We start from the raw sequence: 57,671 nt of genomic DNA, 5'->3' as shown, positions 1-57,671 counted from the left end.
GGCGGTGTCACCGCCAAACGCCGGTGTCGGGAAGTCGCCCTGCACATCCACCAGGGTGTCACCCTCGAAGACCACGGTCAGGGTCGACTCGGAAAGCACCTCCAGGCCGTTGCGGTTGTTGTAGACATAGTCCCAACGGTCGCGGTTGAAGGTGTCCTCTATCAATGGGGTGCCGAGTATGAAACGCACCTGGCGTTTGCTCATGCCCGGTTGCAGCTGTTCCACCATGTCCTGGGTCACGATGTTGCCCTGCTCCACGTCGATACGGTAGACACCGGGGAAACCCACGGCGCCGCAGGCGGTGAGACAGGTAATCGCCAGGGCGACCAAAAGCATACGCATGGGGGAAAACTTCCACTTCACTTGATGGGGTGGCATCATACCGCTACTGCATGCCACAGAGAACCCCCAGCCAATGGCCGAAGAAAACCAGGAACTGCGCCGCGCCGGTCTGAAAGTGACCCTGCCGCGCGTGAAAATCCTGCAAATCCTGGAATCTGCCGGCGATTCGCAGCGCCACCTCAGTGCTGAGGAAGTGTACGATGCGCTGCGTGATGCCGGGGAAAATGTCGGTCTCGCCACGGTTTACCGGGTGTTGACCCAGTTCGCTGCCGCGGGCCTGGTCACGCGCCACAACTTTGAGGCTGGCCGCGACGGTTCAGGCACGTCCCACTCGGTGTTCGAACTGGCGCGTGGCGAGCACCATGACCACATGGTCTGCATGGAGTCGGGAGAGGTTATCGAGTTTCACGATTCGGTGATCGAGGAGCGGCAACGCCAGATCGCCAAGGAGCGCGGCTTTGAGCTGGTTGATCACTCCCTGGTGCTGTACGTGCGCAAGAAATCCTGAGCCACGGCGCAACCTCAATCGCTGGTGAGCATTTCCCTGGCATGCGCCCGGGTCTGTTCGGTGATCTTGACGCCGCCCAGCATACGCGCAATTTCTTCCACCTTACCCGCATCATCCAGCGCCGTGAGCTGTGTCTCCACCGCGGATTTGCCGGCGCTCTTGCTGACCTGCAGGTGCTGGTGACCCTGTGCTGCCACCTGGGGCAGGTGGGTAACGCAAAGCACCTGGGCGCGCGCTGACAGATCCCGCAGCAGCTTGCCCACCACCTCGGCGACGGCACCACCGATGCCCACATCCACCTCATCGAAGACCATGCTCGGCACCGTGCCGGCGCTGGCGGTGACCACCTGGATCGCCAGGCTGATGCGCGACAGTTCGCCGCCGGAGGCGATTTTGCCAAGCGCCTGGGGCTGGGAACCCGGGTTGGTGCTGACCAGAAACGCGACCTCCTCGCTGCCGTGGGGGTGTGGATGCTTGTCTTCCCGCGGGGTGAATGCCACCTCCAGCTGGCATTGCGCCATGGCCAGGGTGCCGAGGATGTCATGCGCCGCGGCAGCCAGTTTCTTGCCCGCCCTGCGGCGCGCCTTGCCCAGCCGAGTGGCGGCGTCCTGGTACTGCGACTGCAGCGACAGCATTTCCGCCTGCAAGGCTTCCACACGCTCGCTGCTGCCGGCCAGGCTTTGCAGTTCTTCCTGCAGGCGCTGGTGTGTGGCGATCACCTGTTCGGGCATGACGCGGTGTTTGCGGGCCACCTCGTATATCGACTCCAGCCGCCGCTGTACCTCTGCCAGGCGCTCCGGATTGATCTCCACGCCGTCGATGTGGCGCTGGATTTCGCTGCGCGCCTCGTTCAGCTGTATTACGGCGCTGTCGAGCAGCTCGCGGGCGCCCTCGATGGCGGGGCCGTTGTGGGTCTCCGCCGTGAGCAGGTTGAGGGCCTGCCGCGCGCCGTCCTCGTGCTGCTCGCAGAGTTCCAGTGCGGCATGGGCCGAGCCCAGGATCTGCTCCGCGTTCTCCAGCTGGCGCTGCTCCTGCTCCAGTGCCTCCAGTTCGCCCTCCTGCAGGTCGAGCGCATCCAGTTCCTCGACCTGGTACGCCAACAGTTGGGACCTGGCGGTGTGTTCGTCCCGGTTACCCGAGAGCAGCTCCATTTCGCGGCGCGTGCGCAGCCAGGCTGAGGCCAGCTGCTCCACCGAGGCAGCGAGTTCCTGCTGGCCGGCAAAGGCGTCCAGTAGCTGCCGTTGCACCGCGCGTCGCAGCAGTGACTGGTGTGCATGCTGGCTGTGGATGTCGATCAGCAGGGCACCGAGCTCGGCGCATTCCTGCAGGGTGGAGGCGCGCCCGTTGATGTAGGCGCGACTGCGCCCCTCGGTAGTGATCACCCGCCGCAGTATGCATTCACCGTCCCCCTCCATGTCGCGACTCTGCAGCCAGCTGGCGGCCGCGGGGATGCCGGCCAGGTCAAAGGTGGCAATGATTTCCGCTTTCTCGGCGCCTGTGCGCACGGTTTTCGGGTCTGCGCGATCACCCAGGCAAAGGCCGAGGGCATCCAGCATGATCGACTTGCCGGCGCCGGTTTCACCGGTGATGACCGTCATCCCGGGCGCGAACTCCATCTCCAGGCCGGATACGATGGTGTAGTTGCTGATATTGATGTGGCTGAGCATGATGGCCCCTGGTGGTTTTCCCATTTATACCGCAGAAGCGGGTGCCCATAAACATCCGTTGTGATTCTGTGTGGCCTTGCCATTTTTCGGCGCTGTGATACAAACAGGGGACCGAACCAGGCAGCTCAAGATGACAAGCGACACGATTTCAGAACGTGCGACCATACTGTTAAAGACGTTGGTAGAGACGCATATCCGCGACGGGCAGCCCGTTGGTTCCCGTACCCTGATGGAGGAAGCGGGTTTGCCGGTCAGTGCAGCGACCATACGCAACGTGATGTCAGACCTCGAGGAGCGCGGCTACCTGAAGTCGCCGCACACCTCTTCCGGGCGAATCCCGACGGCCCTGGGCTACCGCCTGTTCGTCGACAGCCTGCTGCAGGTGCAGCCGCTCGAGCGTGAGGCGATTGCCGTGCTGCGCAACGAGCTCAACCCCGACAAGACCGCTTCCGAACTGGTGCAGAGCGCATCGTCGCTGCTGTCCAATATCACCGCCCAGGCGGGCCTCGTTACCGTGCCCCGGCAGGAAGCGGGCCAACTGCGCCAGGTGGAGTTCCTGCCCCTGTCCGGCGACCGCGTGCTGGTGATACTGGTGATCAATGAACGGGAAGTGCAGAACCGCATCATCCACACCCAGCGTCCCTTTACCGAAGAGCAGTTGCGCGCCGCCGCCAGTATGGTCAACCAGCGCTTTGCCGGCCACCCGCTGCAGGATGTGCAGGCGCAGATCCTGCGTGAGATGCAGGAGGCGCGCAGCCAGATCGACAGCTATATGCAGGCGGCGCTGGACCTGGCCAACAAGGCGCTGGATCAGGAGGAGGCCGAGGACGAGTATGTGGTGGCGGGAGAATCGCGCCTGCTGGAGCATGCCTCACCGGAAGACATGTTGAAGCTGCGCGAGCTGTTTGATGCGTTTGAGCAGAAAAAAGACCTGCTGCACCTGCTGGAGCGCTGCTCGCATGGTCGCGGCGTGCAGGTGTTCATTGGCGAAGAGGCCGGCTACGAGGTATTTGGCGATTATTCCGTGATTACCGCACCCTACAGCGATGGCGCCCGCACGCTTGGTGTCCTGGGTGTGATCGGCCCCACGCGCATGGCCTACGAGCGGGTCATCCCCATCGTCGATGTCACTGCGCGCATGCTCAGTTCGGCGCTGTCCAGCTAACGCCAGGCCGCACTCGCGGCGCAGAATCCGGGCGCCAGAAAATCTCGCCGAACGCCCTTGAATCCCCTCGATCTGCCCCCATATCCGGCGCATAGACCAAATTGATGCCATATGGAGTGCAAGCGTGGCCGAGCAAGATTCCAAACAGACTGAATCACCCGCCGAAGAACAGCCGGTAAATTCCCCCGAAACTGAGTCTGCCCCCGAGGCTGAAAACGCCGATGTTGGGCAGCCAGAGGCTGCTGAGGGCTCTCTCGAGGAGGAGGTGGCGCAGCTGCACGAAGACCTCGCCGCCGCACGCGATGCGGCCCTGCGCGCCCAGGCTGACGCCCAGAACGTCAAGCGTCGTGCGGAGCAGGATGTGGAGAAGGCGCGCAAATTCGCCCTCGAGCGCTTTGCGGGGGAACTGCTCCCGGTGGTGGATAACCTGGAGCGAGCCCTGGAGGCCGCAGCCGGGGACGAGGAGATCCTGAAGCCGATCTCGGAAGGTGTGCAGCTGACCCTGAAGAGTTTCCTCGATGTCCTGGGTAAGCACCACATTGAGATGGTCGACCCGCAGGGCGAGCCCTTTGACCCCAATCTCCACCAGGCCATGAGCATGGTCGAGAACAACGAAGTCGAGCCCAATACCGTCATCGCCGTTATGCAGAAAGGCTATACGCTCAATGGCCGGCTTATTCGCCCGGCCATGGTGATGGTGAGCAAGGGCAGCTAATACGCGTCTGCCTGCCTCCGCTGGCCGCCGCCAGATGCCAGCGACAAAGCCGGGCAGACAGGATCGAAAAGGGGTTGATTCCGGCCAGAACGGCCCCACATAGACAACATCGCAATTGACACGGTGCCGAGGGCACCAAAAAACTGGAGACAAACAATGGGCAAGATTATCGGAATCGACCTGGGTACCACCAACTCGTGTGTATCCGTCCTGGACGGCGACAAGCCGCGGGTTATTGAAAACTCGGAAGGCGATCGCACCACGCCTTCCATCGTGGGTTACACCGACGACGGTGAGATCCTGGTAGGCCAGAGCGCCAAGCGCCAGGCCGTGACCAACCCCCACAACACCGTGTTTGCGGTGAAGCGCCTGATCGGTCGCAAGTTCAAGGACGATGTGGTGCAGAAAGACATCAGCATGGTCCCCTACAAAATCGTCGAAGCTGACAACGGCGACGCCTGGGTAGAAGCCAAAGGTGAAAAAATGGCACCCCCGCAGGTGTCAGCCGAAGTTCTGCGCAAGATGAAAAAGACCGCCGAGGAGTTTCTTGGCGAGCCGGTGACCGAAGCGGTTATCACCGTACCTGCATACTTCAATGACTCACAGCGCCAGGCCACCAAGGACGCGGGCAAGATCGCCGGCCTGGATGTGAAGCGCATCATCAACGAGCCCACCGCGGCGGCGCTGGCCTATGGCATGGACAAGGCCAAGGGCGACCACACCGTGGCGGTATACGACCTCGGCGGCGGTACCTTCGACATCTCCATCATCGAGATTGCCGAAGTGGACGGTGAGCACCAGTTTGAAGTGCTGTCTACCAACGGTGACACCTTCCTCGGTGGTGAGGACTTCGACCTGCGCCTGATCGAGTACCTGGCGGAAGAGTTCAAGAAAGAAAGCGGCATCGACCTGCACAACGACCCGCTGGCCCTGCAGCGCCTGAAAGAAGCTGCGGAGAAGGCCAAGATCGAGCTGTCCAGCTCGCAGCAGACCGAGGTCAACCTGCCGTACATCACCGCTGACGCCTCCGGGCCCAAGCACCTGGTGGTGAAACTGAGCCGCTCCAAGCTGGAGTCACTGGTAGAGGAACTGGTCAAGCGTTCCATGGAGCCGGTAAAAGTGGCCCTGCAGGACGCGGGTCTGTCTCCCTCCGAGATCGACGATGTCATCCTGGTTGGCGGCCAGACCCGTATGCCGCTGGTACAGAAGTACGTCGCGGACTACTTTGGCAAGGAGCCGCGCAAGGACGTCAACCCCGATGAAGCCGTGGCCATGGGTGCATCCATCCAGGGTGCGGTACTGTCCGGCGACGTCAAAGACGTGCTGCTGCTGGACGTGACCCCGCTTACCCTGGGTATCGAAACCATGGGCGGTGTGGCCACTCCGCTGATCGAGAAGAACACCACGATTCCGACCAAGAAATCGCAGATATTCTCTACCGCAGACGACAACCAGACAGCCGTAACCATTCACGTGGTGCAGGGCGAGCGCAAGCAGGCGGCACAGAACAAGTCGCTGGGCCGCTTCGACCTGGCGGACATTCCGCCGGCGCCGCGCGGTATGCCGCAGATCGAGGTCACCTTCGACCTGGACGCAAACGGCATCCTGCACGTGTCTGCCAAGGACAAGGCTACAGGTAAGGAGCAGTCCATCCGCATCACCGCCTCAGGCGGCCTGAGCGATGAAGACATCGAGAAGATGGTGGCCGATGCCGAGGCCAATGCCGAGGCCGATGCCAAGTTCGAGGAACTGATCACCGCGCGCAATACCTGCGACGGCCTGATCCACGCCGCGAAGAAGACGCTGGAAGAGGCGGGTGAGCACGCTACCGAAGATGAGAAGAAAGCCATCGAGGAAGCGATCACCGGTGCCGAGGAAGCGATGAAAGCGGACGACAAGGACGCGATAGACGCGGCCGCCACCAAGCTCACCGAGGCGACCGGCCCCGTGGCGCAGAAGATGTACGCGGCACAGGCGGAGCAGGCGCAGGCTGGAGCCGCCGGCGCAGAGGGCGGCGACGCCCAGGCTGAAGCGGCAGATGACGTGGTCGACGCCGAGTTCGAAGAGGTCAAGGACGACGACAAGAAGTGATATTGGCGGGCGCAAGCCCGCCAACTCGACAGCAACGCCGTCATTCCCGCGAAGGCGGGAATCCAGTAAGGCATGAGGCAAGACCCCCGTGTTTACCTGGATTCCCGCCTTCGCGGGAATGACCGTTTAACGTAACCGTCACAACGATGACGGTTTAACGCAACCAGAAAAACGCCGAACTGTTTATGTCTAAACGCGATTATTACGAGGTTCTCGGTGTCAGCAAGAGTGCTGACGACAAGGAGATCAAGAAGGCGTACCGCCGGGTGGCGATGAAGTACCACCCGGACCGCAACCCCGATGACCCGGACGCCGACAACAAATTCAAGGAAGCCACCGAGGCCTACGACGTACTCATGGACGCGGAGAAGCGCCATGCCTACGACCAGTTCGGTCACGCGGGTGTGGATCCGAGCATGGGCGGCGGCGCCGGCGGTTTTGGCGGTGGCAGCTTCAGCGATATCTTTGGCGATGTGTTCGGCGATATCTTCGGCGGTGGGGGCGGTCGCGGTCGCGGCGGCCCGCAACGCGGCTCGGATCTCCGCTATACCCTGGATATTTCGCTGGAGGATGCCGTCAGGGGCACCACGGTAGAGATCAGGGTTCCCAGCCTGGCCACCTGCGAAACCTGTGATGGCTCCGGCGCCAAGAAGGGCTCCAGCCCGGTGACCTGTACCACCTGTGGCGGAGCTGGCCAGGTGCGCATGCAGCAGGGCCTGTTCCAGGTCCAGCAAACGTGTCCCGCCTGTCGTGGCCAGGGCCAGACGATTTCCGATCCCTGCAATACCTGTCACGGCCAGGGGCGCGTGGAAAAGACCCGCACACTCTCCGTCAAGGTGCCGCCTGGAGTCGATACCGGCGATCGCATCCGCCTGTCAGGCGAGGGTGAGGCCGGCACCCACGGCGGCCCGGCGGGCGATCTTTTCGTGCAGATGTCAGTCAAGCAACACCCGATTTTCGAGCGCGACGGTAAGCACCTGTACTGCGAAGTGCCCATTACCTTCGTGGACGCGGCGCTGGGCGGTGAGCTGGAAGTGCCGACACTGGACGGTCGCGTGAAACTGAAGATCCCGCCGGAGACGCAAACCGGTAAACTGTTCCGCCTGCGCGGCAAGGGCGTCAAGCCGGTGCGTGGCGGCAGCGTTGGCGACCTGCTGTGTCGCGCCGTGGTGGAGACACCGGTCAACCTGAACAAGCGGCAGAAAGAACTGCTGGAAGAGTTTGCGGAAACCCTCGGCGAGGATGGCAAGCGCCAGTCCCCGCGCCAGCACAGCTGGTTCGAGGGTGTGAAGAACTTCTTTGACGATATGACATCATGACGACACGCATTGGCATTACCGGCGCAGCCGGACGCATGGGGCGGACCCTGATCGAGGCGGTCTCTCTCGCCGGCGATGAACTGGTGCTGGCGGCGGCCATCGAGCGGCCCGAGAGCAGCCTGCTGGGCGCTGACGCCGGCGAACTGGCGGGGCTGGGCAAAAACGGTATTCGCATCGCCGGTTCGCTGGCCGAGGTGGTCGGCGAAATCGATGTGCTGATTGATTTCACTATCCCGGCGGCCACCACGGCGAACGTGCAGACCTGCGCCGAGCACGGTGTGGCAGTGGTCATCGGTACCACCGGTTTTACCCCCGAACAACAGGCGGTGATCGACGGCGCGGCGGCTGCGATATCCATCTGCCAGGCCTCCAATTTCAGCACCGGCGTCAATCTGTGCTTCAAACTGCTGGATATGGCGGCACGGGTCCTCGGTGATGAGGTGGACATCGAGGTGTATGAGGCCCACCACCGACACAAGATCGACGCCCCGTCCGGCACTGCCCTGAGTATGGGCAAGGTCGTTGCCGATGCGCTTGGGCGAGATCTCGGGGAAGTGGCTGTCTACGGCCGCGAGGGCCAGACCGGCGCCCGCGACCGTGAAACCATCGGTTTTGCCACAGTGCGCGCCGGGGACATCGTCGGCGATCACACCGTGACTTTCGCCGCCGAGGGCGAGCGTGTGGAGATCACACACAAGGCCTCCAGTCGCATGTCGTTTGCCCGGGGCGCGGTCAGGGCGGCGGCGTGGTTACCGGGCCAGGGCGCGGGCCGCTATGATATGCAGGATGTACTGGGCCTTAACTAGCCCATAGCTGAAACGGGAGCGAACAGTGAGCCAACACATCGTCAACATTGATGAAACCAACGCTGCCGCGTTGCTGATAGATGAGTCTCACAAGCGGCCGGTAGTGGTGGATTTCTGGGCGGACTGGTGTGAGCCCTGCAAGGTGCTGATGCCCATGCTGGAACGCATTGCCGATGAGTATAACGGCGCTTTCCTGCTGGCCAAGGTCAATGCCGATGAGCAGGGTATGATCGCCCAACAGTTTGGCGTGCGCAGCCTGCCCACGGTCATGGTGATACAGAATGGCCAGCCGGTAGACGGCTTTGCCGGTGCGCAACCGGAGAACGCAGTGCGTGAACTGCTGGGCAAGTACTTGCCCAAGCCCTGGGATGGCCTGCTGCAACTGGCCAACGAGGCCATCGAGGCGGGTGACTATGGCCGCGCGCTGACCCCGCTGCGCCAGGCCTGGGAAGAATCCGGCCAGCTCTACGAGATTACCGTGGCCTATGCCCACGCCTTGATCGAGTGCCTGCGGCTTGACGAGGCCGAGACACTGCTCGAGGGTGTGCGCCTGGCTGACCGCGACGCCGCCTATGAACAGCTGCAGGCGCAGCTGGAGATCAAGCGCGAGGCGTCACGTTCACCCGAGGTCGAGGCGCTGGAACAGGAACTGGCCGCCGATCCCGACAACCTGGACGTGCGCCAGCAGCTGGCAGTGCAATTGACCAATGCCGGCCAGTTCAAACAGGCGATGGAGCACCTGGTGGCCATCCTGCAGCGGGATCTCGAGCATGGTGACGGGGCGACCCGCAAAGCCCTGCTCGATACCATCGCCAGCCTCGGCAAGGGCGACCCCCTGGCCGCCGAGTACCAGCGCAAGCTTTACAGCCTGCTCTACTGATAGCCGGGAGATATTCGCTTGACGCGCAGCGAGCAGACACTCTCCCTGTGCATGATCGTCAAAAACGAGTCATTTTTCCTGCGCGACTGCCTGCGCCAGGCTGCCGACCATGTGGACGAGATCGTGGTGGTGGACACAGGCTCCAGTGATGACACCCGGGCCATAGCGAGCGAGTTCACCGGACAGGTGTTTGACTACGCCTGGCATGACGACTTCGCCGCCGCACGCAATCATGCGCTGAGCCAGGCTTCCGGCGACTGGATTATTGTCCTGGATGCGGACGAGGTGATCGCCCCGGATGACTGGCTAACCCTGCGTGAACTGATACGCGACCCCGATTACGACGCCTACTTCCTGGTGCAGTATAACTACAGTGTTGAGCCTCTGGACCGCAACTGGGTGCCCATTTCCGAGCCGACGCCCTACACCCGCCACTACCGTGGCTACCGTCCCAATCCGATCGCTCGCCTGTTTCGCAACTGCGAGGACATACGCTATCAGGGCCGCGTGCATGAAGTCGTGGACCGGACACTGCCGGCGGGCCGTTTCCGCAGCGTGGACATACCCATACATCACCACATGGACGAGGACCCGGCCAAGCGCAAGGTCGACCGCCAGCTCAACTACCTGCGCATTATCGAGCAACAGCTGGAAGGCGAGGACGACGGCCGCCTGTGGACTGCCGCCGGGACCATCTGCCTGTACTATGCCGATGACCTGCCCAAGGGTATTCGCTACCTGCAGCGCGCCGTGGAACTGGGTTACCGGGCGGATGAAAACCGCGAGTATATCGCCGAGGCACAGTATCGGCTGGGCGAGCTGGGACAGGCCTACAATGGCTATCTCGCCCTGTATCGCGCGGGTTACCGGAGCCTGAACCTGTGTAACAACCTGGCCAATCTGGCGGTCAAGCGCGACGAGTTCGGTTTTGCCGCCGACCTGCTGGAAGCGGCGCTGCAACAGGGCGTTGCCGATTACCAGGTGCGCCTGCGCCTCGAGCACAATATCCGCTATCTCCGGGAGCGCCAGAACGGGGCTGGGTGAAGTGCGCTGAGGTCAATTTTGGTGATCGCTGTCAACATTGTGCCCATGCGCTACCGGGGCTAGGGTAACTGACCCGATTTTGCGGCCTGGCCGTACTTGGTACTACCTCATCAGCTAAGGAGATTGTGCAGTGGATACCGCTTTTGCCCCGGAAGATATCGCGTTTCGAGAGGAGGTCTGCGCCTTCTTCGATTCAGCCTACGACGACGACATCGACGCGCGTCTGAACAACCCCGACCCCGCCGTGTTCCAGCCCGCAATTATCGAGTGGCAGAAGCGCCTCTTCGAGCGCGGCTGGATCGCCCCGGGTTGGCCCAAGGAATACGGCGGTACCGGCTGGGACGACACCAAGGCGTTCATTTTCGAGACCGAACGCGCCAGCCGCGGTATTCGCGATGTCATCCCGTTTGGCCTGAAGATGGTCGGCCCGGTCATCTACACCTTCGGTACCGATGAGCAGAAAGAACGTTTCCTGCCGCCAATCCTCAACAGTGACGAATGGTGGTGCCAGGGATATTCCGAGCCCGGAGCGGGCTCTGACCTGGCCGCGCTGAAGACGCGGGCGGTGCGCGACGGTGACGAGTACGTGGTGACCGGCGCCAAGATCTGGACCAGTTATGCACAGTTCGCTGACTGGATTTTCTGCCTCGTGCGCACCAGCACCGAGGGCAAGAAGCAGGCGGGTATCAGCTTCCTGCTGATCGATATGAAAAGTCCCGGTATCAAGATCAACCCTATCGTTTCCATCGATGCGCATCACAGTCTCAACGAGGTTGAGTTCAATGAGGTGCGGGTGCCGGTGGCGAACCGTATTGGCGAGGAAAACCAGGGCTGGACCTACGCCAAGGCCCTGCTTGCGCACGAGCGTACGGCCATCGCCGGCGTTGCCGATTCCAAGCGTACCCTGGAAATGATCAAGCACTATGCCAGCCAGGAAGTGAATGGCGGCAAGCGGCTGATCGATGATGCCTTGTTCCAGCAGCGCTTGTCTGACATCGAGATCGACCTGATGGCACTGGAGTTCACCGATCTGCGTGTGCTGGCTTCCGTGGCCGCCGGTGGGGCTCCCGGCGCGGAGTCTTCCCTGCTCAAGATCAAGGGCACGGAGATGCAGCAGGCGGTACAGGAATTGCTGATGGAAGTGGCGGGTTACTACCAGGGCGTATTGCCGGGTGGGCCCGAGGCGGACGTGTTGGGCCATGAATTCGGCACACGCGCATTCAAGAGCTACATGTATGGCCGCGCCGCAACAATCTACGGCGGGTCAAACGAAGTACAGAAGAACATTATCGCCAAGGCCGTACTGGGCCTGTGATTCGTGGAGGTATGCAATGAATTTTGAGTTTACAGAAGAGCAGGTCATGTTGCGGGACAGCGTTGCCCGCTACGTACAGGATGATTACGACTGGGATACGCGGGTGGCCATCGCCAACTCGGAAACCGGTATCGATCGCGCCAAGTGGCAGACCTTTGCCGAACTGGGCTGGCTGTCCATTCCCTTCGCCGAGGAATACGGTGGCTTCGGGGGCGATGCCGTCGATGTGATGGTGGTGATGGAGGAACTGGGCAAGGGTCTGGTGCTGGAGCCCTACCTGGCCACCGTGCTGCTGTATGGCGGTCTGCTGCAGAAGGGCGGCAACCCCGAACAGCAGGCAGCGCAGATTCCCCCGATTATCGATGGCAGCACGCTGGGTGCATTTGCCTATCTCGAGCGCCAGAGCCGCTACGAAATCGCCGATGTGAAGACCACCGCCACGGCAGACGGCGACAACTTTGTGCTCAAGGGCGAAAAGGTCGTGGTGTTCAATGGCGCCAACGCCGACCAGTTGATCGTGTCCGCCCGCACCAGCGGCGCGCAGAGCGATGAACAGGGCATCAGCCTGTTCCTGATACCGGCCGATGCCGCCGGTGTGGAGCGCGTAAGTTACCGCATGATGGACGGCCAGCGCGTGGCCAACGTGGTGCTGAATGACGTCACTGTCCCCGCCAGCAACCTCGTGGGCACACAGGATGCAGGCCATGAACTGATCGCAGCGGTAGTGCAGGAGGCCAACCTGGCGCTGGCGGCCGAGGCAATCGGTATCATGCAGCAGCTGAACGCCAAGACCCTGGAATACACCAAGACCCGGGAGCAGTTTGGCGTGGCCATCGGCAGTTTCCAGGCACTGCAACACCGCATGGTGGATACCTTCATGAGCTTTGAACAGGCCAAGTCGCTGCTTTACCGGGCCGTGTGCGCCCTGACTGACGACCAGGAAGATGAAGTGCAGGCGATCCATGCCCTGCGCGTGATGGTGGACAAGGCCGGCAAACACATCTTTGGTGAGGCCATCCAGTTGCATGGGGGCATGGGTATTACCGATGAGCTGGATATTGGCCACTACGCCAAACGCCTGATGATGATCAATACCACATTTGGTAATCGCGACTACCACCAGGCAAAATTCAACGCACTGCGCTATAACTGATTGACCTCACACGGCGGCACAACCCCTTCACCACGGTGAGGGGTGCCGCCCCCCCAAGGAGAGATATAATGAAACTGGGCTTCCTGCTGGGCTATTCCGGCAAGCAAATACAGATTCCCATGGACCTGATCCGTCACGCCGAATCACTGGGTTACGACTCGGTGTGGACCGCCGAGGCATACGGGAACGATGCGATTACCGCGGCCACATGGGTGCTGGCGCAGACCGAGAAGATCAAGGTGGGCACGGCAATCATGCAGATGCCGGCGCGCACACCGGCGATGGCAGCCATGACCGCGATGTCACTGGACCAGCTGTCTGGCGGCCGCTTTATCGCCGGGCTGGGCGCATCCGGCCCGCAGGTTGTAGAAGGCTGGCACGGCGTGCCATATGGCAAGCCGGTCACGCGGACCCGCGAATATATCAAGATCATGCGCGCGATCATGGAGCGCAAGGGCCCCGTCGAGTTCGACGGCAACATGTACCAGTTGCCCAACAAGGGCGAGGGTACCACTGGCCTGGGCAAGCCGCTCAAGTCCATTCTGGAAGCCAGCCCCGATATTCCCATCTATACCGCTTCCATTACCCCGGCGGGGCTGCGCTGTGCCGGTGAGGTGGCTGACGGCGTATTCCCGGTGTGGATGGACCCGACCAAGTACGAGGTGATTGGCGAGCACCTGGAAACCGGATTCGCCAAGGCGGGCAACGATAAAGGGCTGGATAATTTCAACATTGCGCCCTTTGTGTCGGTGGCCATGAACGACGACTTGGACATGGCTTTTGACTCACTGCGACCCTGGCTGGCGCTGTACATCGGCGGCATGGGCGCCAAGGGCAAGAATTTCTATCACGATTTCGCCACTCGCCTGGGCTACGGCGAGGCAGCGGACAAGATCCAGGACCTGTACCTGGATGGCAAGCAGGCCGAGGCCTGCGCCGAGGTGCCGCGCCAGCTGATCGACGAGGTCGCACTGGTGGGTTCCAAAGACCGCATTCGTGAGCGCCTTGGCGCCTGGAAAGAGGCGGGCGAGAAAGGCCAGGTAGGCACCATGTTGCTGGGCGTGCACGACGCGGAAGTACTGGAACTGATCGCCGGGGAAATGCTCTGATGGAAATCGCCGGCAAGGTGGTTGTCGTCACCGGCGGTGCCAATGGCATCGGGCGTGCACTGTGTGAGCGCTTTCATGCCGAGGGTGCACGCAAGGTGGTCGTGGCTGATCTCGAAGAGGGTAATGCCCGCGTCGTGGCCGAACTTGTCGATGGCGATGCCTATGGCGTCAATGTGCGCGACGAGAGCGCTATCCAGGCTATGGTGGCCGCGGTTGAAGCGGAGCACGGACAGATTGACCTCTTTTGCAGCAATGCCGGCATTATCGCCCTGGACGGGGAGCCCTGGTGGGCAACCTCGGCCCCCAATGACACCTGGCAGGCGATGTGGGAAATTCACGTGATGTCCCATGTCTACGCCGCGAGGGCCTGCCTGCCCGCCATGCTGGCTCGGGGCGAGGGCTACTTTCTCAATACCGCGTCGGCAGCCGGCCTGCTCAACCAGATAGGTGACGCCGCCTACTCCACTACCAAGCATGCCGCCGTTGGCTTCGCCGAGTCACTGGCCATCACCCACGGGGATGACGGCATCGGCGTGTCTGTGCTGTGTCCGCAGGCCGTGGCCACGCGCATGATCGGTGATACCGGCGACGGCGGCACGGCGGGTGTGGATGGTGTACTGACCCCGGCGGATGTGGCCAGCGAGGTCATTGCGGGCCTGGCCGAGGAACAGTTCCTGATCCTGCCGCACCGCGAAGTGCAGCGCTATCGTGAAAATAAAACTGCGGATTATGACCGCTGGCTCGGCGGAATGCGCAAACTTCGTCGTACAATGGGCGTTCCCGCCGCCTGATCAACGACAAGAGGTAAGCACAGCGTGGAACGCAAGGAGCGTTTTGCCAGGACCATTCTTAACGGGTTCGAAGCATTTTTTTGTGAGTTCCAGAATATTACCCTGGCCGCAAAAACCCGCTTTGAAAACGCAGACTGGCATGGCATGCAGGAGTCCGCCACCCGTCGCATCGACCTGCGCAAGGAAAAAACCGCCGAGATCATCCAGTACGTGGAGCTGATAGCCGGCGAATACCTCAAGGACTTTGAGTTCTGGAGTGAAGTGCGCGATGTCTATGCCGACATGATCGAAGGGCACAACAACTTCGAGATTGCCGAGACGTTCTTCAACTCCGTGTTCTGCGCCGTTTTCAAGCATCGCAAGATTCGCGACGACTACGCCTTTGTTTTCTCGCCCCACGGCGACATGCCACCGGCGGACGTCAGCTCGGTATACAAAACCTACCCGGTAGAGCACTCCCTCGAAGAGGTCTGGCAGCAAATCCTCGACGATTACGCCTTCGATATTCCCTATGAAGACCAGACGCGGGACGTGCGCAACATTATGGGGGTGGTGGATAAATACCTGCGTACCCGTTTTGATCTCGACGGCTATGACGTGCAGTTCCAGGTTCTGGAGCACCACTTCTTCCGCAACAAGGGCGCGTACATTGTCGGCCGGATTATCAACGGCAAGGATTCCATGCCCTTTGTGCTGCCCATCCTGCACAATGAAGAAGGTGCAGTGTATGTCGATACCGTGCTGTTCGGCTCCGACAAGGTCAGCGTGGTGTTCAGCTTCACGCGTTCCTATTTCTTCGTGGATGCCAGCATTCCCTCGGCCTACGTGCTGTTTCTGCAGCAGTTGATGCCGGCCAAGCCCATCTCCGAAATCTACAGTGCGATGGGTTATAACAAGCACGGCAAAACCTACTACTACCGCTGCGCCTACCGGCACATGACGACCACCGAGGACAAGTTCATTATTGCCCCGGGTATCAAGGGCATGGTGATGTGTGTATTCACCATGCCTTCCTATGATTTCGTGTTCAAGATCATCAAGGACCGGTTCACGCCGCCCAAGGAAATGACGCGTGAGCAGGTCAAGGAGAAATACTCCCTGGTCAAGCGCTGGGATCGCGCGGGCCGCATGGCAGACACCCAGGAATTTACCAACCTGGCCTTTGCGCGGGAGCGCTTCTCTGATGAATTGATGGAGGAGTTGTACGCGGTTGCGCCTTCGATGATTGAGGAACACGGCAAGGCGTTGATCATCAAGCACGTTTATGTGGAGCGCAGAATGACGCCGCTCAACCTTTACCTGCACGACGCCAATGACGAGCAGGTGAGGGCAGTGATGGACGAGTACGGCAATGCCATCAAGCAACTGGCTGCTGCCAATATTTTCCCGGGCGATATGTTGCTCAAGAACTTCGGGGTGACCCGTCACGGCCGCGTTGTCTTTTATGACTACGATGAAATACAACCGCTGACCGAGTGTAATTTCCGCAAGATTCCGCCACCGCGCAATGAAGAAGAGGAAATGTCCAACACGCCCTGGTATACGGTCGGGCCCAACGACATTTTCCCCGAGGAGTTCCGTTTGTTCTTTTCAGGCAACCAGCGGGCGCGCAAGGTCTTTGACGAGATACACAGTGATATTTATGAAGTGGCTTTCTGGCACAACCTGCAGGAGCAGATTCGCAGCGGCTATGTAGAGAGCTTCTTTCCGTACCGGCGCAAGTTACGCTTTGACAGGGGAGTGGACGCCTGATGGCAACAATCTATCTGATTCGTCACGGGCAGGCGTCTTTTGGTTCCGACAATTACGACCAGCTCTCGCCCCTGGGCCAATTGCAGGCTCGCAGGACGGGCGAGTACCTGGCGCGCGCTGGAATTTCTTTCGATGCGGTTTACAGCGGCGACCTCTCACGGCAGCGCGAGACTTGTGAATTGGCGTGCTCGCAGCTGGGAGGTGAGATCCCACATACTGTCGATGCGCGCTTTAACGAAATTCGCAATGATGAACAGGTGGAGAAGCTCGCCCCGATTGTCGCGGCTGAAAATCCTGCGATCGCACAGCTTTTACAACGCGGGTTAAGCAGCAGCAAGGACTACCAGAAGGTCATTGACGCTGTCTTCAATTACTGGGTTCGCAATGACTGCAGTGCATTCGGTATCCAGAGCTGGGAGGAGTATTCCGGCCTGGTCCAGGATGCCTTGCGGGACGTGATGCGCAGCCAGGGTGGTGGCAAAACCCTGGGTATTTTTACTTCCGGGGGGACGATCGCCACGGCGGTTGCCCAGGTGCTGGGCCTTGATGGCAGGCATACCTACGCGTTCTATGAACCGATCTTCAATTGCTCGGTAACACAGCTTTTCTACAGTGGCAGCCGGGTGTCGCTTTCCTATTTCAATGACCGCTCATTCCTGCAACTTCTCGGGCAAGAGTACGAGGAGAACCTGGTCAGCTATCGCTAGCCGGCGTCGGCAACACCCGTAACTGCAACCAGTTTCCGGATTGATAGCGCCACAATAGCAACGTTGCCTTGGTGCAGTAATCCAGCAGCATGACTGCGAAAATCCAGGTGACGGGCAAGCCCAGAACGAGAATCAGCAATGCGGGCAGCAGGCGGCCGAGCACGATGCCACACAGGGTGGCGATCAGCGGGAAACGCGTGTCGCCGGCGCCGCGCAGGGCGCCAGCCAGGGTTATTTCCACGGCCATGATGGGCTGCACGGCGGCAATCAGGTAGATGAAGATCACGGTAAGCCGTTGCGTTTCCTCGTTGGGGATCATGAAGGCGGCGAGGGTCTTGGCATTGAAGGCCAGCACGATCGACAACAGGCTCATGGCGACGATTGCCATACGCATGCCGCGCCAGCCCGCCGCTACGGCTTGTTCCGGCTTGCCGGCTCCCAACTGCTGCCCAACCAGTGTTGCCGCGGCAATGCTGAAGCCAAAACCCACCACGATGGAAAACGATACCAGGCTGATGCCGATGCCATAGGCCGCGTAGGCCGCCGTGCCGTACTGTGCGACGATGGCAAAGAAGCACAGGAAGGCCAGTTGCACGACGCCCTGCTCCAACATGGACGGCGCGCCCAGGGTCATTAGCTGGCGCAGGGTAGGGCGGTCCAGTTGCAGGCGCTTCAGGGCCTGTAAACTGAACTTTCCTCGCCACCAGAGCAAGACAAACAGACAGGAAACCAGCGCGCCGGCAAAACCACCGCCAAAACCCACACCAGCGACGCCCCAGGCAGGCAAGCCGCCTATGCCGTAAGCCAGCAAGTACGCGAACGTGACATTGAACGTGGAGCTGAGCAACAGAAACCAGAGCGGGGTTATGACATCCCCCGTGGCCCGCAAAGCCGTGGACAGGATCATGTTTATGGCTGCGAAAATGTTGAATACGCTGAGCCAGAAGATGAAGCTGGCAGCGAGACGAGTGGCTTCGGCATTCAGCCCAAAAACACCTGCAACCGCCGCGGGGAAAAACAGCATGGGCAGGGAGAGCAGCGCTGCCAGGCACATGCCCAGGGCCATGGAAGTCCAGGTGACCAGCTCAGCTTCGGCAATGCGCTCCGCGCCCCAGCTGCGGGCGACCATGGCGGTGGTCGCAACGGAAACGCCCATGAGCACCGCCTGGAGCAGGAAGAATATCCGGTGCCCGCTGGTGACCGCAGCGACGGCATCGTTGCCCAGGGCGGCGACGATCTTGATATGCATGAAGCCGACGGTAGCGAACAACAGGTTGGAGATGATCGTGGGCCAGGCCAGTTGCCAGACCCGGCGGCTTGTAGACCCTGATGCGCTCATGCTTGCGGGGGCAGCGCCCGGCACTCGGCATGTCGGAAGCAATCTGTAGTGTGGTCATTGACCATGCCGGTAGCCTGCATATGGGCGTACATGATGGTAGAACCGACAAAGGTAAAACCCCGTTTTTTCATATCCTTGCTGAGTGCATCGGAAACCGGGCTGGTGGCAGGCACTTCTGCGAGTGAGCGCCAGGCATTCTGTATCGGCGCGCCGTCGACAAAGTCCCAGATGTAGTTGGCGAAGCTGCCCATTTCTGCCTGGACTTCAAGAAACGCCCTGGCATTCTTGCGTGAGCCGAAAACCTTGAGGCGGTTGCGGATGATGCCGGGATTCTGCAGCAGCTTTTCGAGTTTTTTGTCGGTGTAGCGGGCGATTTTTTCTGCATTGAAGTTATCGAAAGCCTGACGGTAGGCTTCGCGCTTTCTCAACACCGTGATCCAGGACAGGCCCGCCTGGGCACCCTCCAGGATCAGGAATTCAAACAGCGTATTGTCGTCCCATACCGGCACACCCCACTCCTCGTCGTGGTATTCCACGTACAGTGGGTCACTTCCGCACCAGCCGCAGCGTTGGGACATGAATCCTATCCTTGTTCAGGGACCAAGAGTATGGGCCTGAGGCCAGGGGCTGTCCAGTTGGTTTGACGGGCTGGAACAGTGTTGGGCGCTATGCCAAACTCAGCACCCTGTAGATCCGCGGGATAGATAATGAGCAATACCATCGTCTTTGAGCAGACCGGACATGTTGGCCGCCTGACCCTTAACAACCCGGAACGGCACAATTCGCTGGGACAGGGAGAACTGGAGGCGATACAGGCTGTGCTCGATAGGGTAAGTGCCAGCGCAGACATTCGCGTTCTGGTGGTGACGGGTGCGGGAGATAAGACCTTCTGTGCCGGCGCATCACTGAGTGAGCTGGGTGCCGGCAAGATATCCGGAGACTGTTTTCAGGCCACCACTGACCAGTTGGCGGCACTGCCTATTCCCACCATCGCCTGCCTCAATGGCAATGTCTTCGGTGGCGGAGTGGAACTGGCCCTTTCCTGCGACTTCCGTATCGGGATAGAGGGCAGTCGCATGCGTGTGCCCGCAGCGGCTATTGGCTTGTGCTACCCGCTGAGTGGCATCAATCGCTTTGTCGAGCGCCTGGGAGTTAACCTGGCCAAGCGCATTCTGGTTGCCTCCGAGACTTTTGACGCCGAGGCCATGCTCGAGATCGGCTTCCTCGACCACCTGGTGTTGCCGGCCCAGCTCGAGAAGACCACGCATGATCTGGCGCAGCACATTGCCGATCTGGCGCCGCTGGCTGTGCGCGCGATGAAAGCGATCCTGCAGCAAGCCGCGGAAGGGGAGATAGATCGGGAGAAGGCCACGGCTCTTTCCGAGCAATGTCTCGCGTCTTCCGACCTGCAGGAAGGTTTCACGGCGCAAAAGGAAAAACGCAAGCCGCTGTTCCGCGGCGAATGACGCTACTCAGCGAGGTGCCAGGGGGCCGTGGCAGTTCAGCTTGCGGTCTATGGCCATCCACGGCAGGCCGAGCTTCTGCAGCCAGTTGATCGCGGCTTGTTCGGTCTTGAGGCGTGCGATGCTGGCCGCGCCGCAGGCGTCCAGCGCCGTGTCCGCCACCACCGATACACTGAGCATTCCCGGTATCGGGAAACCGTCGACGGGGCTGAGGCCGCGGCCGAAATTTTCCCCGTCGAAAAGGATGCGATTTTCAAAGTCTCCCCGCATGGCATAGCCGCGGTTGTTCAGCTTTATCCGATTCACTGCGGTGCGACTACCCAGCGGGTGGCGCAAGCCCAGTAACCAGTTGGCCCCGTCGGCCTGCTTGCCAATACTGACCGCGTCGTGATCCAGCTCAATCAAGGCGTGTTCGACCCCTTCCCGGACCAGGCGCCGGCGCACGGCGTCAAGTGCATAGGGCCTGATGCAGCTGTTCAGGTCCAGCAGCATGCCCCTCTCAGGAAGATAGGCCCCTTCATCTGTAAGCTGGAGTTTGTTCCAACCCACCAGGGTTAGCATGCCTTTGATCTGCTGCAGGGTGGCTTTCAGGGTGCCACCGTCATCGTAGCAATCCTGTAACAGCCGGGTAGTGGGGTCAAACAGGTGATTGCTCTCTGCCCACAGTGCAGACGCGAAGTCGAACAGACTGCGGGATTCCGCATCCAGGGGCGTGAAGAAACCGCTACCCGCTGCCTGGTTGATCTTGCTGATGATGCTTTCGGGATGGTAGGAGCTGAACTTTGTTTCGATGCGCGAAAGTTCGTTCAAGGCCAGCGCGAAACGCTTCTCGGCCTCTGTTGCCGATGCATGCAGGGTCAGTTGACATGAGCTGCCAAAGCAATGAAGGCGCTTCCGCTGCATGTTCATGGCCTGGTCACCATCCTTTGGCGATAACGATGCTGCCTATAGTATTCACCCCTGCTACGGCTGGCAATGGGGCGTGTGCGCCGCTGCGCTAGGCGTGACCGTGCGGGAGCGGTACAGAGAGGCGGATGTGCGTACCGTGGCCCTGGGATACCGATACGGTCGCCGAGAGCCGGCGGCAAAGGCTATTGACCACGCTAAAGCCTCTGCTCCGGGCTGTGCCGATATCGAAGCCGACTGGCAATCCAATCCCGTCGTCCTGAATCGAAACTTCTACCTTATCGGGCGCATCTGTGCTCGAAGGTGCTATTTCCAGTGATACCTGAACAAAGTTGGCAGCTGAATCCGGCTCAAACGCATGTTGAAACACATTGTCGATCAACTCGTAGAGTATCAGAGCCAGTGGCAATGCCACCGGAGCGCTGATCAGAGACTTGCTGACCAGATTGATCGACGAGATGGTGGCGGGGTCGACAGTTGCATCAGGGAGTAGCAGGTCGATAAGGCCATTCAAGTAGTCATGCATATTGGCAGCCAGTGCGCCGTTTTCGAAGTAGTAGGAAGTCTCCAGCAGACGCATTGCTGAAAGATGCGAATCAAGGGCCGACTCCCCGCGAGCCGAATCACCGAGAGTCGAGAGCTCACCTATTACTCCGATCATCTCCATGTTGTGCTTGCTGGCAGACTCCGCTATCTGATCTTGTAACTCCTGGGTTTCCTGTAGTTCATCCATGACACTGTCAGCGATGAGCATTGTCTCCTCTGCGCGCCTTTCAGCCTCCTCCTTCAAAACTTTCGTGCGATGAGCCCGCATACCCAACCAAAGCAAAAGCATCGCTGACGTTGCGTAGAATGCATACGCCCAATAAGTGAGATACCAGGGTGGCAGTACCCGAATGCGCAGTGATACCCCTTCTTCATTCCACACTCCGGCTGCGTTGGCGCCCTTCGCCAGAAAAGTGTATTCGCCGGGTGGGATATTGTTGTAGGTGATCTTGTTATTGGTGCCGTCGTCGATCCAATCCTGGTCCAGGCCTTGGAGTTTGTGGCTGAACAGATTCTCCCCTGGGTTTGAGTAGTCGAGCACGCTTATTTCAAAAGAAACCTCGCTAGCACTAGGAATATTTATAAGGTCTAAAGTCTCAAGTTGGTAGGAATTCAGATTAAGAGAATTCGTAATGGTCAAACCAGAAATTACAATGGCTGGTGCAGACATGTTGGCTTCAACAGATAATGGGTCGAAGCGTGTATAGCCCTTGGTGCCACCAAAGTAGAAAATATCGTCTACGGTTGAGTAATATGCCCCAAAATTGAAGTCGTCGCCCTGTAAGCCATGAGTTTTGTCATATCGCTGAACGATTGCCCCGTTCATTCCGAGTTTGTATAAGCCGTTGTTAGTCGAAGACCAGTAGTGCCTGTTTGAATCCTTCATGATGGAGTATACGGACGCCTTTGTTACGCCCTGTGAACCACCAAAGCTCGATGAATTGTACTTTTCTGAATGCTCGTCCTTTTCCAAGACCAGTATCCCATGGTCTTTGGTTCCAACGAGGATGCTATGGCTGTCGATTATCTTTGCTGTAAAAAAGGTCGGGGTGACTATTCTTTTAGGAAATTCGATTTCAAGTGGCTCGAATCTCGTTGTTTCTTCGTCCATCTTGTAAATGGTTCTCTCAGAAACAACGAGTACTGGTTGCCCAACTTCGCTGGTGATATCGGTGATGGGATATTTGACCAGTTCAGGGAAGTGCTTTATCGAACCAGATTGTATTCTCCATAGCCCGCGATCATAGCTTGCAACCCATATTGAATCTGCATGATCCTTGTATATCTTGGTTATTGAACCTTTTTGTAAGTCAGCAAATTGGACGGCCTCGAGTTCCAGAGTCCTAGTGTCAAGCAGAACTATTCCCTTGTCCCAAGTTCCGAGCCACAAGAATTGTTTATCCGTTTCCATGGTCATCACGCGACTATCTGGAAGTTCAATGCTACCTTGCACTTCAAATAGTTCGTATTTGCCTAGGTTATCGTTGAATCGATATAAGCCAGCATATGTTCCAACCCAAACGTTCCTCTGAGAATCTTCGGCAAAAGCCATAACATCGTCATACACGCCGCTGTTACGATTATTAAAGGTTTGAAAGTTTTCTGCGCCGATATGAGCCAGCCCCTGGTAGGTTCCAACCAATACGTTTGAACGAACTCGAGAGAAAACTGTTATATGATTGTGAGGTAATGCGGTTTTTTCGGAGACATATCTTCCCAACACTTCCAACTCTGAGTTCAAGACGTAAAGGCCTTTGTTGGTTCCAAATAGGAATAGGGAGTCGAATGCGAATATTCCGGTTATAGATGGCTTCTCTGTCGTGGATAGTTGTAGTCTCTTTTCCGCTCTCCCTGTCTTTTTATCAAGTAGATATATGTTTCCGCTGTCCGTCCCAATAACAAGTTCAGCTGTTTTTCGTACAAAAATAGATGTAATTTTCTCGGTCTCTAAACTTACTGCAATTTTCTGAATGACCCGTGAATCAGTATCCACAGATAGTACCGATCTCCCGTCTGTTAGAATTACATTGCTATTTCCGTCGCTCCTGAATTCAAGGTTGCCTTCTAGTGCGGCTATTTCTTCGCTTTCTGAAAGCCATTGAATAGGCTCTTTTGTCATTGCGTCGAACACAGTCAGACCGGAGTTGCCATAAAGCCAAATTTGACCCTTTGAGTCTGTGAAACCTTTGTCTAAAAACTGGGATCTGGACTTTGTGTAGAAGTCTGGCGTGTAGAAAAGCTCGTCTTCTTTGTTCCACTGCAATAGACCAGAGCCGTTTGTGACGATAAACAGTTCACCATTGGATGTCTCAAAGATGTCGCGTATGTCAGCGTTTGGGATACCAGCATTCTGGCTCGAAGAACTAGAGAAAAATTTAAAGCTCTTACCAATGAATCTGTACAAGCCAGTCTGTGTGCCGATCCAAAGTGCCTGGGACTGATCTTGGTATATTGAAGTGATGACTGGTGCTGATATCTTCGAGGAGATTGGCGAATACGAAATCCTGAGCGGTGTGTCAGCTAGAGTAGTGGGACCTCGCAATAGAGATGCGATTAGAATTATAGATGTTAGACATATTGCTATTCGGCCCATGCTTTGTGCATGTGTCCCGTAGTTTTTTTGTCCGGCTCAAAGGGCGCTGTTAGCATCCGATAGCTCCGCCTCCAGCATTTCCTGGGCGAACTCTGACCTAGCAAGCATCAACTCATGTAATTGTGGTTGAATATCGCTTGCTTTCCTCTCTCTACCCAATTTCTCGAATCTGGCTGCGATCTGGCGGACTTTTTCCGCGCCAATATTTGCACTCATCGACTTTATCGCATGTGCAGTCTTATATACCGACTGAGAATCACCTCGTTTCACTTGATCTACAAGTTCGTTAATCTTTTCTTCCATTTGCTCCTCGTATCCCTTGAAAAGCGTTTGCAAGAGTGGTGTTCCGGTTTGTTTTTCGACTTCTTTAATGTTCTTGATGGCAGACCTGTTTATTATGCTTAGGTTATCTTCATCTACGGCTTGCGTCGATTGTAGAGTATTGAAACTATCATGCCTTTTTTCATATGATTTGCTATGTGAGCAATGCTTCTCGAGGACGGCCCGCATCTCTCCGACCCCAAACGGCTTGGACAAATAGTCATCCATTCCTATAGAAATACACTTCTCTTGATCGTCCTGTGTTGTTCCTGCAGTTAACGCAATAATTGGGGTTCTGCTTTGGCCGGTCTCGCCTTCATATCTTCTGATTACCTTGGTTGCATCAAATCCATCCATTACTGGCATTTGGCAGTCCATGAGAACTAAATCAAATTGCTCTTTTTGAAAAGCCTTGGAAGCCTTGTCTCCATCAGGTGCTATATGCACTTCGCAGCCAAGCATTCGGAGCATTTCGTTGGCTATCTTCTGGTTTATCTCCACATCCTCAGCCACCAATACTTTGGCTTGGAATTGTGAGTAGTTGGCATTGTTGCTTCTTTGTTGAGCTATATCCTGTTTAGCGCCTAGGGCACGCACTATGGACTCTTTCAAGTCTGTCTTTGTGATTGGAGCATAGATTTTTAGACATTCTCTTAAGGCCTCTATGTTCCTTTGTTCTGGGTATGAGCAAACGAGAATGTCGATTGGCTTACTTCCGTCGACTAGCCAATCTGGGTTTCGCTGAATGAACTCTGCATCAGATATAGTGATTGAACGCACGTCGCCAATTTCTTCAAGTTGGCGATGTGTTCTAACTAGATTGTAAGAGACTCCGAGTCGCGCTAATTGAGATTCCAGCATTTGAAAGTTGAGGTCATCTCTGGTGAGAATATTGAAAACCGCATCGCAAACTGGAGGCTCTTGATTTGCTTTTTTCTTGAAGGGTAGGTTTAGTCTTACTGTAATTTTAGTGCCTCTATCCGGCTCTGATTGAACGGAGATATCTCCATTCATCATCTCGATGAACTTCTTTGTGATCGAAAGACCTAAACCGGTGCCTCCAAATTGCCTAGTGGTGCTCGCATCCGCTTGGGTGAATGCGTCAAATACGCGCTTCTGCGTTTGAGCTGTCATTCCTATACCGGTGTCTTCAACGCTAAGTTCTATTTGGGCTAATCCTTCTTTTTGTGGGTTTCTAGAAATATTTGTTCTAACAACTATGTTGCCTGAACTGGTGAACTTAATGGAATTGCTGAGAAGATTCATCAGCACCTGACGTATTTTTGTTGAGTCGCCCTCAAAGAGCAAGTCACTCACGGGAGAGCATACGTTCACAAAGCGTAGATTTTTTCTGTGGGCCGGCTCGCTTTGCAGGTAGCAGACCTCATCCACCAAATCCAGCAGATCAAAGGCCACTATTTCCATTTCTACTTTCGAAGCTTCTATCTTAGAAAAGTCCAGCACATCGTTTATTATTGAGAGAAGAGCGACGCCACTAGTGTGAGCCGCCTCCGCAAAGCGTTTTTGTTCCTGTTCGAGATTGCTGTGCAGGAGCAATTCTGTCATGCCTATCATTCCATGCATTGGAGTGCGAATCTCGTGGCTCATTGTAGCCAAGAACTCAGACTTTGCTTTATTAGCCTCTTCAGCGGCTTGTCGTGCTTTTTCTAGATCTATTGTTCGCTCTTCTACTTTGATTTCTAGCTCACGCTGTCTGATTCTGGCTAGCTCCGCTTTGCTTTGTTGCCTGCGAATGAACATGGCTATGGCAAAGATAGACATCAGGGCGTAACTGGCGTACGCATAGTTACTGAGCCAGGGCGGAGGAGATACCACGATAGGTAATGAGAGCGCATCCCAGTTCCAAGTGCCGTCAGGGCTCGCTGCAGCCATTTTTAATAGGTAGGTGCCTGGTGGCAGAGTAGTAAAAGATGCAATGCGGGAATCTGGAGAAACAATCCAATCAGAGTTTATGCCCTCAAGTTTGTAAGCGTACTGTATTGCTTCTGGGTCAGAATAGTCCGCCGCAAATACCTCGATCGTCAACATTCTATCTTGGTAAGTAAGAGGTACTTCAACTAGCTGCGAATAGGGAACGTCATATGTCCGTCGTTCGTTCATTATCTTGATAGAGTAAATACTGACTATAGGTGGTGTCGATGTTTCGATGCTGTCTTGTGGATCAATTGCATTAAATCCGTTAATACCTCCGAAATAAATTGCTCTGTTTGTCGCTTTAAAAGACGCGCCCATATGAAATTCGACGCCTTGGAGGTTGTCTCTCAGGCCATAATTGAGTATCGAAGATTTCTCCGCATTGATCTTCGAAATGCCTCTGTTGTGGGAGATCCACAGATTCCCCGCTTCGTCCTCTTGAATGCCGTAAATGTTCGAACTAGGGAGTACCAAGAATCCAGCAACGTTACTAAGCTTTACGTTGCCTTCTTTCCTGTCTTTTAGTGACCATGTCACCAAACCACCACCCCAGCTTCCGATCCACAACGTACCATCGCTTGTTTCGTTTATTAGCCAAACAGTATCTTTTAGCCCACTTTCTGAGGTGCTTGAGCTTGCGACTCGGAAAAATCTACCGGTCTCTTTTTCGAACCGGTTGAGTCCGAATTCAGTGCCAACCCAGATGTTGCCCAGTGAATCTTCGAAAAGCGCCAGCACGTTGTTGTTACTTATACTGGCCTGGTCATTTGGTTCATGTTGATAGTTGCTGAACGTGTTTGTGGCCTCCTGAAATATGCTCAGTCCACCCCCAAAGGTGCCGACAAGTAATTTTCCATCAGAGGTTCTTAGTATAGATGTGATGCCATCCGCACCGATGGATTCGCTATTTGAAGGCGAATGTCTGAATACTTGAGTTTCATTGCTTTCGATATCCAGCCTGTTTAGTCCGTGGTCAAATGTGCCGATCCAGAGAGTATTTCCGTCGCCTAGCAGACTCATAACGACTTGACTGGATATACCCGGGGATGTGTATTGATTGATCCACTCGAATTTGCTCGCACCTGGTCTTAATCTATTCAGCCCGTCGTCTGTCCCGATCCAGAGGCTGCCATCACTAGTCTCACCAAACGTGTTTACGGAGTTATTCGAGAGTCCACCAGCAGAAACGTCGAATTTTTCAAAAGGGGTGATTCTCCCCTCGGCTAGACCAGCCCATGTTCCAATCCAATATATGCCGTCTCTGCTTTGATATATGCTGTGAATAATCTCGGACGGTAAATCCGAGTTGCTGGTGTCAAAGACACTGAACTTTCTGGATGCCTTATTGAATAAATTGAGTCCGGTGTCTGTGCCTGCCCAAATGTTGTCATCTTTATCAACAAATACCGCCACGACATTATTCGATGACAATGAGGTGGAGTCTGACGGATCATGCATGAAAGTATTTAGTTCGCCGTCCTGAAGATCCAATTGCCACAGTCCGGCGTTATCGGTGATGATCCATAGGTTTTTCGATTGAGGGACGAGCTCTATGAAGCGGGGATTCGTCGTTTCGTGGCTTGTTACATTTAAGTGAATCCTTTTTGGTTGAAGGGACGTTTTATCCACTTGGACAAGACCCGCATTCGTAGCGATTGCCCAGAGGATACCGTCGCCGGTTTCAACTAGGTCAGTGATTGCGCCGATGCTGCCCCGCGACGATCCGTCTGACAGGAAGTGTTCAAATTCCAGGGTGAAAGGGTCGAACTTACTGTAACCGTTAGGGTAGCCTAACCAAATATCGCCCTCAGAATCCTTGGTCATTGACGTGATTTCGTCGTTCAGCGGTGAGTGCCGTTCGTTTATATCCGCGGGAAATCTCTCGAAGTGGTTTTTCGTAGAGTCGAAGCGGTTAAGGCCTCCTTGCGTGGAAATCCAAACATTCCCATAAGTATCTTCGAGAATGTCTGACACAACATCGCTTGATATCGAGTTCACTTGGGTGGGTGAATTCCGATAGTTTTCGAGGTGTTTGCCCGTATATCTATTTACGCCCTCCTGGGTTAGAAACCATACTGCACCAGTCGAGTCTTGGAAGGTTTTCCGAACTGTTTGCTGTGTCAGACCCGATGAGGCTGGTGAAGGCAGGAAGCTTACATTGTAGCTGCTTGGAGTGGCCGCATTTAGCCTGCTGGACGTCAATATTACGAGCGTGAAGAAGAGTGAGAAGCAAAGCTTCATGGGAAGACAGAGTTGTCCGAATATCTGAGATACATGCGGACTAGGTTAGCTTAGTTTTCATCCGATATAGAAGCATCAATGCTACTTTTTCATAGATAAAAAGGGCACAACATCAATGGCTATAGAAGGCGATGCCAGAGATGTTGTGCCCTAAAGGCGAGTTAGCGAGAGCCCCGTCAGGCAAAGTCATCTCGCTGTTTGAGTTTTACCAACCGATGCTCGTACCCTTCCCTCTGAGAAGAAAGGCAGATGCTGCAATAGCCGATTCTACTAGCGGAGAGCCCAGCGGTATGCAGCTTGGTCAGAGTTGGAGCGGAGAGCCCAGCGATATGCAGCTTGGTCTGAGAAGGAGCGCAGTGCCCAGCGGTATGCAGCCTGGTCTGAGAAGGAGCGCAGAGCCCAGCGATATGCTGTTTGGTCTGAGAAGGAGCGCAGAGCCCAGCGGTATGCAGCCTGGTCTGAGAAGGAGCGCAGAGCCCAGCGGTATGCGGCCTGGTCCGAGTATGAGCGCAGAGCCCAGCGGTATGCGGTTTGGTCAGAGTAGGAACGCAGAGCCCAGCGATACGCCGACTGCTCAGAAAAACTCATGCTGCCCCACTGGTAAGCGGTATTGCCGGCATAGGCATCGGCTTCAGGCTTGGCAGAGGCGGCGTTGCTTCCCCACTTGTAGCCGCCGCGAGCTGAGCTGTTGTCGGCCCAGGTGGCGTCTGCGGCAGTGGATTGGCTGCTTTTGCCCCACTTGTAGCCGGCGTTGCCGCTACGCGTGTAGGTCTTTGCATCAGCCAGGGAGTGGCTCACGCGGTGTACAAGGTTGTGGCTGCCTTCGGCGCTGGCAGTGGTGTCTGCGCCTGCCATAGAGATGGAGGGAGCCATGAGGGCAATTGTGAAACCGCTGATGCTTGCTAACTTAGCTACGCTGCTCTGAATTTTCATATCGTTCGTCCGCCTTCGTTGTTCGTATGCTTGGGTAAATCAGTAAATGTGACGTATTTAAAAGTTCCTGGGTCTCCCTTGAGACCTGGTTCACATCTTCTTTTACGGATGCTTGACTTTGTTATAAAAGGACGCGGGCTTTAGATGAAGGTGTGTATATAACCCTTTTGGGGTAATGGGGTCTCTCGGCTTGGCAAGGTCGCGTCGCTCGGTACTGCCTTCGAAGTGGTAAGTGACTGAAATATATGGAATAAAGCTGGTTTTGCTTGGTTGTGCCTTGATTTTGCCCCTTGCGGGTCAGTGCTGTCTCCCGAGGCCCGGGCGGGCCTGTTTCGGGGCGGGCCCGGAATTAGCGCTGTCGCGCCAGTTCCTCGATTCTTTTGCGCTCTGCCGTGTACATCTCCTGCCAGGGGAAGGGGTGGCCAGGTGGGTCAATGTACGTCTCCGGCAGCCTTTCGATGTGCGCCTTGACGCCCCAAACGCGGGATTCACTCGCGCCTTTTTCCGGTGATTCGGGTGAAAGCATCTCCGTCAGCCCGGGAAGGGAGACTTTACCCTCGGCATCCAGGATAGCAGGGCCTTCGAAGTGTTCCTCCAGCGCGATGTCTCTGGCGATGTTCAGGCCCACATTGCCACAGCCACGGGAACCCAGGGTGATCGCGCGGGTCAGGCTGACGAGGCCACTGCCCTGAACAAAGGGGCTGTAGGCGAGTAATCCGTCCCGGTTGATGGCCGGTTCAGCGGTGTTGAGTAACTTGCACTTGATGTCGTCCGGGGTCAGTTCCGGCTCGAGTTGCAGTAGTAGGGCGGCCAGCCCGGATACCACGGCGGCGGCCTGGGAGGACCCCGTCATCACCAATTCGCCACCTGGCAAGGCGTAATCCGGGTGCTGCGTTGTCAACGTGGAGCCCGGCCTGGTCACGCCCGTGATATGCCCGCCCGGTGCTACGATGTCGGGCTTGATATGGGCCTCAGGCGTGGGTCCCCGCGATGAAAAATCGGGTATGTAGTCGTCTGCACGGGTGTCGGTTGTCCAGGAATCGGTAGTGGCGCCCACGGTGATGATGTAGGGCAGGTTGCCCGGCGAGCCAATTGTCATATCGCCCGGTCCCTCGTTGCCAGCCGCGGCGATGACGGTGATGCCGGCGGCCCAGGCGCGCATAATCGCCTGGTTTATCGGGTCGAGGTAGTAAGGCCACTTCGGGCGCGCCGCGAAAGACAGGTTCAGGACGCGAATAGCGTATCGTTCCCGGTTGTCCACCACCCACTGGACTCCGCGCACGATGTCGAGCAAGTCGCCTCTGCCCTCATTATTGAAGGCCTTGATGGCGACGATGCTGGCGTCAGGCGCGATGCCTTTGAAGCTGCCGGTGACCTGCCCGCGCGCGCGCGTCGGCCCGCTGTGGGCAATTACGCTGGTGAGGTGAGTGCCGTGACCGCTCTCGTCAAAAACCCCGTCCTTATCGCTGTCGTTGATCGCATCGTAGCGCGCAAGCACCCGGTTTTTGCCGTCGGTGTCGTGGACGAGGGCAGGGTGGTCCCAGAGTCCGGAATCGAGAACGGCAACGGTGATACCGCGGCCAGTGACACCGTGCCGGTGCAGATCATCCGCGCCGGTAACGGTGGCGTAGTAAAAGTCGTCGCTGTTTTCCGGGTAGCCGGGAATGAGTTTGCTCTTGCAGTTTTCGCCGAAGCTGACAGTCGCAGTGTAGGCGTTCTGTAGGGGGGCTTCATTCAGCTGGTGCTCGAAGCGTACCTGCAGGTCCATGCGGCCGAGAAATTCCGGCGACGCAGCCGGCTTTATTTCGATGCGGGCAGAATTCTCCTGGCTGCCTTGCCACAGCTCCTCCGGCAGTTTGCGCTTACCCAGCTGAATGCTGCTGATCTGGCCAAGCGCGGCCGGCCAGCGCAGCTCCAGTCCCGTCAGTTTGCTGCTTTCATCGCCTTTGCTGAACAGTGGCCAGGTGAAGCCGTCGCGGTGTCGCAGAATCTCTACGGAGCCCGCGGCCTTGCATTGCTGGTTTGCTACGGGCTCCTGGTCGGGTTGGTCGTCCAGGGCGAGATCATCGATAACGCGTGTCACTTTGCCGGATTCCACCGCGGCATCCAGCTGTGCGCGACTCATGTGCGCGCCCACGGCATTGATGATGGGCAGGAAATGCGTCAACGTGCCCCCGTTCTGCTCCGCCAGCGCGCGCATTTCCGCGGCGGACTCCCCCTGCAACATTACGTGGAGAGGCATTTCTTCAGTCGCGTGAAGCTGTGTAGCCGCTGTCATCGCGAATGCAGCAAACAGGACGTTCTTTGGGATTTGCATCAACTGAGATTCAGGCTGGCGTTGGTTTGCTCTATCTGCAGGTCGGCACTGAAGTCGTGGCGCAGCATGTCTGGCACATCCTCAGGGTAGATGGGGTGTGAAAAATAAAAGCCCTGAAGCAGGTCACAGCCCCTTGTTACCAGGTACTCCAGCTGTTCGCGATCCTCGATGCCCTCGGCAATCACGCGCAGGTTGAGAGTTTTCGACAGTGCGATGATGGCATCGACGATCGCGGCACCGTCCGGGCGGTACAGGTCAGCGACGAAGCTCTGGTCTATTTTCAGCGTGTCGATCGGGAAGCGCTTGAGGTAACTCAGTGATGAATACCCCGTTCCGAAATCGTCCACAGCCAGCTCGAGCCCCAGCTTTTTCAGTTGCGCCAGTTTCTCAATATTCGTCTGCGCGTCGTTCATGATGGCGCTTTCGGTCAGCTCAAGCTCAAGTCGCTCCGGTGCCAATCCCGAGCGTTTCAGGAATTCGCTAATCCACTGTGGCAGGTTGCTCTGGTTGAACTGCAGGGGCGATATGTTGATGCAGACCCGAAACGGCTTCAGGCCCATAGCGTCCCAGTAGTGGCAATGCCTCCCGACCTCCGCCAGCACCCACTCGCCCAGCTCGATAATCTGCCCGGTTCGCTCTGCTACCGGTATGAACTCGAGTGGCGATACCATGCCCCGTTCCGGGTGCTTCCAGCGCACCAGGGCCTCCATGCTGACCACCTCTCCGGTACGGGTGTCGACCTGTGGCTGGTAGCGCAGCTCCAGTTCGTCGTTGCGCATCGCGTCGCGCAACTCCTCTTCCATTTTGAGTTGCTCAACCGCCCGTGCGTTCATCTCTTCGTCGTAAAAACGATAGCAGGCGCGGCCATTGGCCTTGGCGGCGTACATGGCGGTGTCGGCGTTGCGCACCAGCGTATCCGGATCTTCACCGTCCTGGGGATACAGGGCGATGCCCACACTGGGCGTGACCACCGGGTTGTGTGATTGCAGCGGGATCGGCTCGGACAGGGTATCGAGTATGCGTTTGGCTACCCGCTCAACCTGCATCGCATCGGTGATATCCGACAGCACCACGGTAAACTCGTCGCCGCCCAGCCGCGCGATTTCGGTGCCCGAGTCGACAGTTTCGTCTTCCGCGCTGTTGTCCGTGTAATAGTTGATGGCATCGTCTTCGCGCAGCTCTACCGTGAGGCGCTTGGCAATTTCGACCAGCAGGCGGTCACCGCGACCGTGCCCGATTGAGTCGTTGATGCGCTTGAAATGGTCGAGGTCTATGAACAGCAGCGCGGCATTGGAATTGTGGCGGCGGCAACGCTTGAGGATACGGTTCAGCTGTTCATTGAAGCTGCGGCGATTGGGCAGGCTGGTGAGCGGGTCATAGTAGGCGAGGTAACGCAGCCGGTCTTCCTGGCGCTTGAGTGCGTTGAACGCGTCGGAAGCGCGCAGCATGTACTGTACGTCCCTGCCCAGTAATGACCAGTTTACGGGTTTGGTCTTGTATTGCGTTGCGCCCGCTTCAAAGCCCTGGTCGATGGACTGACGGTCGTCGGAGCCGGTCACGATCATGATCGGGATGGATTCGCCCTGCGGCATTTTGCGCAGTCGCTGGCACACTTCCAGCCCCGTCATGCCGGGCATCTCCACATCGAGGAAAACCAGGTCGGGGCGTTCGCGAATGAAGACATCGATCGCCTCGGTGCCGTCAGCTGCCTCCACTACCACCATGTTCTCGGCCTCCAGGCACTGCTTTGTCAGCAGACGGACGTTAAAGTCGTCGTCGCAGACAAGTATCTTGGCGCGCTGGTTGCGTCGTTCTTCGCTCGACATGAATAAGGAGTAATGATGTGGGCGTAGTTCTAGGCTATCATCACTTAATCCTGCCGCCTAGCCTCAATGGTATAAAGCGGAGATATGTACAGGGGAACGTTGGATTGCCGGGTAAGAGGTGATTTAGGGGCGTGTTACATCTTCACTGGGCTGCATTGACCCGACTGCTGGTGCCGGCGTGTTTCGTGTCCGGCGCGTTGATGGTCCGCGAGTACTTGCCGGCCCTGAGCGAAAATACGCAGATCGTTCTCGCTGCGCTGCCTTATCTGGTTGCCGCAATCTGTGCGGTGATGGCCTACCAGTTCCGCCGCGTGCGTTTGTTACTGGCAGCGCTTGGCGTCGCCGCACTCTACTGGTTGATACAGAATCACCTCCAGGTCAGCCTGGATCACCCGGACGCGGCAAGGCTGTATCTGGTTGCCAGCCTTGCCGTGCCGCTGCTCTGCCTTTACCTGCTGGTGCTCCCCGAGCGCGGTATGTTCAATACCTGGGGTCTGCTGGCCTGCGTGTTTTTTCTCGGCAGCGCTGGTGCGTGCTTTGCACTGGCCGACCTGATTCTGGGCGCGTCAGCAGGTGTTTCACAGGCCTTCGCACATCGTCCCGTCGAGGGCTATATCCTCTCGATTGGCGCCAGCCAGTTGCTCGCATTGGTGGCAGTAGCCGGCATTGCGGCGCTGTTGTTGCGCAATGCCGAGGCCGAGGGCCCGCTGCTGGGGGTGCTGGCGGCCGGTTTCGCCTCCCTGGCGTTTTTGCATCTTGAGAGTATCTCGGTGGTGATGGGCATTGCGGCTGGCCTGTGCCTGGTATGGGGCTTGTTGCGCAGCTCTTATGCCATGGCCTATCGGGATGAGCTCACCGGCCTGCTCGGGCGCAGGGCGTTGAATGAGCGGCTGGCGAGTCTGGGCAAGCGTTACACGATAGCCATGCTCGATGTAGATCATTTCAAGCGCTTCAATGACAAACACGGGCACGATGTGGGTGATGAAGTGCTGAAACTGGTGGCCTCGAGGGTGCGCGAGGTGGGCAATGGCGGTACGGCCTATCGGTACGGCGGGGAGGAGTTCTGTATCGTGTTTCCGCGCAAGTCATCGGAGGATTGCGCCGCCGCGCTGGACGAAGTGCGTGAGCGTATCGCCGATTACAAGATGTCGATCCGCGACCGTCGCAGTCGGCCTGCGCGCAGCAAGGACGGGGCTCGCCGGCGCGGCGCCACCCGCATCCGTTCCGACCAGGTATCGGTGACTATCAGCGCCGGTGTGGCAGCGCGCGAGGAAGATGGCCAGGACGCCGAATCAGTCATACTGGCTGCGGACAGCAAGCTCTACAAAGCGAAGCGCAGTGGTCGTAACAGGGTGGTGTTCTAGCCGGGGCGTCGCTTTCAGGAAAACATCGGGTCGCGACGTTTGAAGTGCAGGTCATCGATAAACCGCGGCAACTGCTGCAATGGAATGGCCGGGCTGTAGTAAAAGCCCTGGACCTGCTGGCAGCGCTGTTCGCGCAGGTATTCGACCTGCTCGTAGGTTTCGGCACCCTCTGCAACAACCACCATGCCCAGTCGTCGGGCCATTTCGATAATCATGGTGCACACGGCTTCCTGGTGCGGGTTGGCAGGCAGGTCCCTGACGAAACAGGCGTCGATCTTGAGAGCCGAGATAGGCAGTTCCGTAAGGTGCGAAAGCTGTGAGAAGCCGGTGCCGAAGTCGTCCAGCGAGAACGAGATGCCCAGCAGGCGCAGTTCGTCCATACGTTGCTTGATAGCGTCCGGGCTATTGAGGATGGTGGTCTCGGTGAGTTCGAACTCCATCTTTGACGCATCGGTGCCGCAGCGTTTCACGATGTCCTTGACGATGTCGACAAAACGATCGTCCTGGAACTGGCTGAAAGAGATATTCACGGCCACATCCACATCGCGGATACCCTGTTCTTCAATCCACACCTGCGCGGAGCAGGCATGCTGAATGACCTGGTAACCGATGGTGCGCATCAGGCCCATGTCTTCGCAGGCGGCGATGAACTCACCGGGGTAGATCATGCCTTTTTCAGGGTGGTTCCAGCGCAACAGGGCCTCGAGCCCAACCAGTCTGCCAGTGGCGAGATCAATGCGCGGCTGGTAATGCAGCTCGAACTGGTTCTTGCGCACGGCGGTGCGCAACTCGGCCGCCAGCGAGGTGGCGCCGCCATGATCGAAGGATAATTGTTCACTGTAACGGACGAATTTACTGCCGGTTATGGCCTTGGCCTGCTGCATGGCAGAGCGGGCAAAGTCCACCAGGTCGGAAAACTCCGTACCGTCATCCGGGTAAATCGCGGCGCCAATGCTGGCGTCGATCGAGACCTGCTGCTCGCTCAGTATCATCGGCGCGGTGATCGACTTGAGCATTTTCTCGGCGATCATTTCCACGTCGGCAATACTGCTCACATCTTCCAGCACCACGGCAAATTCGTCGCCGCCGATGCGCGCGATGCTGTCGGTGCTGCGCAACTTGTTGATCAGCCTGCGCGATATGGTCTTGATCAGCAGGTCGCCGTCCGCCTCACCGTAATGATCATTGATGTTCGAGAACTGGTCCATGTTGATGTACAGCAGCGCGGTATTGAAACCATAGCGTTCGCTGCGCTCCATGGCGCGTTCCATGTGGGCGCGAAAGCCAACCCGGTTGAGCACGCCAGTGAGGCTGTCCCGGTTCGACAGTTGCTGGATGCGATCGCGCGCGGATTTCAACTGGATCGCGTAGTCCAGTACGCGGTGTACCAGGGCATCCTGCAGCTGGCTGCGTAACAGGTAGTCCTGCGCGCCCAACTCGCGTAGCTGGGCCGAAAGGTTTTCCTCGGTTTCGTCCAGCAGCAGAATGATGGGTACGGTGGCCTGGTTTTTCTGGGCAAGGCGCAGCAGGTATTCTGATTCGCGCCCGTAGGCCATGATCACAACGTCGATGGTCGGGTCCAGAAGCGCTTCCAGCGGGCGTTCCATAGCCTCGGATGCCGCCAGTTGGAAGCGGGCGGGCACGGCACGACCGAGGCAGTCAGCCAGAATCAGGTGATCTGATCTGTTCTCGGAAATGATTAATACCGTGCGCTGTTCCACCCTATATCCCTGGTTGCTCGCCTGGCTGGCGCGTATTTGATCAGAATTATTGTGCGCTAATTCTTTTATATAACATGAGGTTATACGGAATAATTCAATGAAATTCTACTCATTGTTTATTAAAAATTACCACTCGCGGCGTCACTGAGCCCAAGTGTTACTGTTTCCTGACCCGCACCAACATGGGCCGTGAGTCCATCTGTACTATGCTTGGCTCGCCGACAATCAATGGGGACCTACGTGAATAAAGATGTGTTATTGCAGGTGGATGGCCCTGTTGCGGTCATCACCCTGAACCGGCCGGAAGCGCATAACAGCCTCTCCCCGGGCATTATCGAAGGGGTGTCAGAGGCCTATCGACGCTGCGACGCCGACGACACCATTCGCAGCGTGGTGCTGACTGGCGCCGGCAGGAGTTTCTGTGCCGGCGCGGACATGAGTGGCGGAGGTGACACTTTCGATGCGGGCGCAGTGGCCGCCGAGGTGGATTCATGCCCACTCGCGATGCAGGCATTCGAGGTGCGCAAACCGGTGATCGCCGCGTGCAACGGTCACGCCGTCGGGGCGGGACTGGGCCTGGCGATGCAGGCCGACATGCGGGTGTTTGCCGCCGAGGGCAAGTACGGCTTTCTGCAATCCCGCCGTGGTGTGGTCACCGACTTCGCCATGGAGTTCCTGCTGCCGAGGATGATTGGCGTGGAAAAAGCACTGGAGTTGCTCATGCGCGGCCAACTCCTCAGTGGTGAGGAGGCGGTCTGCTGGGGTCTCGCTGCGCGCTCTGTTGCCTCAGAAGAGGTATTGGATACAGCGCTGGAAATTGCCCGCGACATCGCCCTGAACGCGGCGCCGATGGCCGTGGCGATGCACAAGCGCCTGCTTTGGCAGGGTCTGGGCCTGAGTTACCAGCAATTGGCCGCGAAGGAGAGCAGGGCACTGAACTACACCATGCAGCAAGCGGATGCAGTCGAGGGCGGCGTGGCCTGGCTCGAGCGGCGTGAGCCGCGCTGGCAGGGAACGCCGGCAGCGGACTGGCCGGAGTGGATGGATGATTGAGAAGCCCTGGCGCAGGCACGGCGGTGCCGTCGCACTGTGTTTTGTGGGCCTGTCAGGGTTGGCCGGTTGTGGCGGGGTCGAGCCGCCGCCAGAGTCGGTATTTGCCGCGCGTGAATTCGCTGTGCCGTCTACCCCGGCCCCCTGTGAGAAGCGCCTCGGCCAGCGCCAGGCCCTGTTCGGTGACCTGCATGTCCATACCGCCCTGTCCAGCGACGCCTGGAACTTTGACGTTCGCGCCGAGCCCGATGATGCCTATGCCTACGCATTCGGCGAGGCGATCAAATTGCCACCGGGGGCTGACCGGGAAGCGCGCAGCGTGCGCATTGGCCGTCCCCTGGATTTTGCGGCCGTTACCGACCACGCAGAGTTTTTTGGCGAGCAATCGGTCTGCAAGGACCCCTCTGCCCCGGGCTACGCCAGTGACTTCTGCGAGGTCATGCGCAGCGGCGAAGGTCGTGCGCCGAGATTGCTGCTGCAGATCATGTCGCCTTTCTCCTCGCGACAGCGCGAGGTTTGCGGCGAAGACGGCGCTGACTGCGCACTGCGTGCCGAGCAGACCTGGCAGCAGGTGATAGACGCAGCGGAACGCTGGAACGATACCTCGGCCGCTTGCGAGCGCACCACCTTTGTCGCCTATGAATACAGCTCCTTCCGGCTGGGCTCCAACCTGCATCGCAATGTGATTTTTCGCGGTACGGCGGTGCCGCAGCGCCCGATTTCCTACCTCGATGCACACCGTGAGTGGGACCTGTGGCGCATTCTCAAGGAGCAATGCCAGGACAGTGACAGCGGCTGTGATGTGCTGGCGATCCCCCACAATTCCAATATCAGTAACGGGCGTATGTTCGCCGTGGACTACCCGGGCGCCGGGTCGCAGCGCGAGCAGGCCCGGCGGGCGCTTTTGCGTCAGCAGCTGGAGCCCGTGGTCGAGGTGATGCAGCACAAGGGTGATTCGGAGTGCAGGAACGGCCTGCCCGGCGTGCTGGGGGGGGAGGACGAACTGTGCGGTTTCGAGCGGTTTGAAGATCTTGCCTTCAGTCGTTTTGTGGATGAGGGAGAGCAGGTAGGTGAATGCTACCAGGGCCCCCTGGCCGACTGGCTGCCACGCCTTGGCCCCAGTTGCCTGCACCGCAATAGCTATGTTCGTTATGCCCTGATAGAGGGGTTGCGGGAGCAGGCGCGCCTGGGTGTGAACCCCTATAAAATGGGTCTGCTGGCCAGCACAGATACCCACAATGCAATCGCGGGTGGTGTGCAGGAGGCAGACTTCCCGGGACACCTGGGCAATGGTGACGCCACTCGCCTGCAGCGAGTCCAGTTCAGTGCCGACATCCCCGGCAACGCCTACAATAACCCCGGTGGCCTGGTGGGTGTCTGGGCCGAGGAGAATTCGCGCGCGTCGATATTTGATGCGCTGCGCCGGCGTGAGGTGTTCGGCACCAGCGGGCCCCGGATACAGCCGCGCTTTTTCGGTGCCTGGGCACTGCAGGGTGACCTCTGCGCGCAGCCCGACATGGCCGCCCGAGCCTATGAGCAGGCCGTGCCGATGGGCAGCGACCTGCCAGCCCGGCGCGGCGAAGCCCCCGAGTTCCTGGTGGCGGCGTTAGCCGATCCCGGTAGCCTGCGTTTCCCCGGTACACCGTTGCAGCGCCTGCAGGTGGTCAAGGGCTGGGCCGATGCCCAGGGCAATCACCATCAGCGTGTATTTCACGTTGCCGGTCATGCTGGGGGCGCTGCCCGCGTGGACCCGGAAAGTTGCCAGCCCCAGGGGCAGGGGTTTGCCCAGCTGTGTGCGGTGTGGCGCGATCCGGAATTTGATCCCGAGGTTTCCGCGGTCTATTACCTGCGTGCAGTGGAAAATCCGTCATGTCGTTATACGGCGCAGCAGTGCCTGCAGCTGCCTTCCGATCAGCGGCCGCAGGATTGTGCCGAGCCCGTGTTCAGCCATGTGATCCAGGAGCGAGCCTGGAGTTCGCCGATCTGGTACAGCAGCGGCGGCGACTAGCGATTTTCGGCCGCCTCGATTGGGCCGTTTGACCTCATTCCAGCGCTGGTGAACTATGCTAGACTTCCGTTTTTTCCCGCCCTGCAGAACAGAGTATGAGCATTGCCACCGATAAACTGGAAACGATCCGCCAGCAGGTACAGTACCATCTGGATCACGCAGAACGGCATCACCACAACCCCGAGCAGGCGCGGCTGATGAAGGAGCAGATTGCCGCAAGGCTGAAAGCCGAGAACGCGGTACTGGTGGCTCACTACTACACGGCACCCGAGGTCCAGGCACTGGCCGAGGAGACCGGGGGCTGTGTTTCTGACTCCCTGGAAATGGCGCGTTTTGGCCACGATCACCCTGCTGAAACACTGGTTGTTGCAGGTGTGAAATTCATGGGAGAAACCGCGAAAATCCTCACGCCGGACAAGCGCGTGCTGATGCCCACGCTGGAAGCTACCTGCTCACTGGACCTGGGCTGCCCCATCGAGGAGTTTTCCGCCTTCTGCGACCAGCACCCCGACCGCACGGTGGTTGTCTATGCCAATACGTCCGCGGCGGTAAAGGCGCGCGCCGACTGGGTGGTAACTTCCAGCATCGCGCTGGACGTGGCTGAACACCTGGCGGACCAGGGCAAGAAGATTATCTGGGCGCCTGACCAGCATCTGGGCGATTACGTCCGCCGCCAGACCGGGGCCGATATCCTGATGTGGGACGGCGCCTGCATCGTGCACGAGGAATTCAAGGCCCGCGGTATTGCCGACCTGAAAGCCGTGTACCCGGACGCCGCAGTACTGGTGCATCCCGAGTCACCCGCCGCGGTACTGGAGTTGGCCGATCGGGTCGGCTCCACCACCCAGATCATCAACGCCGCCACGGAGATGGACGCCGAGCGCTTTATCGTGGCCACCGACCAGGGCATTTTCTACAAGCTGCAGCAACAGGCGCCCGACAAGGAGTTCATTATTGCGCCCACTGCAGGGAACGGCGCTACCTGTCGCAGCTGTGCCAACTGCCCGTGGATGGCAATGAACGAACTGGAAACCCTGGCCGCGGTGTTTGATCGCGACGACAACGAGATTTTTGTCGACCCGGCCGTGGGTGAACGCGCGATGGTGCCGCTGCGGCGTATGCTCGACTTTGCCGCGGAGCTGAAACTGAGCGTGAAAGGTAACGCCTGATCCGGCGACGCTAGAAATTTTCCATCTGCTGGCGCATTTCGGCAATATCCCGCAGGCGCTGGCTGATCTTGGCGCTGGTGAGGTAATCGTTCTTCACCAGCTTCAGTGCATAGTTCAGCTGTTTGGACGCCTGGTCCAGGTAGCCGTTGAGAATAAAGTATTCAGCGCGGGACTGGTGTAGCCCGATGATGTTGCCGGACAGGCCCTGTACTTCCGCCAGCAGGTACCACAAGCCGGGGTCGTTGGGTTTGCGCTTGCTTTGTTCGAGTAGTACTTCCTCGGCTATATGTGCCTGCTGGTTCTTCATCAGGGCATTGGCATAAGCCATGGTCAGTGGGTGATTACCCGGCGACAGCTGCAATTGTTGCGACAGCTTTTTCGCTGCGACATCCGCCTGCCCCCTGCGCACATCGATTTCCGCGTCCGCGATCAGGTACTCCAGGCGATTGGGGTCGCCAGACCAGATGCTGTCCAGTTCCAGAGCGGCCTCATCCACCCGGCCGGCATTGGTCAGGGCGAGTACCAGCCCGTACTGTGCTGCCTCGCGCGAGCGCGGCTTGCCCTTGAGCTCACCGCGGAAGCGTTGCACGGCTTCCTCCGGCGTGTTGGCCAACTGGTTCACCACGCGTGCGCGCATCAGCTGGTATTCCAGGCTCACCGGGCGGATGGTTTTCGGGTATTGCCGGGCCCGGTTGCGGGTGTCGGCAATACGGCTTTCCGACAGCGGGTGGGTGCGCAGGAATTCCGGAATACGCTCGCCGCCGCTGTAGCGGGAAGCCTGCAGCATGCGTTCAAACATCGCCGGGGCCGCGTGTGGGTCCATACCGGCATCGACCATGGTTTGCATGCCCACGCGATCAGCCTCCTGCTCGTTGCTGCGGCTGTAGCGCAGGGCGTTGTCCTGGGCCAGTGCCTGGGTCGCCCCCAGTGCCGCCATGCCCGCGTCACCGCCCGCGGTGGCCAGGATTACCAGGCTGGCGAGCATCGCCGCGAGGTTGATTGGCGTCTGCTTCTTCTGGAATTCGACGCCGCGGGAGAAATGGCGCTGACTGAGGTGGGCGATTTCGTGCGCCAGTACCGTGGCCAGTTCGTCTTCGGTCTGCGCGTACAGCATCAGGCCGTTGTGTACGCCGATGACGCCTCCCGGAACGGCGAAAGCGTTGATGGTCGGGTTGTCTACCAGCACGAGCTCTACGCGCCGGTCCTTGAGCTGGCTGTGGGTGACGAGCTCGTAGATCAGGTTTTCCAGGTAGTCATAGAGCAGGGGGTCATCTACGGTGGCGACCTGGCTGCGGAAAATTCGTAGCCAGGTGCGGCCCAGCTGGTGCTCGAACTCGGTTGAGAACAGGCTGGTGCTCGATTCCCCCAGGTTTGGTAGCTTGAGTTCTTCCGTCTGGGCATGGGCCTGCTGCAGGAAAGGCACGCACAGCAGCGCTGCCAGGGCGAGGTGCCGGCAGAGGGCCATGGTTCGCAGGGATATCAGCACAGATTTACATCACTTTTCATGGTGTGGCAGGCCGTCATTGTACTGTATGGCAGCCGTGTCGGAAGACAATTTGCAAAGTTGGAGTGATTGCCGCCGCTAAAGTTCATTCGGCAGGGGGGAATGCGTATACTGTGCCGCTTCGACCATACTATGACGCAACAATGAAAGATGTGCCTGTGACTGAGGTGGACGCCCGCGGACTGGATTGCCCCATGCCGTTGCTCAAGGCCAAGCGTGCGCTGAACGCCATGAACAGTGGTGAGCAGTTGCGGGTGCTGGCCACAGACAGTGGGTCGCAGCGGGATTTCCGCGTATTTGCCGAGCAGTCAGGTCATCTGTTGCTGGACTCGGCCGAAGAGTCAGGTGTTTACAGTTACCTGCTCGAAAAACAATAAGGCAAAAGGTGGCGCGGCAATGTTAGAGATTTTTGAAAAGTGGTACCGCCGTTACCTCTTCGAGGAAGAGGCGATCCTGCTGCTGGTGCTGCTGTTCATTGGCGTGGTACTGCTGATGACCATCGGGGATATCCTCGCGCCACTGCTGGCGGCAATCGTATTGGCCTACCTGATGCAGGGGGTGTCGACACAACTGCAGAATCACGGCGTGCCGAAGTGGCTGGGCGTCAGCCTTTCTTACCTGCTGTTCATCGGTGTGTTTTTCGGTGTCACCCTCGGCCTGCTGCCGCTGGCCTGGCGCCAGCTGATGGGGCTCGCCTCGGAGCTGCCCGCCATGCTCGACAGGGGCCGCCAGCTGCTCAATATCCTGCCGCAACAGTACCCGGAGATTTTCACCGTAGAGCAGATCAATGAGCTGGTGGGAATGGCCCAGGCAGAGGCGGCGAAACTGGGCCAGTTTATTGTCACGCGTTCCCTGGCATCGATTACCAGTGTGTTCACGGTGATGGTTTACATGATCCTGATCCCGATACTGGTGTTTTTCTTCCTTCGGGACCGTGAACTGATACTCGGCTGGCTGGGTGGCTTCCTGCCCGATAATCGTCCTCTGCTGCGGCGCATCTGGATAGAGATGAACCTGCAATTCGCCAACTACGCGCGCGGCAAGGTGATTGAAATCATTATCGTCGGTGCAGTCAGCTACTTCGCCTTTACCTGGATGGGCCTCAATTACGCAGCGCTGCTGGGGCTGCTGGTGGGGCTGTCGGTCATTATCCCCTACATTGGTGCGGTCATCGTTACCCTGCCGGTGGCGCTGGTGGGCTTTTTCCAGTGGGGCTTTACCGGTGAATTTTACACGCTCTGCGTGGTCTATTTGATAATCCAGGGCCTGGACGGCAACGTGTTGGTACCGCTGCTGTTTTCGGAAGCAGTCAACCTGCATCCCGTGGCCATTATCCTGGCGATATTGTTCTTTGGCGGTATCTGGGGGATGTGGGGTGTGTTTTTCGCTATACCGCTTGCCACCCTGATCAAGGCCATTATTTATGCCTGGCCGTCCCGGGATGACAACTTGCCGGTCCAGAGCCCGCTTCCTGAGATGGAATCAGTTAAGGAGTAGTCCATGCCATCCTTGCGTATGCATCGCGTCACCACCGTCTTGTGGGCGGCGCTGCTTTGCGTTTTTCTCACATCGTGCGCCACCGGGCCGTATTCTGCCATCAAGCCGGCGCAGAGCCCGAATGATGATCGTGGCTACCGTCTGCTGACCCTGGACAACCAGATGCAGGTGCTGCTGATATCTGACCCCGATACCCCCAAGGCCGCGGCCGCACTCGATGTGCGAGTGGGCAGTGGCGACAACCCTGAGGGGCGCGGCGGCCTGGCACATTTTCTTGAGCACATGCTGTTCCTGGGCACCGACAAGTACCCCGATGCCGCTGAATACGAAGAGTTCATCACCGAGCACGGCGGCAATCGCAATGCGTACACGAGCTTTGAACACACCAATTATTTTTTCGACATCAATGCACCCTACCTGCCCGAGGCGCTGGATCGCTTTGCCCAGTTCTTTATCGCCCCGCGTTTTGATGCGGAGTATGTGGACCGTGAGAAGAATGCGGTAGAGGCAGAGTTCCAGATGGGCCTGAAGAGTGATTCGAGGCGGGCCCTGGACGTGTTGCAGGAAGTCATGAACCCGGAGCATCCCTACAGCCAGTTCGCTGTGGGCAGCCTGGAGAGCCTGGCTGATCGTCCGGGCTCGAGTATCCGCGATGAGCTGCTGGCCTTTTACGACAAGTACTATTCCGCCAACCAGATGCAGTTGGTGGTACTGGGTGCGCAATCGCTGGATGAGCTGGAATCGCTGGTCGTGCCCATGTTCTCCCCGGTGCCCAACAAGGCCTATGCGCCCGAACAGATAGAGGCCCCGGCTTTCCCCGCCGGCAGCTTGCCGATGCAGGTACAGATCAAGCCGCAGGCGACACAGCGCCAACTGCAGGTGCTCTTCCCCATCGCCGACTACCGCGACGACTACCACACCAAGCCGCTGTCCTACCTTGGCAACCTGGTGGGTCACGAGGGTGATGGCAGTGTGCTGTCCCAGCTCAAGGCCGAGGGACTGGCAGAAAGCCTGGCCGCGGGATCGGGCCTGGGTTGGCGCGGTGGATCACTGTTCAGTGTCAGCATCACCCTGACAGAGAAGGGCGTTGACGAATACCAGCGTGTGCTGCAGCTGTTGTTTGCCTACATGGACATGTTGCGGCAAGAGGGTCCCAGGCAGTGGTTGTATGATGAGCAGGCCCGCCTTGCCGAGCTGGCTTTCCGCTTCAAGGAAAACGCCAACCCGATGGGCTATGTCAGCAGCCTGGCCAGTGGCATGCATTACTACGAACCCGACGATGTGCTGCAGGGGCCGTACATCATGGATGACTACCAGGCGCAAATGCTGGCGGACCTGATCCAGGAGATTGTCCCGGACAACGCAGTGGTGGTGCTGGAGGATGCTGCCGTGAGCACAGACCGCGTTTCCGAGCATTATCGGGTGCCTTATTCCGTGGGCCAGCTGGAGCCTGCGCAACTTGCCGCCTGGAAGGGCGAGGTGGACGACGAGGTGCTGCATCTCCCCGCGCCCAATCCCTTCATCGCTGAGGATGTGTCGCTGGTCAAGATCGCCCGCGATAACCCCGAGGTGCCTGCGAAGGTGCTGGAAACAGCGCGCAAATCCATCTGGTTCGCACAGGACGAGGAGTTCCGGCTGCCCCGGGGCGCCACCTATATAAACTTCCGCTCGCCGCTGGTGGGGCAGACCCCCGAACAGTCGGCCAGTGCCACGTTGTACACCGCACTGCTGAAAGACCAGGTCAATGAGTTCACCTACCCGGCTATGCTGGCGGGGCTCAATTTCAGCTTCTACAAGCACGCCCAGGGCATGAGCCTGCGTGTCAGCGGCTACAACGATAAACAATCCGTGTTGCTCGATGAACTGTTGCAGGTGATGGCCAGTCCCGAATTCGATCCCGCACGGTTTGAGAATATCCGCCTGGACATGATCCGCAGCCTGGAAAATTCGGTGGCCAAGCGACCCAGTTCCCAGGTGATGGCCGACCTGCGCGAATCCCTGCTCTATGGTGAGTGGGGTGAACAGGCGCTGATTGACGCCCTGCAATCCATGCGCTCGCAGGACCTGGTTGCCTACGCAGGCGACTTCTGGCGCAGCGCCAGCGCAGAGGCGCTGGTCTATGGCAACTACGAGAGCGCAGCCGTCGCCGAACTGTCGCAGAAGCTGGACACGGTGCTGCTGGGTGAGCAGTCAGCTGAACTGCCGCAGCTGCGTGTGTTGCAACTGGCGGCCGGCGAGTCAGTGCTCTACCCGGTGACCGTGCCGCACGACGACGCGGTGCTGGCCTGGTATCTGCAGGGCGCAGGCGATAGCTGGCAGGATCGCGCCGCCACGGCGCTGACCGCGCAGGTCATGAAATCAGGCTTCTTCCAGCAACTGCGTACGGAGCAACAGCTGGGCTATATCGTCAGTGCTTTTGCCTGGCCGCAACTCGATGTGCCTGGCCTGGTCATGCTGGTGCAGTCGCCGGTGGCCAACACCGCGGAGCTGGCCCTGGCAATGGATGAATTTATGCGTCAGCTGGAGTCCAGCGTGGACGCGGAGCAGTTCCAGCGACACCAGCAGGCGCTGGTGAACGAGATTCTGCGCCCACACAAGAATATGTGGGAAAGGGCCGAGTTTTACTGGCAGTCAATCGCCAAGAAGCAGTTTGCCTTTGACGGCCGTGAAACGCTTGCCGGTGAGGTCGAGGCGCTCTCCCGCGAGCAGTGGCTGGACTATTACCGCCGGGTTTTTCTCGACAACAGACGGTCATTGCAGGTGGCGGCGCCGGGACAGGCCGGTGCGCTGCCCGCTGGTGAGCAGCGCCGTGTGGACAGCGCGCAGGCCCTCAAGGCCGATCACGATGTCTATTTGATCGACTAGCACCGAGTAGTGTAATAAAACTACATTTAGGCGTTGTGTTCACTGTAAACACTTGTTTTTTATGGTGTTTATCGGTACTGTTTTGGTACTGATATTTCGTTTTTCCTTCTAATGCTGTAGTATTCTTTCATTCATGCCGCTCCGGGCTAACATCCCGGGGCGCTTTTGTAGGTCTACTATAATGAATCAGCGGCCATGCATAGAGCGAGTTCCCAAAAGGAATTCATCTGGGTCGGCCGCAACCGTAACCCGGAGAATCAAGCATGGCGGAAGACAGGGACCCTATTGAAACGCAGGAGTGGCTGGAGGCCCTTGACGAGGTCGTCAGGCACAGTGGTGCGGAGCGCGCGGGCTATCTTATACGGGAGCTGGGTCGTCACGCCCTCGAGAATCATGTGCGCCTGCCATCCTCCATCGTCACGCCATTCGTCAATACCATTCCCCCGGTTGAAGAAAAACGCATGCCCGGGGACCTGTTCATGGAACGCCGTATCCGCTCCCTGGTGCGCTGGAACGCCATGGCCATGGTTATGCGGGCGAATGACAATGACGAGGGCCTTGGCGGGCATATCTCCAGCTTTTCGTCCAGCGCAACGCTTTATGACGTGGGTTTCAACTACTTCTTCCGCGGACCGGGCAACGGGCACCCCGGTGACCTGGTGTTCTACCAGGGCCACTCCGCGCCGGGCATGTATGCGCGCTCATTTCTGGAGGGCAGGCTGGACGAGGACCAGTTGGACAACTTCCGTCGTGAAGTCGATGGCAACGGCCTGTCCTCCTACCCGCACCCCTGGCTGATGCCGGACTACTGGCAGTTTCCCACTGTGTCCATGGGGTTGGGGCCGATACAGGCGATCTACCAGGCCCACGTGATGAAGTACCAGCAGAGCCGCGGTCTGGTCGACCACGGCGACCGCAATGTGTGGTGTTTCATGGGAGACGGCGAGTGTGACGAGCCCGAGTCGCTGGGCGCCATTGCCCTGGCTGGTCGCGAACGCATGGGGCACCTCAATTTTGTTATCAACTGCAATTTGCAGCGGCTGGACGGCCCCGTGCGCGGCAACGGCAAAATCATCCAGGAGCTCGAAGGGGTATTCCGTGGTGCCGGCTGGAATGTCATCAAGGTGATCTGGGGGCGCAAGTGGGACCCGCTGCTGCAGAAAGACAAGACCGGCCTGCTGCGCCAGCGCATGGACGAAGTCTGTGACGGCGAGCTGCAGAACTACAAGTACAACGGTGGCGCCTACACGCGCGAGCATTTCTTCGGCAAGTACCCCGAATTGCTGGAGCTGGTGAAGGACCTCTCCGACGAGGACATCATGTATCTCAACCGCGGCGGGCACGACCCTTACAAGGTCTACGCTGCCTATGCCGAGGCCGTGGCCGAGAAAGAGCGACCCACGGTCATCCTGGCGATGACGGTGAAAGGCTACGGTACTGGCGAGGCGGGCGAAGCCAACAACGAAACGCACTCGCTGAAAAAGCTGGATATCGACAGTCTCAAGGCATTCCGCGATCGCTTCGCCATCCCGCTCAGTGATGAAGAACTCGCCGACGTGCCTTACTACCGGCCCGAACCGGACAGCCCCGAGATGCGCTATATGCGCCAGCGTCGCGAGGAACTGGGCGGTTTCATCCCGACTCGTCGCAGCGAGATGCAATTGTTGAAGACACCGCCGCGCGAGGTCTTTGCCAAGCAATTCGAGAGCAGCGGCAAGCGTGAGATTTCCACCACCATGACCTTTGTGCGCCTGCTGTCCGGTCTCGCCAAGGACAAGGAAATCGGCGAGCGTATTGTGCCCATCGTGCCCGACGAGGCGCGCACCTTCGGTATGGAGGGCATGTTTCGCCAGCTGGGTATCTACTCGTCTGTGGGGCAGCGCTACACCCCGCACGACGCCGACCAGATCATGTTCTACAAAGAGGACAAGGAAGGTCAGATACTGGAGGAGGGCATCAACGAGGCGGGCGCTTTCTCCGCCTGGCTGGCAGCCGCAACGTCCTACAGCACCAGTAACTATTCCATGGTGCCGTTTTACATTTTTTACTCGATGTTCGGCTTCCAGCGCATCGGCGACCTGGCCTGGGCGGCCGGTGACTGCCAGGCACGAGGCTTCCTCATTGGTGCCACCTCCGGCCGCACTACCCTTAACGGGGAGGGACTGCAGCACCAGGATGGCCACAGCCACCTGCTCGCCAGCACCATTCCCAACTGTGTCAGCTATGACCCGGCCTATGCCTATGAATTGGCGGTGATCATCCAGGACGGCCTGCGACGCATGTTCGAGCTGGGAGAAAACAAGTTCTACTACATCACCACCATGAATGAGAACTACATACAGCCGGCCCTGCCGGAAGGCGCTGAGGAAGGCATCATCCGCGGTATGTACTTGTTGCGCCGCGGCGAGGCAGACCACCCACTGCGGGTGCAGTTGATGGGTGCCGGCACCATTCTGCGCGAGGTGGAAGCGGCGGCGGAAATCCTCGAGTCAGATTATGGTGTGGTCGCAGATGTCTGGAGTCTCACCTCCGTCAATGAATTGCAGCGCGAAGGCAAGGCTGCGTTGCGCTGGAATATGCTGCATCCGGAAGAGGAGCCGAAAACGCCCTACGTTACCCGTCTTTTGCAGGACGCGGACGGGCCCTTTATCGCGGCTACCGACTACATGAAATCCTACACCGACCAGATTCGCGAATTTGTGCCCGGGCGCTTCACGGTGCTGGGCACGGACGGCTTCGGCCGCTCCGACACGCGCTCGCGGCTGCGCGACTTCTTCGAGGTGAGCCGCGAGTTCGTGGTGCTTGCTGCGCTCAAGGCGCTCGCCGATGAAGGCAGTATCGATGCAGCGCGGGTGAGCGCGGCGATGGCGGACCTGGGCATTTCCCCAGACAAGGTAGATCCGCTGACGGTCTGACAATAAGGAAAAGCCAATGGCCAAAAAACAGGTAACAGTCCCGGATATCGGTGGCGCCGAAGCCGAGGTAATAGAGCTGCTGGTCGCAGTGGGCGACGAGGTGGCAGTAGACCAGGGCCTTATTGTCCTGGAGTCCGACAAGGCGTCGATGGAGATTCCCTCAACTGCTGCCGGCGTGGTGGTAGAGCTGATGGTATCCGAGGGCGAGCAACTGGCCGAGGGCGCGCCGGTAGTGACACTGGAAGTGGACGGCGAGGAAGCGGAGGAGACCGCTTCCGAGCGCGAGACGGCCAGCGGGGAGAGTGAGGAAAGTGCCGACGCTGCCGGTGAGTCGGGCGCGCCTGCCGAGCCAGACGCCGGAACCGAGGCGCCCGCTGCGGAGACAACAGCTGCCGGATCAGGATCAGGAGGCGAGTCGGTGACCCCGGTGCCGGTACCGGATATCGGCACAGAGGACCCGGTTGAACTGATCGAGGTCTGTGTTCGGGTAGGCGACGAGGTCAGTGAGGGTGATTCCCTCGTTGTTCTCGAATCTGACAAGGCCTCCATGGAAGTGCCGGCACCGTTCGCCGGTGAGGTGCGCTCAATCAAGGTCGCAGAGGGCGACAGTGTGCGGGCTGGCGATGAATTGCTGGAGCTGGCCGTTGCCGGTGACGCCGCGGCTGGTTCCACCGGGGCTGGTTCCACCACGGCTGGTTCCACCGCGGCTGGTTCCACCGCGGCGCCTGCTAACGAAGCAGCGCAGGCCGAGGTCCCGGCTGCTGCGCCGTCGCCACGCGAACCCCGGGCGGCGGAAACTGCGCCTGCGCCGGACGCAGACTCGAAGTCCGGTGTGTATGCGGGCCCCGCAGTGCGCAAGCTGGCGCGCGAATTTGGTATTCCCCTTGCTGAAGTGCAGGGCAGTGGCCCGCGCGGGCGGTTGCTGAAGGAGGATTTGCACCAGTTTGTGCAGCGGCGCATGGAGCAGGGCGGGAAGACGACCGGCGCTGCCGCCATACCCGCGATTCCGGAGGTAGACTTCGCCGCGTTCGGCAAAGTCGAGGTGACCGAGCGCAGCAAGCTGGACAAGCTTACGGCCAGTAATATGCAGCGCAGTTGGCTGAATGTGCCTCACGTCACCCAATATGATGATGCCGATATCACCGAGCTGGAAACATTTCGTGCCAGCCTCAGGGCCGAGGCCGAACAACGCGGCGTGAAACTGACGCCAATGCCGTTCATCCTCAAGGCCTGTGCCGTGGCGCTGCGCGATAACCCCAAGTTCCGCTCATCCCTGGCGGATGGCGGTGAGTCGCTGGTGTACAAGCACTACACCCACATCGGCATGGCGGTGGATACGCCGGCCGGCCTGCTGGTGCCGGTGATTCGTGACGTCGACAAAAAAACCATCTGGGAGCTGGCGGAAGAAGTGCTGGCGGTGGCCGCCAAAGCGCGAGACCGCAAGCTCATGCCCGGCGACATGCAGGGTGGCTGTTTCACGGTCTCCAGCCTGGGCAATATCGGCGGACGCGGTTTCACGCCTATCGTCAATGCACCGGAAGTGGGCATTCTCGGGGTGTCCCGTGCCGAGATCAGGCCAGTCTGGGAAGGGGAGGAGTTTGTGGCGCGCAAGCTGCTGCCACTGTCCCTGTCCTATGATCACCGGGTTATCAACGGTGGCGATGGTGGCCGTTTCCTGACCCGCCTGGTGGCGTTGCTGGGGGATATCAGGCAGCTGGTGATGTGAAGGGCTTGCCCGCCGCTGGTATGGATGGCACGGAAACTGCTAAGTTCCAGCCATGATGATGATGCGAACCCGGAGCCCGCATGGCGGAGCCGCTGACTGACTGGCAGGCACGCTTGCTGCAGCGCAACCAGCTGCCGCGGCACTATCTGGCCAGTGCACAAAAATGGTTCAACCCGATCGCCTCGCTGGTAGCTGAGCACCAAAAGAGTGCGTCGCGATCCTGGCTGCTTGCCGTCAACGGCAGCCAGGGCTCTGGCAAATCGACCCTGTGTGATTACCTGCAACAGGTGCTGGCTGAGGAGTACGGCCTGCACAGCGTGGTGTTGTCGCTGGACGATTTCTACATGACCGCGCCCCAGCGCCGGCAGCTGGCCATTGATGTGCACCCCTTGCTAGCCACGCGGGGGGTGCCGGGTACACACGATATGGGCCTGCTCAGCCGCACACTGGACAAGTTGTTGTCCGGGGAGCCGGTGTCGGTTCCGCGTTTTGACAAATCCGCCGATGACCGTTTTCCGCCCTCTGCATGGCAGCACGTCGAGAGGCCGGTGCAGATCGTATTGCTGGAGGGCTGGTGCCTCGGTGCTGCAGCGCAACCGGTAGAGGCCCTGGCAGAACCGGTGAACGAGTTGGAAGCGCAGGAGGATGCTGACGGTATCTGGCGCAACTATGTCAATGCCGCACTCAGCGAGCAGTTTTCGCCCCTCTACCGGCGCTGCGATGAGTGGCTGATGCTGCAGGCGCCGTCCTTCGAGTGTGTTTACGGGTGGCGTCTCGAGCAGGAGCACAAACTGGCGGCGCAACGCAGTGGCGCCGGCGTGATGAGCGACGCCGAGGTGGCGCGTTTTGTCAGCCACTACCAGCGCCTCACCGAGCACTGTTTGCGGTATCTGCCCGCACGGGTCAATCACCTGCTCAAGCTGGATGCGCAGCGCGAGATCACCGCCTACATCGCCGCGCCGGGGGTGCACCCGTGAGTGCGACCCGGGGCAGGCTTGTATTCACCGACCTTGACGGCTCGCTGCTCGATCACCACACCTATTCTTTCGCACCGGCCATGGAGCTGCTGGCCGAGCTGGATGCCGCCGCCGTTCCGGTAATCGCCAACAGCAGCAAAACGCGCGTCGAGATCGAGTCGATTCGTGCCGACCTGGGCAACGGGCACCCGTTCATCGTTGAAAACGGGGCCGCTGTATTCATCCCCCGGGGCTACTTCAGCGCAGCACCGCCCGGAACCATCAGTCGCGGGGACTACTGGGTGTATGAAATGTCCGGTGGTCGCCAGCGCTGGCTGGATGCCTTGCAGCACCTGCAGGCAAGGTTCGCGGGCGAGTTTGATCATTTCTACCGTGCCGGCCCGGAGGGCATTATGTCCATGACCGGTCTGGATGCGGCGGCGGCCGAACTGGCCAACCAGCGCGAATACAGTGAGCCGGTGCAGTGGCTTGGCGAGGCCGCTCGCAAGCAGGCCTTCGTTGCGGCACTCGAGGCGCTGGGCGCGCGTACCCTGCAGGGAGGTCGCTTTCTCACCGTGGCCGGCGAGTGTGACAAGGGCAGGGCGCTGGCATGGCTGCGCAATGTCTATCGCGCCGCATGGGGTGTCGAGGAGGTAGTGGATATCGCCGCCGGTGACAGCGGTAACGATGTGGCCATGCTGGAGGCCGCCGGCACTGCGCTGCTGATTCGCTCCCCGGTACACGACTACCCGGTTTTACAGCGCAGCGATCACGTGCTGCGCAGCACGCAGTGCGGTCCCGACGGCTGGGTCGAAGGCATTCGGCAGTGGCTGGCGGTCACGGCAACAGACAATCACGAGCACAGGACCTGATTTCATGGGTGATTTTTACCAGAACGGCATCATTACCACGCTGCACAACCTGTCCGACCGACCGGTGGAAGAACTGGAACAGGATTTGCGCAAATTCTGCGGGGAGCGCCCCCTGGGCCTGATCCTGCCCTCGCTTTATTCGGAGCTTGAGGGTGAGGCTCTCCCGGCGATACTGGAAGAGTTGCAGCCGGCAGATTACCTCTCCGAGATTGTCATCGGCCTCGACCGTGCGGACGAAGCCCAGTATCGCAGCGCACTGCAGTTTTTCGACTGCCTGCCACAGCGTCATCGCGTGTTGTGGAACGATGGCCCCAGGTTGCGGGCGCTGGATGAGCAGCTGCGTGAGCACGACCTGGCGCCACGGGAAGCGGGCAAGGGGCGCAATGTCTGGTACTGCATGGGTTATACCCTGGCCTCCAACCGCACTGAGTCGGTAGCCCTGCACGACTGCGACATCCTGACCTACGAGCGCTCGATGCTGGCGCGTCTGATTTACCCGGTGGCACACCCGCGCTTTAACTATGAGTTCTGCAAGGGTTACTACGCGCGCGTGGCCGACGGCAAGATCAATGGCCGCGTCAGCCGGCTGCTGGTGACGCCGCTGTTGCGGGCGCTGCAAAAAATACTGGGAGACATGGAATACCTGGAGTATATGGACAGCTTTCGCTACCCGCTGGCGGGCGAGTTTTCCTTCCGCCGGGACGTGCTCAACGATATTCGCATACCCAGCGACTGGGGGCTGGAGATCGGTGTGTTGTCGGAGATGTATCGCAACTACGCCAACAACAGGCTGTGCCAGGCGGACATCGCTGACACCTATGACCACAAGCACCAGGACCTTTCGGCGCAGAACGACCAGGGTGGGCTGTCAAAAATGTCCATCGACATATCCAAGGCGCTCTTCCGCAAGCTTGCCACGCGGGGCGTGACCTTCAACACGGAAACCTTCCGTTCGCTGAAGGCCACCTACTACCGTATCGCCCTGGATTTCGTGGAGACCTACCACAACGACGCGGTCATGAATGGTCTGTCGCTGGACATCCACAACGAGGAAAAGGCGGTGGAGCTGTTCGCGGAAAACATCATGAAGGCGGGTGAGGCCTTCCTCGACCGGCCGATGGAGCGGCCTTTCATCCCGAGCTGGAGCAGGGTGATCAGCGCATCGCCCGATATACTCGAACAGCTGCTCGAGGCGGTCGAGGCGGATCATCGGGAGTACAGGAGCGGAGATCATGCTGCAGAAAACTGACGGCGGCGATGGCCTGCTGGAGCGTGTGCTGCGTCATGTGGAGGCCATCTACCACGAGACGCCACTAAGCCTGCCCGCTGCCGAACTTGCCGGGGAGTTGCTGCAGCTGATGCGGCTTGAAGACGTGAACGTGTCGCCGCAGCAGCACGTCAATCACTGGAGCCAGCGTGATGCGCTGGTCATCTCTTACGGCGATACTCTGCTGCGTGAGGACGAAAAGCCGCTGGTCACCCTGAAGCACTTTCTCGATACCTATGGCGAGGGGCTGCTCACCGGGGTACACATCCTGCCCTTTTACCCGTGGAGTTCTGATGACGGTTTTGCGGTGCTGGACTATTCCAGCGTCAACGAGTTCCTGGGGACCTGGGAGGATGTCAGCGACATCGCCGCACAGTACGACCTGATGGCTGACCTGGTTATCAACCACTGTTCCAGCCGCAGTCTCTGGTTTGAGAACTTCCTGCGCGGAGAATCGCCCGGTCGGGATTACTTTTTCACCGCTTCTCCGGACGCTGATCTCAGCGACGTGGTGCGCCCGCGCACCTCACCGCTATTGCGCGAGGTTGAGACCAGCGATGGCACACGCTATGTCTGGTGTACTTTCAGTCACGACCAGGTGGACCTGGACTTTCGCAACCCGGAAGTTTTAAAGCAGTTCGTGTCCATCCTGCGGCACTATCTCGACAATGGCGTGCGCATCTTCCGACTCGACGCAGTGGCCTTCCTGTGGAAGATTCCCGGCACACCCTGCCTCAACCTGGAGGAAACCCACGAGGTGGTGCGCCTGCTGCGCACCCTGGTGGAGTGCGCCCGTCCCGATGCGCTGTTGATTACCGAAACCAATATCCCTAATCGCGAGAACCTGTCTTACTTCGGCAATGCCAACGAGGCGCATTGTGTTTACAACTTCTCACTGCCGCCCCTGCTGGTGAATACGCTGGTGACCGGCGACTGCCACCACCTGAAGATGTGGATGATGAGCATGCCGCCGGCGCAGAACGGCACCGCGTATTTCAACTTTATTGCCTCTCATGACGGTATCGGGCTGCGACCGGCTGAGGGGCTGCTCAGTGACGAGGAACTGGATGCGCTGGTGGCTACCATGCGCCACTTTGGCGGGCATGTATCGCACCGGGCCCTTGAGAACGGAGAGAGCAGGCCCTACGAAATCAATATCTCCCTGTTTGACGCCCTGCAGGGCACCACTTCGGGGCCCGATGCGTGGGGTGTGGAGCGTTTCATTTGCGCGCATGCGATCATGCTGGCACTGGAGGGCATTCCCGGTATCTACATACACAGCCTGCTGGGTACCCGCAATGACTACGATCGGGTAGAACACAGCGGGCAGTATCGCGCCATCAATCGGCACCAGTGGGATTACACGGCGCTGCAGGAAGAACTGTCGCGCGAACACTCCAGCCATGCCCGGGTGTTCACGCACATCAAGTCCCTGCTGGATATTCGCCGCCAGCAGTCGGCATTTCACCCCAACGCCACCCAGTTTACCCTGCACCTCGGTACCGCCATATTCGGCTTCTGGCGCCAGAGCATCGACCGCCGCCAGAGCGTCTTCTGCATCAGCAACATCAGCGACCAGGCGCAGCAACTGGCGTTGTCGGACATCAACCTGATCGGCACCGACGAATGGGTGGATCTCCTCGGTGGCGCGCACTTCCAGTCGCGCGACGAGGTAGTGGAAATGCAGCCCTACCAGACCCTCTGGATCACCAACGCCGCGTCGCAACCGGGACGGTAAAGCACCTCCTTCGCGGCAGTGGCCTGTGGTAGACTGCGCTCGTTCGCAGCACCCTCAAGCCCACACAGAATAAGCCAGGAAGCAGCAGCTCATGATCATCAAGCCACGCGTACGCGGTTTTCTCTGCATTACCACCCATCCCGCCGGTTGCGCGGCGAATGTCAAAAACCAGATTGACTATGTGAAGTCCAGGGGACCGATTGAAAACGGGCCCAAACGGGTTCTGGTTATCGGTGCCTCAACGGGTTATGGCCTGGCCTCACGCATCAGTTCCGCGTTTGGCGCGGGCGCCGCTACCCTCGGTATCTTTTTCGAGAAGGAAGGCACAGAGAAAAAGCCGGGCACAGCAGGCTGGTATAATTCGGCCGCGTTTCACCAGTTCGCCGAGGAAGAGGGGCTCTATGCCAGGAGCATCAATGGCGATGCTTTTTCCGATGAGATCAAGCAGCGGACGATCGAGACTATCAAGGCGGACCTGGGACAGGTCGACCTGGTGGTCTACAGCCTCGCGGCGCCGCGGCGTCAGCACCCGGTGACCGGCGTTATTCACAACTCCACGCTCAAACCTATTGGCGGCGATACCACGCAGAAAGGTGTGAATACCGACAAGGAGGAAGTGCAGGACTTTCACCTGGAGGCGGCCACGCAGGAAGAAATTGACAACACTGTGGCGGTAATGGGCGGTGAGGACTGGCAGATGTGGATCGATTGCCTGGACGAGGCCGGTGTCCTCGCCGATGGCGCCAAGACCACTGCCTATACCTATATCGGCGAGAAGCTGACCTGGGATATCTACTGGCACGGTACCATCGGCGCCGCCAAGAAAGACCTCGAAAAGCGCGTGATTGATATTCGCCAGCGCCTGGCCGACAGGGGAGGGGATGCCCGCGTGTCGGTGCTCAAGGCGGTCGTGACCCAGGCCAGTGCGGCCATACCCGCCATGCCGATCTACCTGGCCTTGCTGTTCAAGGTCATGAAGGAGCGCGGTGTACATGAGGGCTGTATCGAGCAGGTAGACGGCCTGTTTCGTGAATCGCTGTACGGCGACAACCCGGTGCTGGATGAAGAGGGCCGGCTGCGCGCGGATGGCAAGGAACTGGACCCGGCAGTGCAGGCGGCCGTTGCCGCCCTGTGGGAAGACATCAACACCGATACCCTCCGCGAACTGTCCGATTTCGAGGGCTACAAGCGTGAATTCCTGCAACTGTTCGGCTTTGAGGTGGAAGGCGTGGATT

Annotated in this window: 41 protein-coding genes (2 of these 41 only partly in view); 29 read left to right on the top strand and 12 right to left on the bottom strand. The window is 58.7% G+C overall.

What is annotated here, in order from left to right; genetic code table 11:
* Positions 1–342: the 5' portion of an outer membrane protein assembly factor BamE gene (locus F0M18_RS03975; protein ID WP_149610062.1), read on the bottom strand. It extends 30 nt beyond the left edge of the window; the window shows 342 of its 372 coding nt (coding positions 1–342); its start codon is at positions 340–342; the stop codon falls past the left edge of the window.
* A gap of 73 nt (positions 343–415) precedes the next feature.
* Here F0M18_RS03975 and fur point away from each other — a divergent pair, with 73 nt between their 5' ends.
* The gene (gene fur, locus F0M18_RS03970; protein ID WP_149610061.1) at positions 416–850 is read left to right on the top strand and encodes a ferric iron uptake transcriptional regulator; all 435 of its coding nucleotides are present in this window, start codon (positions 416–418) and stop codon (positions 848–850) included.
* Between the two features lie 14 nt (positions 851–864).
* On the opposite strand, the gene recN is transcribed toward fur, so the two are convergent.
* Complete coding sequence (recN, locus tag F0M18_RS03965; protein ID WP_149610060.1) at positions 865–2,517, bottom strand: DNA repair protein RecN; 1,653 nt, start codon at positions 2,515–2,517, stop codon at positions 865–867.
* Between the two features lie 130 nt (positions 2,518–2,647).
* On the opposite strand from recN, the gene hrcA reads away from it, so the two are divergent.
* The 13 genes from hrcA (at position 2,648) to F0M18_RS03900 (ending at position 17,364) form a co-directional block, all read left to right on the top strand.
* Positions 2,648–3,682, top strand: coding sequence for a heat-inducible transcriptional repressor HrcA (gene hrcA, locus F0M18_RS03960; protein WP_149610059.1), 1,035 nt, complete (start codon positions 2,648–2,650; stop codon positions 3,680–3,682).
* Between the two features lie 124 nt (positions 3,683–3,806).
* Entirely contained in the window at positions 3,807–4,397 is a 591-nt protein-coding gene (gene grpE, locus F0M18_RS03955) for a nucleotide exchange factor GrpE (RefSeq protein ID WP_149610058.1), read from the top strand.
* Positions 4,398–4,553: 156 nt separating this feature from the next.
* Complete coding sequence (gene dnaK / locus F0M18_RS03950) at positions 4,554–6,488, top strand: molecular chaperone DnaK (protein WP_149610057.1); 1,935 nt, start codon at positions 4,554–4,556, stop codon at positions 6,486–6,488.
* Positions 6,489–6,673: 185 nt separating this feature from the next.
* A complete protein-coding gene (gene dnaJ, locus F0M18_RS03945) occupies positions 6,674–7,807 on the top strand; it encodes a molecular chaperone DnaJ (protein ID WP_149610056.1) in 1,134 nt (377 codons plus the stop codon).
* Positions 7,804–8,613, top strand: a complete 810-nt coding sequence (dapB, locus tag F0M18_RS03940) for a 4-hydroxy-tetrahydrodipicolinate reductase (protein WP_149610055.1) — start codon at positions 7,804–7,806, stop codon at positions 8,611–8,613. The genes dnaJ and dapB overlap by 4 nt, the downstream gene beginning before the upstream one ends.
* Positions 8,614–8,638: 25 nt before the next feature.
* Complete coding sequence (gene trxA / locus F0M18_RS03935) at positions 8,639–9,493, top strand: thioredoxin (RefSeq protein ID WP_149610054.1); 855 nt, start codon at positions 8,639–8,641, stop codon at positions 9,491–9,493.
* 18 nt (positions 9,494–9,511) lie between these two features.
* On the top strand, positions 9,512–10,537 hold the full coding sequence (locus tag F0M18_RS03930) for a glycosyltransferase family 2 protein (protein ID WP_149610053.1): 1,026 nt from the start codon (positions 9,512–9,514) through the stop codon (positions 10,535–10,537).
* A gap of 130 nt (positions 10,538–10,667) precedes the next feature.
* Complete coding sequence (locus F0M18_RS03925) at positions 10,668–11,852, top strand: acyl-CoA dehydrogenase family protein (protein ID WP_149610052.1); 1,185 nt, start codon at positions 10,668–10,670, stop codon at positions 11,850–11,852.
* Positions 11,853–11,868: 16 nt separating this feature from the next.
* The gene (locus tag F0M18_RS03920) at positions 11,869–13,005 is read left to right on the top strand and encodes an acyl-CoA dehydrogenase family protein (RefSeq protein WP_149610051.1); all 1,137 of its coding nucleotides are present in this window, start codon (positions 11,869–11,871) and stop codon (positions 13,003–13,005) included.
* Positions 13,006–13,073: 68 nt separating this feature from the next.
* Positions 13,074–14,114 carry an LLM class F420-dependent oxidoreductase gene (locus F0M18_RS03915; RefSeq protein ID WP_149610050.1) on the top strand — a complete coding sequence of 347 codons (1,041 nt, stop codon included), beginning with the start codon at positions 13,074–13,076 and terminating at the stop codon, positions 14,112–14,114.
* Positions 14,114–14,905: an SDR family oxidoreductase gene (locus tag F0M18_RS03910; RefSeq protein WP_149610049.1), complete on the top strand. Its 792-nt coding sequence runs from the start codon at positions 14,114–14,116 to the stop codon at positions 14,903–14,905. Before F0M18_RS03915 ends, F0M18_RS03910 begins: the two co-directional genes overlap by 1 nt.
* Positions 14,906–14,929: 24 nt before the next feature.
* Positions 14,930–16,657: a bifunctional isocitrate dehydrogenase kinase/phosphatase gene (gene aceK / locus F0M18_RS03905; protein ID WP_149610048.1), complete on the top strand. Its 1,728-nt coding sequence runs from the start codon at positions 14,930–14,932 to the stop codon at positions 16,655–16,657.
* Positions 16,657–17,364, top strand: coding sequence for a histidine phosphatase family protein (locus F0M18_RS03900; RefSeq protein ID WP_149610047.1), 708 nt, complete (start codon positions 16,657–16,659; stop codon positions 17,362–17,364). The genes aceK and F0M18_RS03900 overlap by 1 nt, the downstream gene beginning before the upstream one ends.
* Here F0M18_RS03900 and F0M18_RS03895 read toward each other — a convergent pair.
* Together F0M18_RS03895 and F0M18_RS03890 are read right to left on the bottom strand one after the other, a co-directional pair.
* Positions 17,351–18,703, bottom strand: coding sequence for an MATE family efflux transporter (locus tag F0M18_RS03895; RefSeq protein ID WP_149610046.1), 1,353 nt, complete (start codon positions 18,701–18,703; stop codon positions 17,351–17,353). The two genes, F0M18_RS03900 and F0M18_RS03895, sit on opposite strands and share 14 nt — an antisense overlap.
* Complete coding sequence (locus F0M18_RS03890; protein ID WP_149610045.1) at positions 18,700–19,281, bottom strand: DNA-3-methyladenine glycosylase I; 582 nt, start codon at positions 19,279–19,281, stop codon at positions 18,700–18,702. Before F0M18_RS03890 ends, F0M18_RS03895 begins: the two co-directional genes overlap by 4 nt.
* Before the next feature lie 129 nt (positions 19,282–19,410).
* On the opposite strand from F0M18_RS03890, the gene F0M18_RS03885 reads away from it, so the two are divergent.
* Positions 19,411–20,169, top strand: coding sequence for an enoyl-CoA hydratase/isomerase family protein (locus F0M18_RS03885; RefSeq protein ID WP_149610044.1), 759 nt, complete (start codon positions 19,411–19,413; stop codon positions 20,167–20,169).
* Positions 20,170–20,175: 6 nt separating this feature from the next.
* Here the strand turns inward: F0M18_RS03885 and F0M18_RS03880 are convergent, their stop codons facing one another.
* From F0M18_RS03880 to F0M18_RS03855, 6 genes are all read right to left on the bottom strand, one after another.
* On the bottom strand, positions 20,176–21,075 hold the full coding sequence (locus tag F0M18_RS03880) for an FAD:protein FMN transferase (RefSeq protein ID WP_149610043.1): 900 nt from the start codon (positions 21,073–21,075) through the stop codon (positions 20,176–20,178).
* Positions 21,076–21,163: 88 nt separating this feature from the next.
* Entirely contained in the window at positions 21,164–24,022 is a 2,859-nt protein-coding gene (locus F0M18_RS03875) for a ligand-binding sensor domain-containing protein (RefSeq protein ID WP_188109578.1), read from the bottom strand.
* A 225-nt stretch (positions 24,023–24,247) separates the two neighbouring features.
* Positions 24,248–28,708 (bottom strand): two-component regulator propeller domain-containing protein, encoded by a 4,461-nt coding sequence (locus F0M18_RS03870; RefSeq protein WP_149610041.1) that lies wholly within the window; start codon positions 28,706–28,708, stop codon positions 24,248–24,250.
* Positions 28,709–28,978: 270 nt separating this feature from the next.
* Positions 28,979–29,641 (bottom strand): hypothetical protein, encoded by a 663-nt coding sequence (locus F0M18_RS03865; RefSeq protein ID WP_149610040.1) that lies wholly within the window; start codon positions 29,639–29,641, stop codon positions 28,979–28,981.
* Positions 29,642–29,990: 349 nt separating this feature from the next.
* Entirely contained in the window at positions 29,991–31,883 is a 1,893-nt protein-coding gene (locus F0M18_RS03860) for a S8 family peptidase (RefSeq protein WP_188109576.1), read from the bottom strand.
* A gap of 74 nt (positions 31,884–31,957) precedes the next feature.
* The gene (locus F0M18_RS03855) at positions 31,958–33,784 is read right to left on the bottom strand and encodes a two-component system response regulator (RefSeq protein WP_149610038.1); all 1,827 of its coding nucleotides are present in this window, start codon (positions 33,782–33,784) and stop codon (positions 31,958–31,960) included.
* Positions 33,785–33,915: 131 nt separating this feature from the next.
* Between F0M18_RS03855 and F0M18_RS03850 the strand changes: the two genes are divergently transcribed.
* A complete protein-coding gene (locus F0M18_RS03850) occupies positions 33,916–35,148 on the top strand; it encodes a GGDEF domain-containing protein (RefSeq protein WP_149610037.1) in 1,233 nt (410 codons plus the stop codon).
* A gap of 14 nt (positions 35,149–35,162) precedes the next feature.
* On the opposite strand, the gene F0M18_RS03845 is transcribed toward F0M18_RS03850, so the two are convergent.
* On the bottom strand, positions 35,163–36,869 hold the full coding sequence (locus F0M18_RS03845; RefSeq protein WP_149610036.1) for a putative bifunctional diguanylate cyclase/phosphodiesterase: 1,707 nt from the start codon (positions 36,867–36,869) through the stop codon (positions 35,163–35,165).
* 240 nt (positions 36,870–37,109) lie between these two features.
* Between F0M18_RS03845 and F0M18_RS03840 the strand changes: the two genes are divergently transcribed.
* The 3 genes from F0M18_RS03840 (at position 37,110) to nadA (ending at position 41,096) form a co-directional block, all read left to right on the top strand.
* Positions 37,110–37,922: an enoyl-CoA hydratase-related protein gene (locus F0M18_RS03840; protein ID WP_188109575.1), complete on the top strand. Its 813-nt coding sequence runs from the start codon at positions 37,110–37,112 to the stop codon at positions 37,920–37,922.
* Entirely contained in the window at positions 37,915–39,927 is a 2,013-nt protein-coding gene (locus tag F0M18_RS03835) for a DUF3604 domain-containing protein (protein ID WP_188109574.1), read from the top strand. The genes F0M18_RS03840 and F0M18_RS03835 overlap by 8 nt, the downstream gene beginning before the upstream one ends.
* Positions 39,928–40,022: 95 nt before the next feature.
* On the top strand, positions 40,023–41,096 hold the full coding sequence (gene nadA, locus F0M18_RS03830) for a quinolinate synthase NadA (RefSeq protein ID WP_149610033.1): 1,074 nt from the start codon (positions 40,023–40,025) through the stop codon (positions 41,094–41,096).
* Between the two features lie 10 nt (positions 41,097–41,106).
* On the opposite strand, the gene F0M18_RS03825 is transcribed toward nadA, so the two are convergent.
* The gene (locus F0M18_RS03825; protein ID WP_149610128.1) at positions 41,107–42,561 is read right to left on the bottom strand and encodes a M48 family metalloprotease; all 1,455 of its coding nucleotides are present in this window, start codon (positions 42,559–42,561) and stop codon (positions 41,107–41,109) included.
* Between the two features lie 182 nt (positions 42,562–42,743).
* Between F0M18_RS03825 and F0M18_RS03820 the strand changes: the two genes are divergently transcribed.
* The 10 genes from F0M18_RS03820 to fabV form a co-directional block, all read left to right on the top strand.
* Positions 42,744–42,977, top strand: a complete 234-nt coding sequence (locus F0M18_RS03820) for a sulfurtransferase TusA family protein (protein ID WP_149610032.1) — start codon at positions 42,744–42,746, stop codon at positions 42,975–42,977.
* Positions 42,978–42,996: 19 nt separating this feature from the next.
* Positions 42,997–44,097, top strand: a complete 1,101-nt coding sequence (locus tag F0M18_RS03815) for an AI-2E family transporter (protein ID WP_149610031.1) — start codon at positions 42,997–42,999, stop codon at positions 44,095–44,097.
* Positions 44,098–44,100: 3 nt separating this feature from the next.
* Positions 44,101–46,962: an insulinase family protein gene (locus F0M18_RS03810; protein ID WP_262500808.1), complete on the top strand. Its 2,862-nt coding sequence runs from the start codon at positions 44,101–44,103 to the stop codon at positions 46,960–46,962.
* Positions 46,963–47,225: 263 nt separating this feature from the next.
* Positions 47,226–49,877 carry a pyruvate dehydrogenase (acetyl-transferring), homodimeric type gene (gene aceE, locus F0M18_RS03805; protein WP_149610030.1) on the top strand — a complete coding sequence of 884 codons (2,652 nt, stop codon included), beginning with the start codon at positions 47,226–47,228 and terminating at the stop codon, positions 49,875–49,877.
* Between the two features lie 16 nt (positions 49,878–49,893).
* Complete coding sequence (aceF, locus tag F0M18_RS03800) at positions 49,894–51,603, top strand: dihydrolipoyllysine-residue acetyltransferase (RefSeq protein WP_149610029.1); 1,710 nt, start codon at positions 49,894–49,896, stop codon at positions 51,601–51,603.
* An 80-nt stretch (positions 51,604–51,683) separates the two neighbouring features.
* Positions 51,684–52,580 (top strand): hypothetical protein, encoded by an 897-nt coding sequence (locus F0M18_RS03795; RefSeq protein ID WP_149610028.1) that lies wholly within the window; start codon positions 51,684–51,686, stop codon positions 52,578–52,580.
* Positions 52,577–53,431, top strand: coding sequence for an HAD-IIB family hydrolase (locus F0M18_RS03790; RefSeq protein WP_149610027.1), 855 nt, complete (start codon positions 52,577–52,579; stop codon positions 53,429–53,431). Before F0M18_RS03795 ends, F0M18_RS03790 begins: the two co-directional genes overlap by 4 nt.
* Positions 53,432–53,435: 4 nt before the next feature.
* Positions 53,436–54,680, top strand: a complete 1,245-nt coding sequence (locus tag F0M18_RS03785) for a glycosyltransferase family protein (protein ID WP_149610026.1) — start codon at positions 53,436–53,438, stop codon at positions 54,678–54,680.
* On the top strand, positions 54,664–56,436 hold the full coding sequence (locus F0M18_RS03780; RefSeq protein ID WP_149610025.1) for a sugar phosphorylase: 1,773 nt from the start codon (positions 54,664–54,666) through the stop codon (positions 56,434–56,436). Before F0M18_RS03785 ends, F0M18_RS03780 begins: the two co-directional genes overlap by 17 nt.
* A 91-nt stretch (positions 56,437–56,527) precedes the next feature.
* Positions 56,528–57,671 carry the 5' portion of an enoyl-ACP reductase FabV gene (gene fabV / locus F0M18_RS03775; RefSeq protein ID WP_149610024.1) on the top strand. The gene runs 47 nt beyond the window's last position, so 1,144 of the gene's 1,191 nt are visible here — the first part of the coding sequence; it begins with the start codon at positions 56,528–56,530; the stop codon falls past the right edge of the window.

Source organism: Pseudohalioglobus sediminis (genome assembly GCF_008370495.1).
In the GTDB taxonomy this organism is placed as follows: domain Bacteria; phylum Pseudomonadota; class Gammaproteobacteria; order Pseudomonadales; family Halieaceae; genus Halioglobus.
The sequence above is the reverse complement of the archived record's forward strand: the minus strand, read 5'-3'. Positions and strand labels throughout refer to the sequence as shown.

Bases quoted from the DNA above. Each gene is read 5' to 3' on its own strand.
- dnaK (WP_149610057.1), top strand. From the start codon at position 4,554: ATGGGCAAGATTATCGGAATCGACCTGGGTACCACCAACTCGTGTGTA.
- F0M18_RS03910 (WP_149610049.1), top strand. From the start codon at position 14,114: ATGGAAATCGCCGGCAAGGTGGTTGTCGTCACCGGCGGTGCCAATGGC.
- F0M18_RS03915 (WP_149610050.1), top strand. From the start codon at position 13,074: ATGAAACTGGGCTTCCTGCTGGGCTATTCCGGCAAGCAAATACAGATT.
- F0M18_RS03890 (WP_149610045.1), bottom strand. From the start codon at position 19,281: ATGTCCCAACGCTGCGGCTGGTGCGGAAGTGACCCACTGTACGTGGAA.
- F0M18_RS03855 (WP_149610038.1), bottom strand. From the start codon at position 33,784: ATGTCGAGCGAAGAACGACGCAACCAGCGCGCCAAGATACTTGTCTGC.
- F0M18_RS03920 (WP_149610051.1), top strand. From the start codon at position 11,869: ATGAATTTTGAGTTTACAGAAGAGCAGGTCATGTTGCGGGACAGCGTT.
- F0M18_RS03880 (WP_149610043.1), bottom strand. From the start codon at position 21,075: ATGAACATGCAGCGGAAGCGCCTTCATTGCTTTGGCAGCTCATGTCAA.
- F0M18_RS03900 (WP_149610047.1), top strand. From the start codon at position 16,657: ATGGCAACAATCTATCTGATTCGTCACGGGCAGGCGTCTTTTGGTTCC.
- nadA (WP_149610033.1), top strand. From the start codon at position 40,023: ATGAGCATTGCCACCGATAAACTGGAAACGATCCGCCAGCAGGTACAG.
- F0M18_RS03860 (WP_188109576.1), bottom strand. From the start codon at position 31,883: ATGCCTCTCCACGTAATGTTGCAGGGGGAGTCCGCCGCGGAAATGCGC.
- dapB (WP_149610055.1), top strand. From the start codon at position 7,804: ATGACGACACGCATTGGCATTACCGGCGCAGCCGGACGCATGGGGCGG.
- dnaJ (WP_149610056.1), top strand. From the start codon at position 6,674: ATGTCTAAACGCGATTATTACGAGGTTCTCGGTGTCAGCAAGAGTGCT.
- hrcA (WP_149610059.1), top strand. From the start codon at position 2,648: ATGACAAGCGACACGATTTCAGAACGTGCGACCATACTGTTAAAGACG.
- aceE (WP_149610030.1), top strand. From the start codon at position 47,226: ATGGCGGAAGACAGGGACCCTATTGAAACGCAGGAGTGGCTGGAGGCC.
- F0M18_RS03810 (WP_262500808.1), top strand. From the start codon at position 44,101: ATGCCATCCTTGCGTATGCATCGCGTCACCACCGTCTTGTGGGCGGCG.
- F0M18_RS03795 (WP_149610028.1), top strand. From the start codon at position 51,684: ATGGCGGAGCCGCTGACTGACTGGCAGGCACGCTTGCTGCAGCGCAAC.
- F0M18_RS03825 (WP_149610128.1), bottom strand. From the start codon at position 42,561: ATGGCCCTCTGCCGGCACCTCGCCCTGGCAGCGCTGCTGTGCGTGCCT.
- F0M18_RS03885 (WP_149610044.1), top strand. From the start codon at position 19,411: ATGAGCAATACCATCGTCTTTGAGCAGACCGGACATGTTGGCCGCCTG.
- F0M18_RS03865 (WP_149610040.1), bottom strand. From the start codon at position 29,641: ATGAAAATTCAGAGCAGCGTAGCTAAGTTAGCAAGCATCAGCGGTTTC.
- F0M18_RS03820 (WP_149610032.1), top strand. From the start codon at position 42,744: ATGAAAGATGTGCCTGTGACTGAGGTGGACGCCCGCGGACTGGATTGC.
- F0M18_RS03895 (WP_149610046.1), bottom strand. From the start codon at position 18,703: ATGAGCGCATCAGGGTCTACAAGCCGCCGGGTCTGGCAACTGGCCTGG.
- F0M18_RS03780 (WP_149610025.1), top strand. From the start codon at position 54,664: ATGCTGCAGAAAACTGACGGCGGCGATGGCCTGCTGGAGCGTGTGCTG.
- F0M18_RS03815 (WP_149610031.1), top strand. From the start codon at position 42,997: ATGTTAGAGATTTTTGAAAAGTGGTACCGCCGTTACCTCTTCGAGGAA.
- F0M18_RS03870 (WP_149610041.1), bottom strand. From the start codon at position 28,708: ATGAAGCTTTGCTTCTCACTCTTCTTCACGCTCGTAATATTGACGTCC.
- F0M18_RS03785 (WP_149610026.1), top strand. From the start codon at position 53,436: ATGGGTGATTTTTACCAGAACGGCATCATTACCACGCTGCACAACCTG.
- fur (WP_149610061.1), top strand. From the start codon at position 416: ATGGCCGAAGAAAACCAGGAACTGCGCCGCGCCGGTCTGAAAGTGACC.
- recN (WP_149610060.1), bottom strand. From the start codon at position 2,517: ATGCTCAGCCACATCAATATCAGCAACTACACCATCGTATCCGGCCTG.
- aceF (WP_149610029.1), top strand. From the start codon at position 49,894: ATGGCCAAAAAACAGGTAACAGTCCCGGATATCGGTGGCGCCGAAGCC.
- F0M18_RS03835 (WP_188109574.1), top strand. From the start codon at position 37,915: ATGATTGAGAAGCCCTGGCGCAGGCACGGCGGTGCCGTCGCACTGTGT.